A 57,671-nucleotide genomic window follows, 5' to 3' on the forward strand; every position below is an offset into this window, starting at 1 on the left:
ACAGGAGCTCCCCCTGCTGCAGTGCCAGCAGTCGGGTCAGCAACCCGAACAGCGTTGACTTGCCGGCTCCGTTGGGGCCCAGCAGGGCATGAAAACGGCCAGAGGTCAGCGCGAAGCTGACCTCCTTGAGCACCGGCTTGTCGCCGTACCGAAAGCTGATGTTTCTGGCTTCAATAGTCATGCTGGTGTTATGAAGAGGGATCAATGACCACACCCCAGGGATAGCGGCCCACCTTGATGGATTTGATCACCTTCAGGTCCTCCACGTCGATGACCGACACATCGCCGGACACACCGTTAGTGGTATAGAGGTGCTTCTCGTCCTTGTCCAGGTCCAGCTGCCAGACCCGGCTGCCCACCAGTAGATAATCCAGCACCTCATAGGTTTGGGCATCCACCACCGCCACGTGATTGGAGGGGCCGAGGGCCACGAAGGCGTACTTGCCGTCGGAGGTCAGTTCGATACCCACGGGCTGGACCCGGTCCTGGTTGACTCCGGGAACCTTGAAGGAGATTTCGTGGACCTGTTCCAGGTTGTCCACGTCGATGATGTGCACGGTGCCGCCAATTTCCGCCGAGGCCCAGGCAATCTTGCTGTCCTTGCTGAATTCCACGTGGCGGGGGCGCTGGCCGACCACGATGTTTTTCTCGATCTCGAAGGTTTCGGTGTTGATCCAGTGCAGCATGCTGGTGGTTTCCGAGGTGTTCACCGCCCACTTGCCGTTCGGGCTTACCGCCATGCCCTCCGGCTCAATGCCGACATCAATCTGGGCCAGTACGTCCTTGGTGTCCACGTCCACCACCGTGACGATGGCATCGTCTTCATTGGCGATGTACAGGTGCTTGTTGTTGGGGTGGAGGGAGAACTGCTCCGGATCTTCACCGGAGGGCAGGGTGTCGACGATCTTGCGGGTGGCCAGGTCCAGCACCTGTACGGTGTCGTCGTCACTGGCGCAGATATACAGTTTGGTGTAGTCCTTGGACAACAGGATGCCCCGTGGGCGCTGGCCTACCTCAATGGTTTCGACCACGTCCATGGAGTCGGTATCGATGATTGAAATGGTGTCGTCCTTCTCATTGGAGACATACGCCAGACTGGCCAGCGCCGGCGTCGACAGCCCGATCATGGCGGCCAGAGCGGTTTGCTTGAACAATGACTTCATGGTGTTACTCCTTCTTGTTTTGAGGAACTGACGCCTAAGCGGTCAGCCATTAATCCGACAGTCGCTCTCGGGTTTGTCGAAGCCGAGCGTGTCCATTTCAGTATTGGGGTGCAGGAAGCCTTCAAAGGGGGCCCGGGCGACCAGCCCCCGTGGGTGAACCAGGGGGATCGGTTGCCGGAGTTGCCCATTCCAGTCGCGATAGGTGAGCTTGCGGCCCTTGAACGCTGCCAGCTGGAATTTGTCACTGAACAGGAAATTGCGGATCTCGACCGGGTTCGCGCTACTGAGGTCGGTTACGGCGGTGCCAATGGAGCGAATGGCGGCCCAGGCGGCGTAATCTTCACTGTTCATGTCGCGGTCGGCCAGGTCACGGAAGCGGTTTTGCAGCTGTGCCGCGCCCCAGCTTTCCACCACCCGGTGCCAGGTCACCGGAGACATGCCCTGGGTACCCACGACCGGTCGCGGCAGCCAGGTGTTGAATGGCACGTACTCGCCGAAATCGCCCCTCACGTCTGCCACCACCACCGCATCGTAATCACTGGCCTGGGTAAACAATGGCAGCTCCTTCGAGGCGGTGCGGCGCAGGTCGGCATCAAAGGTCCAGGGTTTGTCCTCGACAATTTTCAGACCGAAGCGTTTGGCAGAGCGGCGGAAGGCATTGGCCCAACCCTTGTCGGCTTCGGTGGGCCCGGTAATCAGGAACACTTCATCCCAGCGCCGCTGGTTCAGCCACTGGCCCAGGGCGTCGGTGAGCATGGCGTAACTGGGCATGGTGTGCAGCAGGTTGGCATGGCATTCCCCGGTGCGCAGGGTGTCGTCCTTGGCGCCGGCGTTAAAGATCAGGGTGTTGTCGCCGGCCTTGCTCAGGATGGTTTTCAGGGTCTGAGCCGGTGCATTCACGACAAACAGTTCCATGCCGTTCTGGCGCATGGCTTCAAAGGCCGCAACGGCAGCCTCTTCCGTGTCGGCGACTTCACTCTGCAGCGAATAGGTCTGGCCCAGGAACTTGCCGGTGGTGCTGTTATCGTCGATGGCCAGTTCGGCGCCACGAAGACCGGCGTCTTCCGGTTCGGGAGTCACGTTGGAAAGCACCGGACCCTGGTCGGGAACCCACTGGATGTACCCGACCTTCACATCCAGCGCCAGTGCGACGGCCGGCGTTAACCACCAGCCAAAGAGTAAGGCGGCTGTCAGGGCCGTGCGTCGAAATCCACTCATGCTGTCCCCCTGCTTCCATATTGTTGTTGCATCCAGCTTAGGGAACGGGGAGGGGCTCCGAAATATTCAGAAAGTAGGAAACTTGCGGTACTAAAGAACTATTCCCCGGGCTTTCGATGTCGGGGAATGGGCGGGATCTCCATGGAGCCTACTACCAAGGAACTAGGTCGTAGGCGCGAAAGTGGCATTCTGATCGCTGTGGCGTGTTCCTAGACTGGGAAGAAGTAGCTGGCAATGCATTCACAACAAGTAGCCAGCGCACGGGGATTCAAAACAGAGGTATAACAACATGTCAGTTTCATTTTCTTTAAAGGCCCTGGTGGCCGCCGGTTTGATGGCGACGGCTGGTGTTGCCATGTCCCACGGAGACGTTACCCCTCAGGAAGTAGATACCGGGAGCCTGCCCGACCTGGGTAAGGAAGCCCTGATGGAGAATCCGTTCCGTGAAGGCAACGAACACGGAGACAAGCACGATGAGGCCGTCAAGATTGGCAAGAGCGGTTACGCCGGCAACTGTGCCGTGTGCCACGGTATCGAAGCCATGTCCGGCGGCATGACGCCGGATTTGCGGGAACTGGAAGAGTGGGATGACGAGTACTTCATTGGTCGTGTGATGAACGGCACCGGCCGTGGTATGCCTTCCTTCAAGGACAATCTTGATCAGACCGCTATCTGGGCGATCAAGACTTATATTGAGTCAGTGCCCGCGCCTGTGGAATGAGCACCTACCACATTTCGGAAATGGCCTGTCAGGAGGTTAGCCTATGATATCGGCGTATCGAGTTCTGATGCTTGTGCTGTTGTTAGCAGTTGTTGGTCAGCTCCAGGCGCAACAGTCCCGCTCGCTGATTCCGGACAGGACCCTGGATATCATTCAGGACTCCGGTTATCTGAATGTAGGTATGTACAAGGATTTTCCGCCGTATTCCTACGAGGTTGATGGTGAAGTGCGGGGTGTTGATGCCGATCTTGGTCGTGTAATAGCCAAGGAGCTGGGGGTGGAGTTTCGCCCCTACTGGATCATTCCCGATGAAACACTGGGGGATGATCTGCGCAACCATATATGGAAGGGGCATTACCTGGCGAAAACCCGCATCGCCGACGTCATGATGCGGGTGCCCTACGACAGCACCTTCAAATACATGCGCGACTCCACCGGTGAAATGATCAACGAACAGGTGGTTATGTTCGGCCCCTACCAGCAGGAACGCTGGCAGATTGCCTTTGACGAGGACCGCTTGGATGGCGTGGAGACGGTTGCCGTCTTCCAGTACCACCCGATTGGCGTGGAAATCGACACGTTGCCCGACACCTACCTGACATCGGCATTCGGTGGGCGGTTACGGAGCCAGGTCCAGCACTACCGGAATGTCGGTGAGGCATTCGAAGCCATGGGCCAGGGCGAGGTAGCGGCTGTTATGGGCATGAGAGCGGAGATAGAGCATCAGCTTGAAGCCCATGGCGGCAACGGATTCACCAAGGCGGGCAACGGTTTCCCCGGAATGACCAAGCAGGTCTGGGATGTGGGCATGGCCGTGCGTCATACCCACCGCGCCCTCAGCTATGCCATCGAAGCGATTGCGGATCGCATGGTTCGCTCCGGAGAAATGGCGGAACTGTATGCAAGGCACGGGCTGTCCTACAGCCGCCCCGGATATTACGACAATATACTCGGCCCCGAAGAACCTGCGGAATAACCGGTAACTGACGATAGAGCCCGCCCTGTGCGGGCTTTTTTGTCGGGGTCTTACTACCAAGTGATGAGAAAACCTGTCCGGGCGATTAATTGTTGCGATAGCAGGCAGGGCCAAGAATGTCCGTTAGAGGCGGGAAGAGTTCCCGGTTCGCTAAAGATACTGAAAACAAGAGACTTTGGAGAGCGCAACCATGAGATCGAATCCGTTCGGTAAACAGTTTGCCGCCAGTGCCCTGGCACTGGCCGTATCCTTTGGTGCCCACGCGGTCACCGACGAAGACATTCTGAATGATCACAACACCGTTGATGACATCGTCAGCTACGGTATGGGTGTACAGGGCCAGCGCTTCAGCCCGATGAAGAACCTCAACACAGATAACGTCAAGCACCTGCAACCGGCCTGGGCTTTTTCCTTCGGCGGTGAGAAACAGCGTGGGCAGGAGTCCCAGCCGTTGGTCAAGGATGGCGTCATGTATGTGACCGCTTCCTATTCCCGTATCTACGCCATTGACGCCAGAACCGGTGAGGAAATCTGGCAGTACGATGCCCGGCTGCCGGACGGCATTATGCCCTGCTGTGATGTGGTGAACCGGGGTGCGGCCCTGTACGACGACAAGGTGATCTTCGGCACCCTCGACGCCAAGCTGGTCGCCCTGAACAAAGACACCGGCAAGGTGGTGTGGATCAAGAAAGTGGCGGATTACCAGGCCGGCTACTCCATGACAGCCGCTCCGCTGATCGTGAAGGGCAAACTGATTACCGGCGTCTCCGGCGGTGAGTTCGGCATTGTCGGTAAAGTGGAAGCCCGCGACCCGAACACCGGCGATCTGCTGTGGACCCGCCCGACCGTAGAAGGCCACATGGGCTACGTCTACAAGGACGGCAAGAAGATCGAAAACGGTATCTCCGGTGGCAAGGCTGGCAAGACCTGGCCTGGCGATATGTGGAAAACTGGCGGTGCAGCGACCTGGCTGGGCGGCACCTACGACCCGGATACCGATTCCCTGTTTTTCGGCACCGGTAACCCGGCTCCGTGGAACTCTCACCTGCGTCCTGGCGACAACCTGTTCTCGTCCTCCCGTTTGGCGATTGATCCGGATGACGGCAGCATCAAGTGGCACTTCCAGACCACGCCCAACGACGGCTGGGACTATGACGGTGTCAACGAACTGATTTCCTTCGATTACAAGGAAAACGGCAAAACCGTCAAAGCGGCTGCTACTGCGGATCGTAACGGCTTCTTCTATGTCCTGAACCGTGAAAACGGTGACTTTATTCGCGGCTTCCCGTTTGTGGACAAGATTACCTGGGCCGAAGGCCTGAATGAAGACGGCAGCCCGATCTACAACACCAAGAACGGTCGTCCGGGTAACCCCGCCGATGCCAATGGTGAAAAAGGTGAAACGGTTGTTGCCTTCCCGGCTTTCCTGGGTGGCAAGAACTGGATGCCCATGGCCTACAGCCAGGACACCGGCCTGTTCTACATTCCTTCCAATGAATGGTCCATGGATATCTGGAACGAGCCGGTTTCATACAAGAAGGGCGCCGCGTATCTGGGGGCAGGCTTTACCATCAAGCCCGCAAACGATGAGTTTATCGGCGTTCTGCGCGCGGTTGATCCGAAAACCGGTGAGGAAGTCTGGCGTTACAACAACCCGGCTCCGCTCTGGGGTGGCGTGATGACCACCGCAGGCAACCTGGTATTCACCGGCACGCCGGAAGGTTACCTGAAAGCGTTTGATGCCAAGACCGGCGAAGAGCTCTACAAGTTCAATACCGGTACCGGTGTGGTTGGTACTCCGGTGACCTGGGAAATGGACGGTGAGCAGTACGTCTCCATCTCCACTGGCTGGGGTGGTGCGGTGCCGCTCTGGGGCGGCGAAGTGGCCAGGGTGGTCAAGGACTTCAACCAGGGTGGAACCGTCTGGACGTTCAAGCTGCCGAAGGATCGGGTTGCCAGCAACTGATCCGTTGAGGGAATCCCGTCCAGACGTACGTGGGCGGGTTTTGAGAAAGCCAGCTTGCTACAGGCAGCTGGCTTTTTTGTGTTGGCGATTTAATCAAATGATTATATGATGGCTTTAATCAAATGATTAAGTCTCGTCAGGGGCTAAGGGGGAGGCATGGAATGCAAGCACGGTACCGTCGCCTGGCTGCTGGTAGCAGCCGTTACTGTGGTCGGATGCTCATCGTCTGCGGAGCCCGATGAAGGCAGTGGCTCGCCCCGCCTGGTGGACGCGGCCAGAGTCCTGCCTGCGTCACAGACCTCCCACGCTACCCTGTCCGGCCGCATCCAGGCCGCTGAACGTACCATCCTGAGTTTTGAGGTGGCTGGCCGGGTGGAACAACTGGCTCTCGAGGCCGGTGACCGTTTCGAGGCGGGCGATGTCCTGGCGGCGTTGGATAACAGCCGGCACCAGTTGCTCCACGAACGCAGTGTTGCCGCAGAAGAGGAAGCCCGGACCGCGCTGCGGGACGCTGACCTGACCTTGCAACGGCAGAAGGCGTTGCGCCAGAAGGGGCATGCCAGCCAGGCCAGTCTGGACAGCGCGGATGCTGCGGTGGCCAGGGCCCGGGCCCGGCTTGAATCTGCCGTAGCCTCCCGCCGGCTGGCCCGGCGTGATCTGGACCAGACGGCTCTCAGGGCGCCGTTCAGTGGCACCGTCGCGCGGCGACTGGTTGAACAGGAACAGCGTATTGATGCCAGTCAGGGGGTGGTGGAGGTGGTGTCGTCCCGCCGCGGATTTGAAGTACTGACTCATGTGCCGGAGGGACTGGTGGAGCAACTCCGGCCCGGACATTCCCAGGTCGTGAGCGTGCCGGCCCTTGACGTTCAACCGCTGGCAGCGGAGATCCGGCACATTGGTAGCCACAGTCAATCCGCCTCTCTGTATCCGGTTCTCCTTCGTATTACCGATCCACCGGAGGGCTTACGTTCGGGGATGACAGCCGAGGTGACGCTGACTCTGGCGGAGCCGGAATTGCCCGGGGTGTCTGCTCGGGGGGTACGGGTTCCGCTGACCGCGTTGGTCCACCACCGGAAGGGGGAGCCTCACGTGCTGCGACTGGACGATAACAATCGCCTGGTGCGGGTGGGAGTAAGGGTTGTCTCGGTTGGCAATGCCATGGCCACGGTGACCGGCGAGTTGCACCCCGGGGAATCGATCGTGGCGCGGGGCGTGGAATTTGTGGCAGCGGGAGAGACCGTTGCGGTTCTGGGCCAGGGCCCGGACCGGTTCCATTGAGGTGGCTATGAACCTGTCGCAACTGGCTTATCGTTTCCGTCCCGTGGTCCTGCTGACGGTGGTGATTGCGATGTTGTATGGCGCGCTCAGCTATGTCTCGCTGCCGGCACGGGAAGACCCCGAAATTATCGTACGCGAAGCAGTGGTCAGCACCGAGCACCCCGGCTTGCCTGCCGAACAGGTGGAAGAACTGATCACCAAACCGCTGGAAGTGGGTATCCGCCAGGTGCCGGAAGTAGAGCACATCCGCTCCACCTCCATGCGGGGACGATCGTTGATCCATGTCGAAATCCAGGATCGTTACTTCGATCTGGACCAGATCTGGGATGGGGTACGTCAGGAAGTGGCGCGGGCCCGTTCCGGGTTGCCGGAGGGTACCGCTGACCCGGTGGTGAACGACGATTTCGGAGACGTGGCCGTGGTGACTGTGGCGCTGACCGCCGATGAATTCAGTCAGGCCGAGCAGTTGCAGGTCGCCGAGCATGTCCGTACCGAGCTCTATGGCATCAAGGGTACCCGCAAAGTGGAGCTGCACGGTGTCCAGCCGCAGCGTATCCATATCGATATCAGCGAATCCCGGATGACCAGCCTGGGTTTGACCCCGGCGCAGCTGGCCGGGCAACTGGCGTCCCGTAACGTGTTGTCCCCCGCCGGAGTGATGGAGGCCGGTGACCAGCGACTGGCCTTGCAGGTATCCGGCGAGTACCCGGACATCGACGCCCTGCGGGCATCGGAAATCCGCCTGCCGAATGGTGGCACTCTCCGCTTGGGAGACCTGGGCCGGATTGAGCATGGTTACGTGGAACCACCCCGGCGGACCGCCTACCACAACGGCAAACGGGCAATCGTCTTCGCCATTTCCATGCTGGATGGTCACAGCGTACTGGAATACGGCGCCCGGGTGCGTGAACGGCTGGAGCAGATCCAGGCCAGCCTGCCTGCGGGTTACGGTCTGGAGATCATGACCTTTCAGGCCGAGCAGGTGGCCAACGCGGTCTACGGTGTCAGCATCAGTGTATTACAGACCCTGGTCATCGTCATGGCGGTGGTGGTGCTGTTTCTCGGCCGGCGGACCGGACTGATCGTCGGTTTCACCGTGCCCGCTGTCATGCTGGTTACCCTGGCGGTGATGGGGATGGCCGGCATGACACTGCAGCGCATGAGTCTGGCGACCCTGGTGATTTCCCTGGGATTGCTGGTGGACAACGCCATCGTGGTGGCGGAGGACTTCAAGGTGCGGCTGGGCCGTGGCAATACCCGCGATGAAGCCCTGAAACGGACCTGCGCCGAGCTGGCGTTGCCGTTGTTGTCCTCCACCCTGACCACCATTCTGGTGTTCCTGCCACTGATGCTGGCGGAACATGTGTCGGGGGAGTATACCCGCTCCATTTCCCTGGTGATCGCCATCGCACTGATGACCTCCTGGCTGCTGTCACTGACGCTGGTGCCGGTGTTGTGTTACCGGTTCCTGACAGCACCGGTCCAGGGCGACACGACCGCTGCAGGCAATGGCCTGAGCGGCGAGCTGTCAGACCGCCTGTTCCGGGCCATGTCCGGGGGGTATGAAACACTGCTACGGGGCTGGTTGCGCCACCGACGGCTGTTCCTGATGGTGGTGGTCTTGTTGCTGGTGCTGGGGATTGGCCTGATGCAGCTAGTACCAAAGAAGTTCTTCCCGGACTCTGATCGTCAGCAGGTGTTGGTCTATCTGGATTTGCCGTCGGACACCGCGGCGTCCGCCGCCGACCGGCAGGTCCGGGCCGTTAGCCGGGCGATTCTGGAGGATGAGGGGCTAAAACAATGGGTGACCGGGGTGTCCGCCTATGCCGGCTACGGCGGTCCGCGTTTCGTATTGTCACTGACCCCGATTGATCCGGCGCCGAATAAGGGCTTCCTGGTGCTGAAAGTATCGCAAAGGGAGCGGATGGCAGAGGTGATGGAAACCACTCGCCGCCTGCTGGCCCGGGAGTTTCCGCAGGTGAGTCCGCAGGTTGCCCGTATGTTCCTGGGACCGTCGGATTCCAATCTTCTGGAAATCCAGGTCAAGGGGCCGGACCGGGAAGTACTGTATGCCGCCGCGGGGGAGGTGGCGGAAAGGCTTGAGTCTCTGCCCGGCACCCGGGATGTGCGGCAAAGTTGGGAGGCTCGCATACCCGCGCTGGCCATTGAGGTGAACCAGGCCCAGGCCCACCAAGCCGGCATTACCTCGGCAGACATCGCCCGTTCCCTGCGGGGCGCCATCGATGGCCACACCCTGAGCCACCTACGGCAGGACGATAAGCGGATTCCTGTAGTGCTGCGCTATCAGGAAGAGGTGCGTACCAGCGTGGAACGCTTGCATTCGTTGGTGGTCTACCCAAGCGAATCCGCCGGTCCCGGGGTGGCCCTGAGCCAGGTGGCAAAGGTGACACTGGAGGATGGTTACTTCCGTATCGATCGTCACAATATGGTGCGTGCCATTACCATCGAGAGCCGGAACGATGCCCTGACCGCCGAGGACATGGTGCCTGAGATTGCCCCTGCGCTGGCGGAACTGGAGGCCGGCCTTCCGCCAGGGCACTGGATTGAGTTCAATGGCGTAGTGACGCAATCCGCCGAGGGGCAGGCGGCCATGCAGGCCAACCTGCCGTTGTGTCTGGGGCTGATCGTCATTCTGCTGGTGGCCCAGTTCAACTCCTACAAACGCCCGTTGCTGATTGTAGTGACTATTCCCCTGATCGTGCTGGGGGTATCGGTGGGGCTGCTGGTGATGCGGGCTGACTTTGGTTTTATGGTATTGCTGGGGATCTACAGCCTGGCGGGGATCATTATCAACAACGCCATTGTCCTGATCGAACGGATCGACCGGGAACGTGGCCATCCCGGCATGGCTCTGGAGGAGGCGGTCATCCAGGCCTCGGTACGGCGCTTGCGGCCCATCGTCATGTCCGCCACCACTACGATCCTTGGTTTCCTGCCGTTGATCGTGGGGCGGGACCCGCTGTTCTACGCTATGGCCAGCGCCATGGCTTTCGGGCTGGCCCTGGGCACCCTGATGAGCCTGGGTGTCGTACCCGTGCTGTACACCTACTTTTTTGCGCGGGAGTCAGGGAAGATGATCGCCCAAACCGATCACCAACCGTAACGTGCTACCCAGGAGAAGTGCAGTGCCAGACCCACGGGACAACTTTGAGGACGAAACCGCCGGCAAGCTGATCCTGGCGGGCATGGACCTGTTCGGCCAATACGGCTTCAAGGGCACCACGACCCGCATGATCGCTGAAGCCGCCGGCTCCAACATTGGTTCCATTGCCTATTATTTTGGTAACAAGACCGGCCTTTATCTTGCTATTGCCCGCCATATTGCGAGCCGCATGCGGGAGGTGTTCGGCATCGGAGACGGCCATGACGATCCATCGACGGAACGCCTGGACCGCCAACAGGCGCTGGCGATGCTGGAGACCGTGGTGCAGCGTATGGTGCGCCAGTTTGCCGAACAACCGGAGGCCCGCCGCTGGCTGATGCTGGTGATGCGGGAGCAGGCCAACCCCACCGAAGCCTTCGACGTGCTCTACAACGAAGCCTTTGAACGGGTCCATCTTCGGCTGACGCGGCTGATTGCCGTGGTGATGGAACGTTCTCCCGAAGAACCGGGGGTCATCATTGAAACCCACACCCTGGTGGGCCAGATCGTGTTCTTCCTGGTGGGACGTTATCCCCTGTTGCGTCGCCTGGGTCTGGAAGGAGAGTTTCCTCCACACATTGTCGAGACCGCCGAGCAGGTCGTGATATCCCATCTCAGGGCCCTGGCGCTTCGCTAGTGTTCCATCAGATACGGTCGACGGTGCGCGCGGCCATTTACTACCAAGGGATGAGTTTTTCCCCTCCATCGAATCATTCACCTCACCGGTTTGTAGGTCTACATTGAATGGGTAAACGCGAAAGGCCGCGTTGCCAAGCGACAAACACAACAAGAGGTCGACACCATGATCTACGCACAACCAGGAAAGGAAGGCTCCGTCGTCTCCTTCAAATCCCGTTACGAGAACTTTATCGGCGGCGAGTGGGTCGCCCCGGTGAAAGGTCAGTATTTCGAGAACATCACGCCGGTGACCGGCGATGTTATCTGTGAAATTCCGCGCTCCACCGCGGAAGACGTTGAGCTGGCGCTGGATGCCGCCCACAAGGCCGCGCCGGCCTGGGGCAAGACATCAGCCCAGGAACGCTCCAACATCCTGCTGAAGATTGCGGACCGGATTGAGGCCAACCTGGAAAGGCTCGCGGTTGCCGAGACCTGGGACAACGGTAAAGCCGTTCGTGAAACCCTGAATGCCGATGTTCCCCTGGCGGCGGATCATTTCCGTTACTTCGCCGGCTGCATCCGCGCCCAGGAAGGCCATATGGGCGAGATCGACCAGAACACCGTGGCGTACCATTTCCACGAGCCGCTGGGTGTTGTGGGCCAGATCATTCCCTGGAACTTCCCGCTGCTGATGGCGGCCTGGAAGCTGGGCCCCTGCCTGGCCGCCGGTAACTGCACCGTGCTCAAGCCAGCCGAACAGACACCGGCCAGTATCCTGGTGCTGATGGAAATCATCGGTGACCTGCTGCCGCCGGGCGTGCTGAACATCGTCAACGGCTACGGCATTGAAGCCGGTCAGGCCCTGGCCTCCAGCAAGCGCATCGCCAAGATTGCCTTTACCGGCTCCACTCCGGTGGGCTCGCACATCCTCAAATGTGCAGCCGAAAACATCATTCCTTCCACCGTCGAGCTGGGCGGTAAGTCGCCGAACATCTACTTCTCCGACGTAATGCAGGCCGAGCCCGAGTTTGTCGACAAGTGTATCGAGGGTCTGGTGCTGGCGTTCTTCAACCAGGGCGAAGTCTGTACTTGTCCGTCCCGCGCTCTGGTGCAGGAAGATATGTACGACGAGTTCATAGCCAAGGTCGTTGAACGCACCAAGGCCATCAAGCGTGGCAACCCGCTGGATACCGACGTGCAGGTTGGCGCCCAGGCGAGCAAGGAACAGTTCGACAAGATCATGTCCTACCTCTCGATCGGTAAGGAAGAGGGCGCCGAAGTGCTGACCGGCGGTGATCGTGAAGATCTCGGCGTCGAGTTCAACAACGGTTTTTATATTCAGCCGACCCTGTTCAAGGGCGATAACAAGATGCGGGTGTTCCAGGAAGAAATCTTCGGGCCGGTGGTGGGTGTGACCACCTTCAAGACCGAGGAAGAAGCCCTGGCCATTGCCAACGACACCGAGTTCGGTCTGGGTGCCGGCGTCTGGACCCGCGACACCAACCGGGCCTACCGCATGGGCCGCGCCATCCAGGCCGGTCGGGTATGGATGAACTGCTACCACGCCTATCCGGCACACGCCGCCTTCGGCGGGTACAAGAAGTCCGGTGTGGGTCGTGAAACCCACAAGATGGCGCTGGATCATTACCAGCAAACCAAGAACATGCTGGTGAGCTACGATACCAACCCACTTGGCTTCTTCTGATCGGAAAGCGACGGGCGGGCCCTTCCACACGGGCCCGCGCATGGGCCAGCACAACGGATGTGCGTTTTCATGCCCCGACGACTGCTCGGGGGGCTCTCGGAAGAGAGTCGGGTTTTTCTTTGTCACTCTCTTAGGCTCCTACAGGGGCCTTTTTTTGTGGGGTATTCCGCCCTGAAATACGTTGTCATCAGGCGTTGATTAACTGGATTTGCCAACGATAGGCGGATTCGTTAACTTAGCCCCACTTCACCGGCTTGGAAGCCCGCTTGCGATTAATATAAGGAAATAACCCCATGAGCTACCGTCTCACGGATGTGACGGAACTCCCTCGTTCGCCCGACGCCTTGCTGACGATTGTCCACCCTCTGAGTGCGGTGGATATTGTTAGTCGTATACTCAGCCCTTACACCACTGCCAGTGACCCTATTGAAAACCTTGATTCGCGCCAGCGAAAAGATGATCTGCTGGACCAGTTGGCTGTGGGCGAACGGTTGCTGTTGGATGCCAGCGGTGCCAGCCCTGGTATCTTCCGTTCCCGCCGCGCTGAGGCGGATTTCCTGGTCTCTAACCTGTCGCCCCGGTTGACCCGGGCCCTGAACGACCATCTGGACGGCAAGAATGTCGGGGGCGGCGCACCGGCACCGCTGAAGAGCGACAGCCTGGCTCCCGCCATTGAGCCGGGCTACCAGCCGCCAGCACCTGTGCCCAAAGCCAGTCCGAAGCGGGGAGCCAGAGTGCTGGACCTACTCTACCAATGGCCTGATGGCACGGGCGTGGCGGGGGCTCCCTACAGCGTAGAGGGACTCGACAGTTACCAGTCCGGCAACCTGGACAACGAGGGAAAGGCACGGGTGACTGGTTTGAGTGACCCTGTGGTGAATGTCCGGTTCGGAAAACCGGCGCCTGCTGGCGAACTCGACATCCTGCGGCGTCAGCTCCAGGCTGGCCTCGACGCCATCCTCACCCGCGAGCGCAGGGAGGCGGAACGTCTTGATGCGTCCACTGACAGCTTGCCATTAAACATCAAGGCAGGTGTTCATTTCGCCCACGGTTTCCTGGGTTTGTGGGACAGCGCCGTGGGTTTGATTGCGAATAGCCTTGCCATTGCCAACCTTACCCACGTGGGTTATTACAATCGCGCTCTCCAATCCGCCTGGGCCGCTACCCGGGACAGTTCCGACCAGGCCTGGCTGGACGCGTTCAAACAGAATTTCGACGAAACCAACAAGCAGGCGCTGGTGGAGGCACTGGGATTTGATCCGGACGCCATCACGAAGGAACAGCTTGTCGAAGCCTACGAGGCTACCAACCTGATATTGGCCGACTCCGAATCCCGTGGCATGTTAGGCCAGTTCGCTGTCGACTTCGCCCAGGCCCAGGACAGTACGGAAATCAGCTATTTTGCAGGAGGGCTGGTGTTTGAAACCGTCCTGGCGATCATGCTGGCGAGTGCCGGCGGCGCAGGGGTGGCTTCGGCGGCACCGCGCTACCTGCGCAAACTGGCCCCACTTGGTGAGTCCCTGCGCAATCTGGCAGCACGGCTCAAGATCTCCTACCAGACCCGCTACCACTACAACGTGGATACCGGCGGGCTGTGTGAAAGCACCTGTCGAACAAAACCCGAGGGTGCGGACCTCAAACCCCGAGACCTCAGCTCCCGCCGCCTGAACATCAGCAGTGTCGAAGAGGCTTTGGCCGCCCTGGCGGCATCCCGTAGAAGGATCATCGCCCGGGGTGGTTTTACCCCCAAGTACACCCAGGAAGAGTTGGCGTATTTGGCCACTCAGGGACTGGACAAGGATCGCTTCATCGTTCGGCTGGTGGAGGAACGCCATGTGGATGGTCACAATCAGCCCGAAGGTGCCATGGCCGGCACCCTGGGGCGAGCCAGTCCCGCCGGTGAAGTACGCTTCTGGTCCACCACCCTGGACCAGATTGAGCCCTCCGACACCTGTCCCAGACTCATTGCGCAGCAGCTGGGCGTGGAGTACAACCCGGAGGCTACCTACAAGCTGGCGATAATTGACAAGGATAAGGCCGTTGAGATGGCGGATGCCGAAACCATCATCCCGACCTTCAAGAATCTAACTGACTTCATGAACACGAAGCTGCCGAATAAGCCGAGTAATCCCGAAATGGTGCGTGAGGTGATGACCCCTGAGTACCAGGCGAGGTACGAAAAACTGGTTGAGGGGATGGGGGATGCGGAGTGGGACGATCCTGATCTAAGGAGGGATTATCTTGCTGATATCGGACTTAATACCCAAGAGATCCAGAAATTTGAAACTAGACTCAAGATTCAAATGAATACCGGAGCTAACGAGCATTTCCAGGGTAACGGCCTCACGAAGCATACCGCCTTGTCAAAGGACGGCAAAGTCGTCTACGGCGCCTTGGAAACCTACACGGTGGAGAAGAGCCCGCAAACGTTCTATACCATGACAAACGGTGGTAATGGCGGGCCGAAAGCCTATGTTGAACTCGTTGATCTTACCCCGCTTGAATTTGGAGAATGACATGAACTATTCCAAACTGCCCCCTTGGCCTTTCATTGATCCTGACTCGCCACCGCCTGGTTACCTGAAGGTGGGAGAAAGCATTGACAGAGCAAGAAGTGGCACCTCCCCAAAAGTCTGGAATTTTTATGTCCATGACGATCACCTGATTGTAAACAAAAAAGTTCAACTGCCCGACAGGAAAGGAAGGGCTGGACGAAGTGCCATCCGGCAGTACGAATATCCCATTGCAGGAGTTCGCTGGTTCGTGGATACCGTAGAACGCTTCTTCCTGCCGCCAGACCATCCCAATGCCGTGCCGAGGGGGGAAATCACCATAGAGGGACCGATTGGCGAAGAGGTCCTTGGGGTGACTCGGGGAGCCTGGTTCGGGGGTGATCATATTCCTGGGTATTCCTTTGACAACCTCAATCGCATTGAACACTCCACTACTCCTCCAGATGGCCCTTTTTGCCAAATGTTCGAAATGGGCGACCCCTGGCTGTTCGAGGATGGTTTGTTTGAGCTGTTCAAGGAAATCGCCCAGCGACACGAGAATGGTGAGTTCTGACGAGGCTCCCAACTTTATAACTAACCTAAGCAAGGAAGCTAACCATGACCAAATTGTTGACCGACAGCCTGCTGATCGCCAATCCGGCCCTCTCAGAGATTCCCAAGTTTGAGGCGATTGCCGGTAAAGCCGTTTATCTTGTTGAACATACAGAAGCCGGTGCAGTGGGTGTGGCCCTTAATCAGAACTACAGCAAATCTATTGAGGCCCTGGCCGTAGACCTGCCTGCGCTGGGCCTGCTTTCTCCGGAGGAACTCATTACCGAAAAGGTTATGGCGGGTGGTCCAGTGATGGATGACAGGCCCTGGTTGCTGGGCCGCAATACCAGGCGCTACAAAGGCACGTTCAACAATGGCAGCTTGTCTCTGCACCTTGACCGCCAAGCGTTTCAGGACAGTGTGGCTGCGCATATCCCGGTTTGTGGCATCGGTACGTTCGGCTGGGGAGCTGGCCAACTGGAGCAGGAACTGGCCAGTTCACTATGGCACCACTATCCAGCAACTCGCGATGTTCTGGAGGCGATTCCATTTGGTGAGGATGTAGTCGGTGCGGCGGATCTGGTGATCCTGATGAAATACACGGACCTAAAGCCATCCGGGAAATTTTCACGATTTCTGAACTGGGCGAATGGATAAGAATGTAGGCCTCGCTACCTGCGCAACCTGAATGATATGAACTATCCCAAACTCCCTCCCTGGCCCTTCATTGATCCCGAATCGCCGCCTGACGGCTATTTAAAGGTTGGCGAAAGCACGGACCGGGCTCGTATAAGTACTGCATTAATTCCGGTTTGGCATTTTTTTGTTGCTAACGAATATCTTGTTGTTGTCAAGAAGATATGGCTTGAAGGCCGAAACGGTGGGTCTGGCAGGCATGCCACTACTCAGTATGAATATCCCATTGCCGGAGCCCGCTGGTTCGTGGATACCGTGGAGCGTTTTTTCCTGCCGCCGGATCATCCCGACGCGGTGCCACGAGGCAAGCTCAACATGCGTGGCGAAGTAAATGGTGAAACCCTTGGTGTCACCCGGGGCGCCTGGTTCGGGGGAGAGCATATTCCTGGTTATTCCTTTGACAACCTCAATCGCATTGAGCATTCGACCCTCCTGCCTGAAGGTGCCTTTTGCCAAATGTTCGAAATGGGCGACCCCTGGCTGTTCGAGGATGGTTTGTTTGAGCTGTTCAAGGAAATCGCCCAGCGACACGAGAATGGTGAGTTCTGACGAGGCTCCCAACTTTATAACCAACCCGAGCAAGGAAGCTAACCATGACCAAATTGTTGACCGACAGCCTGCTGATCGCCAATCCGGCCCTCTCAGAGATTCCCAAGTTTGAGGCGATTGCCGGTAAAGCCGTTTATCTTGTTGAGCATTCCAAAGCCGGCGCGGTGGGTGTGGCCCTTAATCAGAATTACAGCAAGTCTCTTGAGGCCCTGGCCGTAAACCTGCCTGCGCGTGCCAGTCGTCAGGATTGAAGGCCTCGGTATCGTCTAGCTAGTGGTTTTTCCGCATGTGATCGAATCGTGGTCCGAAAGAAGGAGTTTTGTCGTCCACAAAACCTGAAAACCAGTGCCAAAGTACCATGTTTGTCTTGTGTCTCCGCCGCTAGGATGAGAAATGAGTTATCGGCAATGCCGCTGATTCACCCTGAATGCGCTAACAATCATGACAATAGAGGTAAGCATTATGTGGACCAAACCAGCCTACGAAGATCTGCGCATCGGTTTCGAAGTCACCATGTACTTCGCCAACCGCTGAAAGCCGAAATGGCCAGCGTCCTGACGCTGGCCGTTTTGGTTCGGGAGTTCTTCTCATGTACATCCATGTACTCGGTTCTGCGGCCGGCGGTGGTTTTCCCCAGTGGAACTGCAACTGCGCCAATTGCGACGGGTTCCGCAAGGGCACCCTGAAAGCCAGCGCCCGCACCCAATCGTCCATTGCGGTGAGTGAGGATGGCGAGCACTGGATTCTGTTTAACGCCTCCCCCGATATTCGCGCCCAGCTGGCGTCTTTCCCCGCCATGCAACCGTGTCGGGCGGTGCGGGACACTGGCATCAGCGCCGTGTTGCTGATCGACAGCCAGGTGGATCACACCACCGGCTTGCTGACCCTGCGGGAAGGTTTGCCGCTGGATGTCTGGTGCACGGCCCAGGTCCATGAAGACCTCAGTACCGGCTTCCCGCTGTTTCGCATGCTGGAACACTGGAACGGCGGACTGAACTGGCGGGAAATACCGGCCACTGAGAGTGAACCCTTTACCATTCTCTGCGCACCGTCCCTGAGACTTACCGCGATTCCGCTGTTAAGCAACGCGCCGCCGTATTCATCGCGCCGGGACAATCCCCATCCGGGCGATAACATCGGGGTGTTCCTGGAAGATACCCGCACCGGGCAGACAGTGCTTTATGCCCCCGGGCTGGGTGAGCCGGACGAGCGGATTCTGAACTGGATGCGCAAGGCCGATGTGCTGATGGTCGATGGCACCGTCTGGCATGACGATGAAATGATTCGTCAGGAAGTTGGTACCAAAACCGGTCAGGACATGGGGCACTTGGCCCAGAGTGGTCCCGGCGGCATGATGGAAGTGCTCGATACCATGACGGCAAAGCGCAAGATCCTGATTCACATCAACAACACCAACCCGATCCTGAACGAGAACTCGCCAGAGCGTGCGGAACTGACGCGCCATGGTATTGAGGTGTCCTGGGACGGAATGCACATTGATCTGTCGGGGCAGCCATGAACGCCAAAGCCAACACCGCCATGAACCGCACGGACTTTGAACAGGCGCTGCGGGACAAAGGGCAGTATTACCACATCCACCACCCTTATCATAAAGCCATGTACGGTGGGCAATGCACACCGGAGCAGATTCGGGGCTGGGTGGCGAACCGGTATTACTACCAGATCAACATCCCCCAGAAAGACGCCGCAATCATGGCCAACTGCCCGGACGCCAGCGTGCGCCGGATGTGGTTGCAGCGAATACTGGATCATGATGGTCATGACGGCGATGAAGGCGGCATTGAGGCCTGGCTGTGCCTGGCAGAAGCGGTCGGATTAAGCCGGGAGGAAGTCATCGACCAGCGTCACGTGCTTCCCGGGGTGCGCTTTGCCGTGGATGCCTACCTGAATTTTGCCCGCCGGGCGACCTGGCAGGAAGCGGCGTGCTCCTCCCTGACCGAGCTGTTCGCCCCGGAGATCCACCAGTCCCGGCTGGACAGCTGGCCGCAACACTACCCCTGGATCGAAGATGGCGGTTACCACTATTTCCGTAAACGGCTCTCGGAGGCACGGCGGGATGTGGAGCACGGCCTGACGATCACCCTGGACAGTTTCACTACGGCTGCCTCACAGGCCCGTGCCCTGGAAATCCTCCAATTCAAGCTGGATATTTTATGGTCTATGTTGGATGCCCTGACTATGGCTTACCTGCACCGGACGCCACCGTATCACACCGTAACCGATCAACCGGTCTGGCACCGGGGGCTTTCGTGAAGGACAGTATGGCAAGGGTGCCCCGCCTGCGTCCCGGCTTCCGCTTCCAGTGGGAGCCGGCCCAGGGATGTCATGTGTTGTTGTACCCCGAAGGCATGGTGCGCCTGAATGACAGTGCCGGCGCGGTGCTGGCGGAAGTTGACGGCCAGCACACAGTGGCCGATATCGTCACCGTACTGGAGCAGCGGTTTCCGGATGCGGGTGCGCTGGCCAGCGACGTCAGCGAGTTCCTGGCAGACGCTGAACACCAGCACTGGATTGTTTTCTCATGAAGGATTTCGGTACCATGCCCGCAGGCCAGCGCCCTGGTGTTGGTCCGCCGCTGTGGTTGCTGGCGGAACTGACCTACCGGTGCCCGCTGCAGTGTCCCTACTGCTCCAACCCGCTGGACTTTGCCAACACCGAGCAGGAGCTGACCACGGACGAGTGGGTGAACGTGCTGCGCCAGGGCCGTGCCATGGGGGCCGCGCAACTGGGGTTTTCCGGTGGCGAGCCCCTGGTGCGCCAGGATCTGCCGGAACTGATTGCCGAGGCGCGACACCTCGGGTACTACAGCAATCTGATCACCTCCGGACTGGGCCTGAGCGAGGCCAAGGTGAACGCCTTCCGGGATGCGGGACTGGATCACATCCAGGTCAGTTTCCAGGCGTCTGATCCCGAGCTCAATAATGCTGTGGCAGGCTCCCGCAAGGCCTTTGACCAGAAGCTGGCCATGGCCCGCGCGGTGAAGGAAGCGGGTTATCCGATGGTGCTCAACTTCGTGATCCACCGCCACAATATCCACCAGATGAACGACATCATGGCGTTGTGCGAGCGTCTGGGGGCCGATTACGTCGAACTGGCCACCTGCCAGTATTACGGTTGGGCGTTCAAGAACCGGGAGGGACTGATGCCCTCCCGTGCGCAACTGGAAAAGGCGGAAGGGGAGGTCCAGGCTTATCGACGGCAGCTGGCGGACAGTGGCTCGGCGATGAAGCTGATTTTCGTCACCCCCGACTACTACGAGGAGCGCCCCAAGGCCTGCATGAACGGCTGGGGCAGTCTGTTTCTGACCGTGGCACCGGACGGCACGGCCTTGCCCTGTCACAGCGCAAAACTGCTGCCCATTGATTTCCCGAATGTGCGGGAGATGGAGCTCAACGCCATCTGGTATGACAGCCCCGGTTTCAATCATTACCGGGGCGACAGCTGGATGCCGGAGCCCTGTCGTTCCTGCGATGAAAAGGGCAAGGATTTCGGCGGCTGTCGATGTCAGGCGTACCTGCTGACCGGCAATGCCGACAACGCCGATCCGGTGTGCAGTAAATCCTCGCACCATGACCGGATCCTCGCGGCGAGGAGAGCCGCCGACCATGCCACGGCCGGCATTGAAGAGCTGACCTATCGCAATGCGGATAACTCAAGACTGTTCTTCAGGGGCTGACCAGCCTCTTGCCGCGTCAGCGGTGTCGGAACGGCACCGGCAACCGGCGCTATTAAGCGCCGAGCAAGCCTGCGCGACCTACACCCAGCGCGGAGAGCTCTCCGTATCGCGGGCGGGCGTGTTCTGGCTGCAGACAGATCCATCCCTTGGCGCGAATACTCTCTGGCGGTTAACGGAACGAGGCCCCGAGCGCTTTGGGCCGGAAAGGTTGAGTGTCCGCAGTCGGGTCAATGGTTACGGCGGCGGCGCCTTGGCAGCATCGGATACCGGTGTTTTCCTGGTCAGTGAACAACAGCAGGTACACTTTCTGGAGCTGGCGACCGGTGTCTGTCATCAACTGACGGATGAGCCGTGTGCCGCCTTTGGCGGGCTGGTGGCGGATCCGCGCCGCCACCGTGTGCTGGCCGTGCGGGAAGCGAGTGGCCGTCAGCAACTGGTAGCGGTGAGTCTGGAGCATGGCATTCAGGTACTCCATGCCGGGCAGGACTTCTACGGTGCTCCGGCCCTGTCAGCGGATGGACGCCATATCGCCTGGGTGAGCTGGCAGTTGCCCGACATGCCATGGCTCCGTACGACACTCTGGACGGCGATGGTGACGGAAACCGGGTGGCTGCGTGGTAGTGAAACCTGGCCAACTGTATCGGAGGCCTCTGTTCAGCAGCCAGTCTTTGTCGGCACTATCCTTTGGGTATTGTCCGATCATGGTGGCTGGTGGCAGCCATGGCGACTGGAACCGGATGGATTGAAGGGCGACTGGGTTACCGGTGATGGGCCGTCTCTGGATCACGCCAGCGCTCCCTGGCAACTGGGTGAGTCCCATCATGTTCCGCTTGCCGGTCATGGCTGGGCACGGGTTCATTACCGCAATGGCACCGGTGAACTCTGGCTTTATCGCTCCGGAACTCATGAAGGGCAGCCAGAAAGTCAGAGGGTGGCCTCAGAATTCAGTGATTTCCGTTGCCTGGGGGTGACCGGAAGGCAGCTGTATTGCATCGCACGCTCTTCCGCGAGGCTGGACGCGGTCCTGAGAGTTGATCCCGGCACCGGGCAGGTTCGGGTGATGGCGGGTGGCGAAAGCGCCTTGCACGGACAAAAGCCGGTGATGCCCCTGACATTTGAAGTGCCTGCGGTGGGAGACAGCAAGCCGGGCCTTCACGGTTTCTTTTACGAACCGACACCCTCCTCGGCGACCACCGCCCCGCCACTGATTCTGGTCGCCCATGGTGGGCCTACCTCGGCGGCCTATCCGGTGTTCAATCCCCAGGTGCAGTACTGGTGCCAGCGTGGGTTTGCCGTGGCCGAGGTCAACTATCGCGGCAGCAGTGGCTTTGGCAGGCCGTTTCGCCTGGCATTGGCGGGGCAGTGGGGTGAGGCGGACGTCGAAGACATGGAGCGTGCGGCAGACTATCTGTCTTCCTCGGGCCTCGTTGATGGCCGTCGCATCTTCATCCAGGGCCGGAGCTCGGGCGGATACACGGCCCTGATGGCGCTGGTTCGCAGCCGGCGGTTTGCCGCTGGCGCGAGTATGTTCGGGGTTACGGATCCATTGCGGCTTCGGGAAGCGACCCATCGTTTTGAGTCCGGATACCTGGACTGGCTTATCGGTGCTCCGCAGCAACACCCGGAACGCTGGCGTACCCGGACGCCGCTGTACCTCGCGGACCGTATCCGGGCACCGGTGATCTTCTTTCAGGGTGGTCGGGATCAGGTGGTGGTCCCCCAGCAGACCCGGGCGATGATTGCCGCGATGCAGGCGGTTGGCCTGTCGCCGGAGTTGCACTGGTTCGAGGAGGAAGGGCACGGGTTCCGGCACCAGACCAGCCAGGTGAGCATGCTGGTATGGCTGTTCAGTTTTTATCGTCGGCAAAGCGTGAAGATCAATGAACAGGGTGGGAACTTGAGGTAAACTTTCGATGATTCCTATAATAAAAAACCGTCGAGTACATCTCTATGAGCCACGACATTTCCGCCCTTCGCAAGTTTGTTTCGCCGGAAATCGTATTTGGCGCCGGCGCCCGCAAATCCGTCGCTAATTTCGCCAGCAATTTCGGGGCAAGACATGTACTGCTGGTCTCCGACCCGGGGGTGGCGGCAGCTGGCTGGGTTAACGAGATTGTCACGCTGCTGACGGAAGCCGGTATCCGGACCACGATCTTTACCGGAGTTTCCCCCAATCCCAAGGTGGATGAGGTGATGGCGGGGGCCGAACTGTACAAGTCCAGTGAGTGCGATGTCATCGTTGCCATTGGCGGCGGCAGCCCCATGGACTGCGCCAAGGGAATTGGTATTGTGGCCACTCATGGCCGCAGCATTCTGGAATTCGAGGGGGTGGATACCATCACCAATCCTTCGCCGCCGCTGATACTGATACCAACCACCGCGGGTACATCGGCGGATGTCTCGCAGTTTGCGATCATTTCCGATCCCGATCGGCGCTTCAAGTTTTCCATTATCAGCAAGGCCGTGGTCCCGGATGTGTCCCTGATTGACCCGGAAGTCACGGAAACCATGGACGCCTACCTGACGGCCTGTACCGGGGTGGATGCCATGGTTCACGCCATTGAGGCATATGTATCCACCGGCAGTGGGCCGTTAACCGATAACCACGCTCTGGAAGCGATCCGGCTGATCAACCGCAACCTTGAGCCACTGGTAGAGAACACCGCGAACCCCTACCTGCGTGAACAGATCATGCTGGCGTCGATGCAGGCGGGGCTGGCGTTTTCCAATGCCATTCTCGGGGCGGTCCATGCCATGTCTCACAGCCTTGGCGGGTATCTGGACCTGCCACACGGCTTGTGTAATGCGTTGTTGCTTGAGCACGTTGTCGCCTACAACTTTGCCTCGGCGGAAGACCGTTTCCGCCGGGTTGCCGAGGCGATGGACATTGATACCCGTGGCATGGGCAAAGCCGAGATCAGGAAACGACTGATGAACCGTATCATTGAGCTCAAACGAAGGGTGGGGCTGGAAGCCCGGCTCGCCCAGCTCGGGGTGACCGTCTCTGATATTCCCTACCTGTCGGGCTTTGCCCTGCAGGATCCCTGCATACTTACCAACCCTCGTAAATCGTCGCTGAGGGATGTCCAGGTCGTCTATGAAGAAGCCCTCTGAGAAACAGGATGGCAGCTACGGCGTTGGCGACCTGCTGGGACTGGGTAGCCAGTCTGTCCGCAAGAATTATTACCCCGCGTTGCAGGAACGGATTGAAGAGCTGGAAAAAGAGCGTAACCGTTACAAGTGGCTGTTCGAAAACGCGCTCCATGGCATCTTCCAGGCCAATCTCCGTGGCGGTTTCCTGGCCTGTAATCCGGCGATGGCGCGTATCTGCGGTTACGCCAGCGCCGAGGATCTGACGCAACGGGTCATCCGGCTGCGGGAGCAGCTGTTCTGCAGTTCCAACGAGTTTGACAAGATCCGCCAGGAACTTCTGGACGAGGGAAACCTGCGTGTTCGGGAGACCTGTTTGCGGCGGGTGGACAACACGCCGGTCCATGTCGCGATCACCATCTTACGACGCCCGGATCTGGGGCCAGAAGTGGTGGAAGCCTTCGTGGCGGACATCACCGAGCGGGTTCAGGCCCGGCAAAAGCTTGAGCAACTGAATGCAGACCTGGAGCGGCGGGTGGAGGAGCGCACCGAAGCGCTACAGAATGCCAACGTCGGGTTGCGCTACCAGATCGAAGAACGGGAAAAAGTGGAGCGGGAACTGGTGGTTGCCATGGAAGCCGCACGGGAGGCCAACCGCAGCAAGGACAAATACCTGGCGGCGGCGAGTCACGACCTGCTGCAGCCGTTGAATGCCGCCAGACTGATGATCTCCGCCCTGCAGGACAGCCAGCTGCCGGAGCAGGAACAGCGCATGGTGCACCAGGTGCATCGCGCCCTGGAGGGCGCGGAGGATCTCCTGGCGGACCTGCTGGATATTTCAAAGCTGGACCAGCAGGCAATGAAGCCGGACCTGGCCTACACCGACGTCTCGGCCCTGGCGGTGGGGCTGGGGGAAGAATTTGAAGCGGTAGCTGCCAATGCCGGCCTTCGTTTCCGCGTGCGCACCACGCCGGTGATGGTGAAAACCGATCAGCGCATGCTGACCCGCATTATCCGCAACCTGCTGAGCAACGCGTTTCGTTACACCCGGGAGGGTGGCGTGCTGCTGGCGTTGCGAACCCGGGGCGATCGGCTCCACATTGAAGTCTGGGATACCGGTGTGGGCATCGAAGCGGGCAAGCTGCGGGAGATTTTTACCGAATTCCATCAACTGCTTCCCCAGGGCACGGGTGGCCGTCAGGGCGTTGGCCTGGGGCTGGCGATTGTGGAGCGCATGGTAAGGGTACTGGGTTACGACATTGACGTTGCGTCCCGACCGGGCCGGGGTTCAAGGTTTGTCCTGACCGTGCCAATGGAAGCGACGCAGAAGGCGCAGACGTCGCCTCTTCAAGGCACGCTTCCGCCTTTCTCGGAGGGCTTTGACGGGGCCCGCGTACTGGTGATTGATAATGAACCGGCCGTTCTGGAAAGCATGCAGCTGTTGCTGGAACGCTGGGGCTGCTCGGTGACCGTGGCCCGGAGCGAAGCGCAGGCCCTGGCGCTGCTGGACTCGGGAATAGATCCCCCATCGGTTGTGCTGGCCGATTATCATCTCGACAATCACAAGACCGGCTGTGAAGCTATTTATGGCGTGCGTCGCCAGCTGGATTGTGATCTTCCGGCGGCGATCATCACCGCAGATCGCAGCGATGACACCCGGCAGCTCATGCGGGCGCAATACCTGCCAATCCTCAACAAGCCGGTGAAGCCCAATCGCCTGCGGGCGCTGTTGACCAGTCTTCTCGGGTCAACCGGTTAACCAGTCTGCACGCGAGGGTCTACACTGATTCTGGGATTCCATGAATTTCAGGAGAGTGCACCATGGCCATAACCGATAATGCCCTGACTAACCACGAAGTCACCATCTGCCTGGCAGGCGGTGCTGTTCTTGGTCCTTTCAATGCAACCTGGTCCCGGGACAACGGGGGGGATGTCCGCGAACTCGTGAGGGAGTACGACGGATTTCTACAGGGCGAAAAACAACACCGGTTCAAATTTCACCTCCACGATACCTACACCAACACAGTCCAGACGTTAGTTGTTAATTTTGAGCAGGTTACGGGGATTTGCGACCATGTGAGGCTAAGATCCCATAATGAGGGCTGAGCATCCCCCTGATGCCGATGTCGCCCCCATGCGCAGGAACCCGCAGGATCCGGTTCCGAAACCACAGCATAAGGAGAGGGTGTCATGAGTGATTTCAGAACGGAGAAAGACAGTCTCGGGGAAGTGCGTGTTCCGGCGGATGCGCTCTGGGGAGCCCAGACCCAGAGGGCCGTGGACAATTTCCCGGTCAGTGGTCAGCCCATGCCTCCGGCTTTTATCGCTGCCGTCGCCAGGGTCAAGCAGGCTGCGGCGGAGGCCAACGCCAGCCTCGGGCTGCTGGATAACGACAAGCGTGATGCCATTGTCGAAGCATGCCTGAAGCTGGTGGACGGCGAGTACGCGGATCAGTTTCCGGTCGACCGTTATCAGACCGGGTCTGGCACCAGCACCAATATGAACGTCAACGAGGTTATTTCCGCATTGGCGGAGCGGGCCGGCGTCACCGTGAATCCCAACGATCACGTCAATATGAGCCAGAGCTCCAATGATGTGATTCCCACCTCGATTCACGTCAGTGCGGTCACCGCTGTCCAGGACCGCTTGTTGCCAGCATTGTCTCACTTGTGTGGCGTTATCTATGAGCGGGAGGCGCTGTTCTCGGAACAGGTGAAAACCGGGCGTACCCACCTGATGGACGCCATGCCGGTCACCGTTGGCCAGGAGATGCGTACCTGGCGCGAACAACTATTGGCGACAGAAAAGCGGGTAGAAGCTGCCGCGGATGACCTGATGGCACTACCGCAGGGCGGGACTGCTGTAGGCACCGGGGTCAATGCGCCCCATGAGTTCGCGGAACAGTTCGTCAAATTCCTGAGCTCTGACACCGGGTACCATTTCCGCTCCCTGGAACATAAATTTGTGGGGCAAAGTGCGGTGGATTCGCCCGTGGCGTTGTCGGCCCAGTTGCGGGGCGCGGCTCTCGTGTTGACCAAGATCGCCAACGACTTGCGGTGGATGAACAGTGGTCCGATCCATGGTCTGGCGGAGATTAGCCTGCCAGCCCTGCAGCCGGGCAGCAGCATCATGCCGGGCAAGGTCAATCCGGTGATCCCTGAATCCGTGGCCATGGTAGGCGCTCAGGTGATGGGATTGGATAACGCCAATGCTGTGGCCGGCCAGTCCGGCAACTTCCAGCTCAATGTGATGTTGCCGCTGGTGGGCGCCAATCTGCTGGATATGGTGGCGTTGCTCACCAATGCCGCAACGTTGCTGGCGGACAAGGCCATCAAGGGTATCACCGTCAATGTGGATAATCTGAATGCGGGGGTCGGGCGTAATCCGGTACTGGTCACTGCACTGAACCCGGAGATTGGCTACGAACTGGCTGCGGACATCGCCAAGGAGGCATACCGTACCGGCCGGCCAGTGATCGATGTGGCTGAAGAGCGAAGCGGGCTGGACCGGGCCCGGCTGGAGAAACTGATGGATCCGCTCAAACTGACCCGTGGCGGGGTTTCCTGAACCGGAGGTTGACTGACTTGATCCTTGCGCTGGAGCTGTTCGTGATGTTGGTGCTGGCTAACGGCGCCCCAGTGGTCGCGAGGAAACTGTTTGGTCATCACTGGTCGGCTCCGGTCGATGGTGGCCGGCTCTGGCGCGATGGATACCCGCTGTTGGGAAAGAGCAAGACCTGGCGTGGCGTGGTCGCCGGTACGGTCAGTTGCGGCCTGTTCGCCATGGTGGTGGGGCTCGGGGGGATATTTGGCTGCCTGTTCGGATTACTGGGACTGGCCGGCGACATGATCAGCAGCTTCATCAAGCGGCGGCGCGGACTGGAATCCAGCGCCCGGGCACTATGGCTGGATCAGATACCGGAGGCAGCATTGCCAATGGTCTTGGCGCTCCTCTGGTTGCCCCTGGGAATATGGACGTCCATTTCGGTTGTGGTGATGTTTACGCTGTCCAATATTCTGTTGTCGCCGTTGCTCTACCGCCTGGGTATCCGCCGTCATCCTCACTAACGTTCATTCCGGGCCCCGGGTCAGGGTATGAATGGTGACCTCCGGCGGGCAGTTAAGCCGCACGTTGATCACCGAAGTGCCTGATCCCGGCGAGGTATAACCCTGCATGCCGTTCATCCGCCATAATCCGCGCCCCAGGGCTCTCGGGCAGTCAGAATCAAGGGTGACGGGAATGCCGCCGGGCAGGCAGATTTGCCCGCCATGGGTATGGCCGCAGAGGAAAATATCGTATCCGGCGTGCGCGGCTTCCCGGAAAATTTCCGGGGTGTGGCTCAGCAGGATGCTGATATTGCCAAGGGGAATATCGTCGCCGGCCCTGTGCAGGTTGTGGACCTTGTAGAAGTGGGCATCATCCACGCCGGCCAGGTAAATGGTTTCTCCGTTGAGATGAATCGGAACATGCTCGTTCATCAGCAGCCGGTAGCCCATGTCCTCCAGGGCGGGAACCATCCTGATACTGTCGTGGTTTCCCAACACGGCGTAGGCGTCACCCCGGATGGCATCACGGAGTTGTGCCATGCCTTCCAGGGCTTCGTCCACCGGCCCCCAGGTCAGCCGCCGGTAATCGCCAGTCAGCACACACAGGTCGTATTCCAGTGAGCTGATGCGGTCAATCACTGCCTGCAGGTTGGCTTCGTCCATATCCACATGCAGGTCGGTCAGGTGAAGGATCCGGTAGCCCTCGAAGGATTCCGGCAGATCCGGAATATGAAAGTGGTTGCTGGTGGTGTTCAGGCGCCGGCTGTTATTCTGTCCCCGCCGGAACAGACCGACCAGTTGCAGGCAAAAGCGGATAAAACCGGGCGCTGACGTCAGGTTCTCCAGGTGAAATGACTTGTAATTGGGACCGAAGACCCTGGCCTCAGCTTCTCGCTCAATCCCCAGCCTCTGGCGGGCATGGACGGGACCGAGCCGAAGGCTCAGGCGGTACTCCAGCAACTCATCCTGACTTTCTGGTGTATGTGCCCTGGCGGTCATGGCCGAATCCTGCGCTGCGCGTGTTGGCAAACCCTTAACCTCATTATGGTTGGCTTCCGGAGTGTTGCAACCGAAGTGATACAATGTTCATGTTTCACCAGACAAGCAGAGGCGATTATGACGACATCATGCAATATTCCGGGGCTGGAAGTGCCGCGCAGCCGGTTCCCCGATCCGGAACAGGATCTGAGCAACGATTCTTCCGTAGCGCACATTGTACTGGCGGGTGGTTGCTTCTGGTGTGTGGAGGCGGTTTTCCTGGCGATGGACGGGGTGACGCACGTTGAGTCTGGTTATGCCGGCGGTAGTGCTGACACGGCGAATTATGAGGCCGTATGCGGTGGACAGACCGGTCATGCCGAAGTGGTGGATGTTCATTACGATCCGTCCAGGGTCAGCTTTGGTCAGTTATTGAAAGTATTCTTCTCTGTGGCCCACGACCCGACTCAGTTAAATCGACAGGGCCATGATCGCGGAACCCAATACCGGTCCGCTGTGTTCTATGAGACGCCAGAGCAGAAGCGTGTGGCTGACGCTTACATTCGCCAACTGGATGCCGCCGGAGTCTATCCGGAGCCCATCGTTACCCGGCTGGAGCCGCTGGAGGCTTTCTACCCGGCCGAAGCCTACCACCAGAACTTCGCAGCCCAGAATCCCTTCCAGCCCTACGTCATGGCGGTCGCCGCACCGAAGGTGGAGAAGCTGGTGAAGTCCTATGGCGATTACCTGAAACCCGAATACCGTGACGACAACAAAGCCTGAGGAGGTTGCCATGAGTGTTTCCAAAGCGGGGTACGACCTGACGCCACTGACGCCGTCACAGGTCGATGAGATGTCAGCGGATCTGTCGGTGGAAGAGCGCCGGGTGCTGCTCGACCACGGTACCGAGCATCCTTTCTGCGGGACGTTGCTCGACAATAAGAAAGCGGGCGTCTATCACTGCCGGCTGTGTGACCTGCCGCTGTTCAGTTCCGATTCCAAGTTCGATTCCGGTACCGGCTGGCCCAGTTTCTTTCAGCCCTTCGATCCGGACCACATCCGTTACATTGAGGACAACAGCCTCGGCATGACCCGCACCGAGATTCGGTGTCCCAGGTGCGACAGCCACCTTGGGCACGTGTTTCCGGACGGGCCACCGCCCAGCGGACAGCGTTACTGCCTGAACTCCATTGCGATGGTGTTCCGGGATAACGGTCATTGATCGGGGGGGCCGGGCCCGCGGCTGCTACTCCCCGGCGTTGCCGGTGACAGTGGCAACGTAGTAGGCCACGGCCTCGATGTCATCCCCGGACAGGCTGTCCTCATACCCCGGCATGACGCCAACACCGGCCCTGACGGCTTCGCGTACCTGTTTCGGGGATGGTTTGAGTTCATCGAGATTGGGACCGATGGCGCCGGTTGCCCCGGCATCCTCAAGCGTGTGGCATATGGTGCAGGATGGCTGTGCCTGTTCCGTGAATATTTTTTTGCCTTGCTCTGCCCGTTTGTCCTCCGCGAATGCGGAGGTACTGGTGATCAGCAACAGGGCGGTGGCGAATGCGGCGGTTCTTGTCATGGTTCGGTCCTGACCGATTGAACAGTCGCGGCAGCGGGGCCCCGCTGCCGCATCAAGAGTCAGCTGACGGCGACGGTAACGCCGTGATCCTTCCAGCCGTTGTGGCCATAGCCGCGCTCGTTATCGGTACGCTCCTCGGGTTGGGTGTGGCCCTCCGCATCGGTGGCGCGGCTGACAATGCGGTGTTCCCCGGGCTCCAGGTCCGCTGCCAGCACAAATGGCCGCCAGGCAAAGGGGCCCAGATCCGGGCCGAGGAAGCGGGCGTTTTTCCAGTTCCTGCCCCCATCCACGGATACTTCTACCTTATCAAGCGCCACGGTTCCGCCGAAGGCAACGCCATAGATCATATTGCGCCCCTTGCGACCAGTCTCGAGTGGCGCGGTGACCCAGGACTTGACGCTCATTTCCCACATTGAGGGCTGGTCCGGAGCGCCTTTGACACCGACATCCCGGATCCGGTAGCCCGAGGCCTGAATCTTGGCTTCGGTCTGGGCTTCCGTGAGAGCAATGCTCTTCACGTATTTGACATTGTTGACGCCGTAGTAACCCGGGACCACCATGCGCAGGGGGCCGCCGTGGGTGATGGGCAGGGGTTCGTCGTTCATTTCCCAGGCCAGCAGGGCTGTTTCCAGCGCTTTGACTGGGACGGAACGCTCGACCACTACGGTTTTTGGATCCAGCCCATCGGGCAATGCTTCGCCGCCGGTGCTGGTAATGTATTGGGCACCCTCCGCGGGGCCGCCCAGGGCTTCCACCACGTCTTTCAGTGGAACACCGGTCCAGAGCAGGCAACCGGCAGCGCCGACGCTCCATTGTGTGCCGCCAGCGCCGTGAGGGAAGAAAGCGCGACCGTTACCGGAGCATTGCAGCACCGAAGCGACCGTGGCCACCCCCATCTGTTTGAGTTCGCCTACGGTCAGCGTTTTCGGATTTTTTACACCTTCTATGCGGACTTCCCAGGCGTCTGCGTTGGCAGTGACTTCATCGGAAGGGGCGGGCAGGTTGTTGCGAACGAACAGGCGATCACTGGGGGTGACCACACCGCTGCCGATAGCGCCCCGCACGGTTTCCATGGTGTTGGTGCTGTGTACGATCAGGGCGCTGCGTTCTTTCCAGGCGGCATAGTCCGGCAGGGATTTTGGCTCATCCGCCCTGGCGAGAGGGATAAAGCCCAGTACGTTGACGGCGGCCATGGCACCCGCGCTACCCATCAGCATCCTGCGCCGGCCGGGGTTATCCGGTCCGGGATCATCATGGCCCCGCCGGATCTCTGGTGCATTGCTCATAGTCCGTCTCCTTGGAGTGAATGGTTGAGGAGTGTGCACGCTAACCCAGGCTGAATATCCGGGTTGTATCCTGATTACTTATAGGATTCGATCAAAAAATGATCAAGTCTGGTGGGGTATAATTTGTCGTCATAACTGGCCGAGGCGCGTGAACGCACGCAGGAATTTCCGGGGAGGGGGTGAAGCCGCCTGAAATCGCGGCTTCACCTCTTTGGGGTCAGCTGATGATGGTGGAGGCCAGATAGCCGGTGTAGCTCACGTAGACCACTAACAGCAGTGCGCCATCGAGGCGGCTCACCAGTTTGCGTTTTCCGGTCAGTCCCACGGCCATCAGCAGCAACCCGAAGGTGAGTGCTGCCATCAGGGTCCAGTCACGGTAGAGAACTTCCGGATCAACGGCCAGGGGTTCGATGACTGCGGCCAGGCCAACCACCGCCAGCGTGTTGAAAATGCCCGAGCCCACAATGTTACCAAGAATCAGGTCGTGTTCGTTCTTCTTGACGGCCGCCAGGGCTGACGCCAGTTCCGGCAGCGAGGTGCCGATGGCAACAATGGTGAGGCCAATAATCAGGTCACTGACACCCAGGGCCTGGGCGATGGTCACCGCACCCCAGACCAGCAGCCGTGAGCTGACAATCAACAGCACCAGTCCAACCACCAGCCATATCAGAGCGACTTTCAGTGGCATGGGATGGGCAATAAGCTCCGCATCGGTGTCGCCGACCAGGCTGTCGCCTTTACCCTTGATGCCCTGGTAGATTGACCAGCCCATGACGGCGGCGAACACGCCCAGCAGTACCCAGCCATCCAGGCGGGTCAGCTGTCCGTCCAGCAGTTGGACGCCGGCGATGGCGGTCAGTACCAGGAGCAGTGGCAGTTCCTTGCGAATCACCTGGGAATGCACCGCGATCGGCGCGATGACGGCGGTCAGACCAACGATCAGGGCGATGTTGGTGATGTTGGAACCATAGCCGTTGCCCAGTGCCAGCCCCGGGTTGCCGTCAGCGGCCGCCATGGCAGACACGGCCAGTTCCGGTGCCGAGGTGCCGAACCCGATGATCACCATACCGATCAGTAACGATGGCATACCCAGATGCTTGGCGGTAGCCGCCGCGCCTTCGACAAAACGATCGGCACTCCAGACCAGGAGAACCAGACCGGCAATAATGGCTCCGATTGCCATCAACATAGATCAACCTCAGTGAATGAAACGACCCAGCATGAATACCCCCGCGTAACCAAGGGTGTACGCCAGTAAAAGGTGGCCAAGATACCGCATATAGGTGGCAAAGGTCAGCCCGGGAATTTTGCTCATGGCTACGATCCCCGCGGCCGAACCGATCACCAGCAGTGAGCCGCCCACGCCAACGGCATAGGTCAGCCCCATCCATTCGCCCGCACTCATCTCGATTCCGGACTTCAACAGGGCAGCGGTCAGGGGCACGTTGTCGATGATGGCGGAGAAAATCCCCATCAGGTAGTTGGCTGCAACCGGCGGCAGCACGTCGTAGATGGCGACCAGTGACTGCAACGCGTGAATCTCCTTGAGCATACCGACCAGCAACAGGATGCCGAGGAAGAACAGGAGGGTTTCAAACTCGATCACGCGGATGTATTCCAGGATCGGATCCAAATCGCTGTCATCACTCATGAAGCGGGACACCAGGAACATGATCGAGAGGCCGAAGAGGAACGTCAGCACCGGCGGAATACTGAACAGGGCATTGCCCGTGATGGTGCCGATGATGGTCAGCAGAAACAGGACGCCGATCACTGCATCGACCGGTCGAACGGTGTTGACGGAAGTCGTCAGCGTCACCGTTCCGGTCAGCCCTCTCGACATGAAGATGGCGAGAATGAAAACCGTGATGGATGCCGGAATGGCAAGGGTCAGCAGGGTCAGGATTTCCACCTTGTCCGCCAGGAAGATCATCAGTGTGGTGACGTCGCCGGTGATCAGCGACACGCCGCCAGAGTTCACTGCAAACACGACGAGAGTGGTGAACTGTATGCGCTTTTTCAGCTCCAGGTTGAGCGAAAGGATCAGTGAACATGAGACTAAAGTGGCGGTGATATTGTCCGCCAGGGACGAGAAAATAAAACAGAAAAGGCCGGTCAGAAACAGCAGTTTTCTTTCGCTGACCTGTTTCGGCATGATCAGGTATACGACATTTTCGATCATGCCTTTCTTGTTCAGGTAGGCGACAAACGTCATGGCGGCTACCAGGAACAGCCAGAGCCCGGCAATTTCAGCGATGCTTTCCGCCAGTCCGGCCGAGATAGCCGCCGTTTGCTCAGAATCCGCGCTGAACAGGAACAGCAACACCCAGCACAGCGTGCCGAAAAACAGCGTAATCTTGGCTTTGTTGACGTGAATGACGTCTTCAAGAATGACGCCCAACAGGGCCAGGATGGCCAGAAAAATCAGTACGGACTCAAGACCGGGCATACGACATCCTGAAAATGGGTTGTGATCAATGCGGGCGGATTTTAGACCTTTGCCCCGCCGTCGGCCACTGTTCGCTGGTGTCTGTGCCTGTCGGATTGCTTCTGGTAAGCAGTGCAATACACATCTGTTGACTATCACATTTTATTATTGGAGCAAAAACCGGGATAATTGCGCCCCATATTCGGACAGGAAGCCTTCGCCGGGCCCGAATCGAGTTGCCCTGCAGGCTTCCCAAAGACCTCTTTGCTGATCGTGGAGAGGTGACAGGCTCAAAACCAAGCAGGGTGAAGACCAATGGCCGCAAGACAGGCAGATGTAGTGCTGGTCGGTGGGGGCGTCATGAGCGCAACCCTCGGCATGATGCTCAGGCAGCTGGACCCATCACTGGACATCGTCATGGTGGAACGTCTCGATCACGTTGCCCATGAAAGCACCGATGGATGGAACAACGCAGGCACCGGCCACGCCGGGTACTGTGAACTGAATTACACCCCCGAAACCGAAGATGGCGATGTGGCCATTGAACGGGCGCTTCAGATCAACTCCTCCTTTGAAGTGTCGCTGCAGTTCTGGTCCTACCTGGTCGAGCAGGGCAAATTGCCGGAACCGAAGTCGTTTATTAACCGCACGCCTCACCAGAGTTTCGTCTGGGGTGAAAAAGACGTGGCCTTCCTCAAGCGCCGCTTCGAGAAGCTCAGCGCCCATCACCTGTTCCGGGAGATGGAATACACCGAATCCCCGGATGACCTGGCCGAGTGGATGCCGCTGGTCGTCAAGCACCGCGATCCCATGCAGCCAGTGGCTGCAACGCGGATCAAGCATGGTTCGGACGTCGATTTCGGCTCTCTCACCCGCAGCATGGTCAAGTACCTGGAAAGCACGCCCAATTTTGAGCTGATGCTCAGCAGCCCGGTTCACTACCTGGCGAAGCGGGACAATGGCCGCTGGAAAGTGCGGGTGAAAGACCAGAAGACCGGTGAGGTCAAGAAACTGGAAGCCGGTTTCGTCTTCCTGGGCGCCGGTGGTGGCGCCCTGCCGATGTTGCAGAAGTCCAACATTGACGAGGCTCGCGGTTACGGCGGTTTCCCGGTCAGCGGCCAGTGGCTGGTCTGCCAGGAACCGGAGGTCGTCAAACAGCATCACTCCAAGGTGTACGGCAAGGCGCCGATCGGTGCGCCGCCGATGTCGGTGCCACATCTGGATACCCGCATCATCAACGGCGAGCCGGCCTTGCTGTTCGGGCCATTTGCCGGGTTCACCACCCGTTTCCTGAAACAGGGCTCGATGTTTGACCTGTTTGGATCGGTGAAGCCCACCAACCTGCGCCCGATGTTGTCGGTGAGCCGGACCAATATGGACCTGACCCGTTACCTGATCGGTGAGGTGTTCCAGTCCCACTCTGAGCGTGTGGCGTCCCTGCGCAATTTCTTCCCGGATGCCAAAGAGGAAAACTGGAAGCTGCAGAGCGCTGGCCAGCGGGTACAGATCATCAAGCAGACGCCGGACGGTGGCGGTAAGCTTGAGTTCGGCACTGAAATCGTGGCAGCGAAGGACGGCTCTCTGGCGGCCCTGCTGGGCGCATCCCCTGGCGCCTCCACCGCGGCACACGCGATGATTGACGTCATCGAGCGCTGTTTTTCTGACAAAATCAAGACCGCTGAGTGGCAGGAGCGCATGAAGGAAATGGTGCCCTCCTATGGTCAGTCACTGGTCGATGATGAGCCATTGCTCAGGAAGGTGCGGGACAGAACGCTGACAACGCTGCAGTTGGGCTGATATACATAATTGTTCTAAAAGCCGCGAAGAGCACCACAAATACTGGTTCAGTTACCCGTGTTTGCGGTGCTTTTCGCGTTTTCTCAGGGCCAGAATATTTGCCATTTGTACTGAAACCTCTAGCTTAGTAGGTACATCCCCTGAAAGGAGGTGCGCCGTGAGTGAGCAAGCGTTTAATCCGGATAAAGGGTCGATCGCTCCTTCGGTGAAGCCCCCTATGTGATGCGGGATCTACTTAAACATCAGGAAGAACTGGATTTCTATGTATAATTCCATCAGGAATTACCAACAGTGGGTCTGGTTCAGGCCCTGAGGAAGACAGTTTGAGCGACTCCGACGCTGGCAACTCTGTACCGGCCGTCAACTTTGAAACGCTGGTCCAGAGACTGGATGAAGCGATTGAAGGGCTGGAAGGCTGCCCCCCCTTTGCCAAACCTGCAAAGTTACCCGAGCTGTTTGATATCGTCCGCCGGGTTTTGTTGCAGCCGGGGGGCTGCGCAGTCATGGTCGCGCGGGCGGAATGGCTGGAGAATGCCGGTGTCTTCCTGGGCACTGACTGGGCAGAACCCTCTATTCTTTTACCGTTTCTGACCACCAGTGCCCTGCAAAGCCCCCAGGCGGACACCGTCATCATTGAGTCCATCAGTGAGTTGCGATTGCTGGCGGTCGCTAAAGGGGACTTTTGGCACCCTTCCGTATCTTCGGAGCAGGCCCATCATTACCTGACTCAGGTGCTGGCCCTCAATCTCAGCCTGCTGTTCGGCGAGGGTGGCGAGGCTGAGCGTGAACAGGGCGAGCTGGCCCTGATCAGCCGCGGGGTCATCCAGCACGTGGCCACTGAAATCGGCTACGAGCATGTCATCGACCGGCTGATAGAGGAAATCTGGCGTATTCTCCAGCAACGCCCGATTCAGGTCACCAGCGTTCGGCGAATGATTACCCAGATCGCCCTGTGCCGGATTGACCCGACTATTGACCTTGGTGGCGCGGGGCAGGGCGCGGAGCGCCTGATTTCCAGTCTTTACGGCCCGACCCAGGCCTGTCGTGAAGACCCGGGCATTCCGATCTACGAGGAACGGCTGCAGTCCATGGACACCGTGGCGCTGCAGGGCGAGGCCACCGGCTTTGCCCGCTCCATGCACGACACCGGACTGGTGTCCCCTTACCACGCAGCGTTCGTAAGACACATTCTGGAAAAACAGGACACTCTGCTGACCGAGGCGCTTGGGCTCTCCAGCACCGGGCGTGACTGCCTGTTGTGCTACCGGGAGCTGGTGCACGAGCTGGTGACCGAAGGCGTCTTTCCTGAGACAGCCCAGGGGTTGTATGGCCTGGCGCTGTTACTGGAGCGGGGCATTCTCTATCAGCCACCGGTTGCACCGGCATTGTGGCGGCAGGCGTTGCTGGCGATCTGTCCCGAGGCGCGTGAGCGCATCCAGCTGGCTTATGGTTATTCTCCGCAACCGAAAGCCTGGCTGATCCAGGGGGTATTGAACATGCTCGGCCAGCCCCTGGGCGTAGGTCAGGGCAATAACCCCACCTGCCAGTCGGCCCGGGCATTGTCCATGTGGGCGTACAACGATCCCGACTATCTGCTGCAAATGGTCGCCTGGGCGGCGCGGGATAATGAAATCATCATGCACTTCGAGGGCAAACCGGTCTCATCCGCTGACAGTAGAGGCGGTGTTGCTTCGATGGTCACCCTGGACCTGGACCCTGTATCCCTGGTAGTGGTCCCGCATCTGGATCGCATCTACGCGGAAATGGGGCGGCTGTGTATTGGTCGCCCGGGGGATCCCCACCAGTGGGTGAACCCGGAATTCCATGGTTGGTCGGCTGGCCGTGGTTTTGCCATCAATGTGGACGTGGCGACCGGTAAGCTTCAGGACCTCGAAGGCTTTTTGCGCCATTTCTATGCCAGCTACCATCCGTTCTACAATGGGAACCAGCCGCTGATCCATCCGCAGCCAGCCGGCATGGCCATTACTGACAGCGCTGCGCGATTTATCGGGTGGCACGCCATTACCATCCTGCGGGTTACCCTGGACCCGGAAGATGTGATGCGGGTGTACTTCTTCAATCCCAACAATGACAGTGGACAGAACTGGGGTGACGGCGTGGTGGTCAGCACTGCCCGCAAGGGCGAGCGGTTCGGTGAAGCCTCTCTGCCGCTTGAGCAATTTGCGTCGCGGCTGTATATCTTCCATTTCGACCCCCTGGAGCGTGGCGAGCCGGCGGGTGTTAGCGAAGAAGAACTGCAACGGGTGATCGAGCGGGTACACAGCAGCTGGGGGCGTGACCGGATACCGGCTGATATTTCATTACAGGCGGAGCCCCCGCCGTCCGAAGCGTAAGCAACCTATAAAAGACTCATCGGATCAGGAGATTGAATGACCGCCATGGCCAAAGACAACCTCAACGGTGCCGAAATCTTTGTGCGTGCGCTGGAGAACGAAGGCGTGCGATACATCTTTGCCGTTCCCGGTGAAGAGAACCTGGACCTGCTGGAAGCGCTGCGGGAATCGAATATTCAGCTAATTCTCAACCGCCATGAGCAGGCGGCCGGATTCATGGCGGCGACCTATGGCCGGCTGACCGGGCGCGTTGGGGTTTGCCTGTCGACCCTTGGCCCGGGGGCGACCAACCTGGTCACCGCAGCTGCCTACGCCCAACTGGGCGCCATGCCCATGATGATGATCTCCGGGCAAAAGCCGATCAAATCCTCCAAACAGGGGCTCTTCCAGATCCTCGATGTGGTGGACCTGATGCGCCCGCTGACCAAATACACGCGCCAGATCAGTAACGCCAACACGGTTCCCGCCAAAGTCAGGGAAGCATTCCGGCTGGCTGCGGAAGAACGCCCCGGTGCGGTTCATCTGGAGTTGCCCGAGGACATTGCCTCTGAAATGACCGCGCCGGACACTCACATCTTCCAGCCCAGCGACGCCCGCCGTCCAACCGCCAGCACCAAGAGCCTGGAAATGGCCTGCGAGATGATCCGCAGCGCCCGACACCCGCTGATCATGATCGGCGCCGGAGCCAACCGAAAGCGGGTATCCCAGGCGCTGATTCACCTGGTCAATACCAGCAACATTCCATTTTTCACCACCCAGATGGGCAAAGGGGTAGTGGATGAGCGCCACCCCCGTTATCTGGGCAACGCCGCACTTTCTGCCGGGGACTTTGTGCACTGCGCCATCGACCATGCGGATCTGGTCATTAATGTGGGTCACGATGTGGTGGAAAAGCCGCCGTTTTTCATGAAACCCGGTGGCAAACAGGTCATCCACGTCAACTTCAGCGCCGCCGACGTGGACCCCGTGTACTTTCCCCAACACGAAGTGGTGGGGGATATCGCCAACAGCGTCGAATACATGGCCGAACATTGTGGTCCTTGTGAGAATCACGATTTCAGCCGTTTTATGGAGGTGAAGGCCTCAGTCGACGAGCACCTTGCATCCTGCAGCGAGGACCCGCGGTTCCCGATCATTCCCCAGCGCATTGTCCACGACGTTCGGCAGGTCATGCCGGAAGACGGCATCATTGCCCTCGACAACGGCATGTACAAGCTCTGGTTTGCGCGTAATTATCCGGCCTATGACAACAACACCGTGCTGCTGGACAATGCCCTGGCGTCCATGGGCGCGGGCCTGCCCAGCGCGATGATGGCCGCGATGCTCTACCCCGACCTGAAAGTAATGGCGGTGTGTGGTGACGGCGGTTTCATGATGAACAGCCAGGAGCTGGAAACCGCCGTGCGCCTTAACCTGAACCTGGTGGTGCTGATTATTAACGACAATGCCTACGGCATGATCAAGTGGAAGCAGTCTCAGGAAGGCTTTCCGAATTTCGGCCTGGACTACGGCAACCCGGATTTCGTGAAATATGCGCAATCCTACGGAGCCACCGGACACCGGGTGGCCCGCACGGAAGACCTCCGGCCCACCCTGGAGTCTGCTCTGTCCGCCGGTGGCGTGCATCTGGTGGATGTGCCGGTGGATTACAGTGAGAACAAGCGGGTATTCGATGAGGAACTGGCGGAGCTGACCTGCAACCTGTAACCGGTGTATGATCGGCAACCCGATCAGTCATCAGAGGAACGGTTGAATGGTTCGCTCCGCGTTGAAAGTTTTAGTCTGGGTGTCCGCGGTCATTCTGGTCGCCGCCTGCAGCAAGCCCAACACCCCGCAAGACGTCGCCTCCGCCTTCTGGCAGGCCATGGCCGACAACGACACCAGCGATGTGGTGGAATATTCCACGCTGGGCAGTGACAAAGGCTTCGACAGCTTCGATCGCGACTGGGCCGACGTGGTGCCTTCCTTCGGTCGCATCGTCATCGACGGCACCGAAGCGACTATTGTCACCCGATTGCCGGCGGCGAATTCCAGTGGCAACGAGCGCCGGGAAGTGATGACGTATCTGGTCGAGACTCAGGGCCAATGGCTAGTGGACTACGAGCGTACCGGCGAGGCCATCATGAACCCGTCCCCATTCAGCGACCTGGTGGGGCAGATCAGCGAGCTCAGTGATCGCATCACCGCTAGCTTCTCATCCTCATCGGACGACATGGAGCAGCGTCTGAGCGACATGGCCCGCGAGCTGGAAGCCTACTCCAATGACGTCGCCCGCCGCGCAGACAAGGCCGTGAACGACTACGGCCAGGAACTCCGGGACTACATGGAAGAGCTGGAAGAATCCGTGAACCGGGCGTTGGAAGAAAACCGCCAGGCACCGGAAAGTGACCGAAAAACCCTGGAACAGGCGGCGAAGGACCTGGAAAGCGGCAGCGAAGAGCTGGCCGAGCCCACACTCGAAGCCCTGGCCAATGCGACCCATACCCTGACCGAAACCGGCCAGCGGCTAGCGGAAGTGAGCAGTGAATCCCTTGAGCGTAACCGCGATGAGTGGGCGGTAAAGCTGCGGGAGATACGTGAGCACACCGAGCAGTTCTTCAGGGACCTGCAGGAAAGCCTGAGCTCCGAAAACTAGCCCACCGTTGCCTGACTAGAAAATCAGGTTGTCGAGAATAAGCCAGAAAGTCAGCCCGGTGACCGTGGTGGCCAGCAACGCCACCAGACCGTCCCGGGCCACAATCGCCAGCCCGAAGGCCATCAGCGCCGCTCCGCCGCCGTTGGCGCTGAAAGGCACCACCTCCATGGCCGGCATGGCCAATGCCACCGACATGCAGATCAACGCCATCGCATAAAGCCCCGGACCATTCACCAGAAACGTCAGCCGGGGTTTTGTCACCCGATCCAGAAACCGCGCCGGCTTCTGCAGCCAGTCCACGCCCTTCACCAGTTTGCCCCTGGGTACCTGCCGCCCGGAAATCCAGCTTGGCAGCCAGATCGAATGCCGTTGGAACAACAGTTGCCCCAACGTTAATACCACCACCAGGCCAAGCAGCGTAGGCACCCCGGGAATATCCCCGATCAGCGGCGCCAGTGTAATCAGCCCGGCCAGCAACACCACCGGCCCGAATGACCGCTCCCCAACCGCCTCCAGAATCTCCGCCACTGACACCTGCTCCACGCCTTCGCCGGAGGCCCGGATACGGTCAAGGAGTTGCTTCATGGTGGTGGGGTCGTTGCCATCCTTCATAGTCAGAGTATCTCGCTTGCTGCTGATTCGGATGCTGATGATCTGCCTGGGAAACTGAAAATTACCATCCCGGTGCCTCGGAAGACAGTATCATTCTCCATCGGCATCGCGGGAGGTGAAGGGCCTGGAATTAGCTTGAGTGCACGGAACGCGGATGGGGCGCTACTTTGTGTGGACGTGTGGTTGGTCCTGACATAAAAAAAGCCCCTGAAATCAGGGGCTTTTCGCGGAGAGTTTGGTGGAGACGGCGGGAATTGAACCCGCGTCCGCCAGTACTCAGCCTTGAGGTCTACATGTTTAGCGTCTCTCTATTGATTTAAGTTCAAGCGACCCGAGAGCCAGGGTGCAAGAACCGAGTTCTTTAGATCTTAGCCGTTAGCCAGTGAACTCTGGATAACGGAGCATCCCGTAAGCGATGACGTCCTGAGATGTTGCTTCCGGGCTACGGGCGACCCGGTCAGGACGACTAGCAGCTTACGCTGCTAGTGCGTAGTTTTCGTCGTTTGCGACTATTGCGTTGCAGCTTTGGATTAACGAGATTGGCTGCCATCTCGACATGCACCCAAGGGTTCGCCACCAGCGTCGAAGCCATGTCGTCCCCTTGCCCACAGTATATGTGGCCGGTTCCTTCAACTTCAAGGACTTCCTTGTTTAGTTTTTCCGCCAGCCGGGGGATTTGTACCTATCAGCTGGCCGTTTGCGCAGTTGCGTGCTCGTTTCGCTGGAGGGCGACGTCCCTCAATTCGGCGAAACTTTCGCGGAAATAGCCCATCACCGCGTTAGGGTCCGCGTTGATGGCCCGGTCGATGGTGATGCCGAACTGCACGGTGCCGGCGTAGCTGAAAATGCTCATGCCAATACCAATGTTGCCGCTTTGTGGCACCCAGAACATGGGCTGGACGAGTTTGGCGCCGGCCAGGTAGACCGCCTCTTTCGGGCCGGGCACGTTAGTGAGCACGGCGGAGGCCTTGTTGCTCAGCAATGCCAGCGCTCGCCGCTCGAGAATATCGGGGCCGCGGCCAAACAGATCCAGCAGGCTGTAGGTGACCTGGGCCTGGTAGGAGCGTTTGAGGCGGTTCATGTTCTCCTGCACCTGGCGGAAGCGCATAAGCGGGCAGTTCACTTCCACCGGCAGGCACACCAGTACCAGCCCGAACTGGTTGCCGAGGGTCTCGATGGGCTGTTTCAGGGGGCGCAGGTTAAAGGGCACGGCAACGCGAATGCCGCACTCGGGGATGTGTTCCCCGATTTCCCGGAAGTGTCGTTGCAGCGCACCGGTAGCCGCACAAAGCAGTACGTCATTGGCGGTACCCCGCAACGCCCGGGCGCAGAGTTTGACTTCTGCAAGGCTCAGGGGCTCGGCCCAGGCCACCTGTTTGCGGCCACTCAGGGGCGGGCGTAAGCCGGTTTTGGGTTCGAACCGGGCGAATCCCAGTTTAACCAGGTCCATGGCAATGTTGCCTGCTGTCGTGGCCATCTTGACGGGGTAGCCCGGCTCCTTCCGCATGGAGTGCAGGAAGAGCTTGCCCTGTTCCAGGGCGGTCTGGCCGCTATCCAGCACGCGTTGGCTGAAGCGCCGTAGACTGCTCTCCACTGAGTTGTCTGTCGATGGATGAGTCGTAGCGATCCGGCTCAGTTTGGCTTCCGGTGTGTTGTCGGTCAGGGAGAGCAATACCCGCACCAGCGAAATGCCATCGGCAATGCAGTGGTGAATGCGGACGACCAGGGCGCAGCCGCCTTCGTAACCGTCAATGTAGTGGATATGCCAGAGGGGGCGTCGGTGATCCATGGCTGTGCTGGCCAGATCGCTGGTCAGTGCCTGTAGTTCGCCCTGGCTGCCGTCGCCGGGCAGGGCGATGCGATGAATGTGGTTGTCGATATCGAACAATGGGTCGTCTTGCCAGTACACCCGCTCCCCCTCCTGGACAACGCGCTGGCGAAAGCGGCGAAAACACAGGAAGCGTTCGTTCAGGGTGCGTTTCAGGCGCTTGAGGGAGATCGGCTGATCAAAGATCAGGACCGTTGAAATCATCATCGGGTTTGCGGGACTGTCCATGCGCAGCCAGGATTTGTCCACGGCTGACATGGTGGTTTTACTCTGGGACATGAGGCCTCCGTTCAGGATGCAATCCATTTGCCGAACGGACAACTTCGCCACGGACCTGTGGCATATCGGCGATTGGACCCAAGAGTATAGGCCGATCAGGTGAAAGGTAAAAGTGAGTGCGGATGCGACACAGATTTGCCGCATCCGGAGTCAGATGTTGGCGTCGCGCAAGATGCGCTGCTTCTGGCGGTTCCAGTCGCGCTCTTTCTCGGTGGCGCGCTTGTCGAACAGCTTCTTGCCTTTCACCAGGGCGATTTCGCATTTCACCTTGTTCTGTTTCCAGTACAGGGCCAGGGGAATGCAGGTGTAGCCGCTCTGGTTGACCTTGCCAACAATCTTGGCGATTTCCTTGGCGTGCAGCAGTAGCTTACGGGTACGCGTAGGGTCCGCAATGACGTGAGTGGACGCGGTAATCAGCGGGGTAAAGTGCGAGCCCAGCAGCCACGCCTCGCCATTCTTGAGCAGCACGTAGGCGTCCGTCAGCTGTGCCTTGCCGGCACGCAGGGATTTCACTTCCCAGCCCAGGAGGGCCAGGCCTGCCTCGAAGCGCTCTTCGATGTGATATTCGTGTTTTGCCTTCTTGTTCAGAGCAATGGTACTGCTCTGGGGTCCGGTTTTCTTTTTGCTCATGAATCGATAATCCGGGTTCGGATATAGAATTTGCCGGGAATAATACACGCCGGGAAAGCGCGCATTGTAGCCCAGGAGTGCCAGACCGGTCACGAAATCAGCGTGATAGATCCGGTTGGTAGTCGTAGCAGGGCGGAATCATCCGCTACAATGGGCGGTTCAACTCTGTCGGAATGCTGAATGCCTGCACCATACGAGACTCCCATCGGGTCCTGGACCCGTAAATCGACGTTTTTCTGGGCCGCAGTCGGTGCCACCGTGGGGCTTGCCAACCTGTGGCAGTTCCCATATCTGGCGGGCCAGCATGGCGGCGGGCTGTTCATCCTGCTGTACCTTGCCTGCCTGTTACTGGTGACGTTGCCGCTGATGGTGACTGAATCCGCCATGGGGCGCCACTCCCGGCACGGCATTGTGCTGGCGTTGGACGGCTACATACGCAGTGCGCGTTGCTCGCGCTGGTGGATGTATGCCGGGCGCCTCAGCATAATCGCAGCCTTCCTGGTGCTTTCCTATACCGCGGTGTTTGGCTCCATTGCACTGGCCTATGTGTTTTTTGGCGCGCTCGGGGTGTTCAGCGGAGCGGGGCAGGCGGAGGCGACCGCTGTGCTGGCGGACCTGGTATCGGATACCCGCGACTACAGAATGTTCATGGCGTGGCACCTGTTCTTTATGGTGCTGGTCGTCTGGGTGTCCATCCAGGGCGTGGTCAAAGGCCTGGAGCGTGTTTTTCGGGCATTGGTGCCGGCTTCCCTGCTGTTATTGCTGGCGCTGTTTGCCCTGGCCGGGTGGCATGGTCGTCTGGAGGGAGCGGTTACCACGGTTCTCGAGTTCCGGCCGGAAGACGTGGGTTTCGGCAGCCTCAAGGCGGCGCTGTTCCATGCTTTCTTTACGCTCGGGCTGGGTATGGGGGTGTGGTCCATCTTCGGCGCCTACACGCCGGTCGGGGTCAGGTTGAAGCGATCGGTGCTGGCGGTGGTGTTGATGGATACCCTGATTGCCATTCTGGCCGGCGTGCTGATTTTCGCAACGGCGACGGTGGGCAGTAGCTTTGATGGCGAGCGCGGCTTCAGCCTGTTGTTTGTTTCCCTGCCGGTTGCGCTGGCCCCGTTACCGGGGAGCCAGTTCATTATTGCGGCGGCGTTCCTGCTGGTGGTGCTGGTGGTGTGGACAACCTCTCTGGCGTTGCTGGAGCCGGTGATTGGCTGGTTCCGGGAGTGGACTGGCTCGCCCCGTGGCTGGTCGGCCTTTATCATGGGTGCGCTGGTGTGGTTTGCCGGGCTGGGTACGTTGCTGTCTTTCAACATCTGGGCCGATGTCCAGCTTGCGGGGGGAACGCTGTTCCGCTGGCTGGAGTTGATCACTGGCGGGCTGTTGATTCCGTTGGTGGCAATCCTGATCGCGTTGTTCACCGGATGGTGCCTGACCCGTTCGCTGTCGTTCCGCATTCTGGGGAACACGCCCTGGTTGTTCAGCCGTATCTGGTACTGGGTAATGCGCCTGGTGTTGCCGGTTGTGGTGGCGTTTATCGGGATATCCTACACGCTGTTCTCGCTGGACAACCTGTGTGACAGCGGCGAGAAAGCAAGGTGGTGCCGTCAGCTCAGCCCCGTGGTTGCCACCCCTGGCAAAGCGCCGGACACCAAGAGCCAGCAAGCCGATGCCCCGCAGCAGAGTGAGCCTGCACAGCCGGCCTCCAGCAGCGGTGAGGCGCGTCCCGCCAGGCACGACGACGATGCCGGGGGTGATCAGTTCCACGAAAAAGCCCCAAAACAGGACAATATCCTTTATCATAGCGTCTGAATACGGCTGCCGCGTGAGAGCGTCCGGGGCAGCGATTTCAAAGCATGTTTGATAGCAGGACAACCGGTTCCAATGCCTCATCAGATCGACAAGACAGCCCTGGTCATGCACTCCGCCGAGCGCATGTTCCATCTGGTCAACGACATTGCCCGTTACCCCGAGTTTCTGCCCTGGTGTGCCGGTGCGGAGATCCATGACCGGGACGAAGAGCAGATTACCGCCTCCCTGGACGTAGCCAAGGGTGGTATTCGCCAGCGTCTGACCACCCGTAACCAGCTGTTCCATCCGGACACCATCGAAATGAGCCTGGTGGATGGGCCGTTTCGTGATCTCACCGGTCGCTGGCATTTCAGGGCGTTGGATGACAATGCCTGCAAGGTGATTCTGACGCTGGAGTTTGAATTCTCCGGTTCGCTGTCCCGCATGACGTTTGGCCCGGTGTTCAGTCAGGCCGCCAACACCATGGTGGATGCGTTCTGCCGGCGTGCGGATATGGTCTATGCAGGAGTGGTGGAATGATTCGTGTGGAGGTCGCCTATGCCCGCCCGGACAAACAGGAGATCATCAGCCTGGAGGTGCCGGATGGAACCACCGCGCTGGAAGCTGTCAAACAGTCAGGCATCGTGGCGGTCTTCCCTGAGGTTGATCCTGAAAGCAATGACATGGGAATCTTTGGAAAGGCCATCAAGTCACCCGCCGCACATGAGCTGCGGGAGGGCGACCGGGTTGAGCTGTACCGGCCGCTGAAGATTGATCCCAAGCAGGCCCGGCTCAACCGGGCGAAGAAGAAATCCTGAACGGCCTTAGTAGGCCGGTGTTTCTTCCAGTAACTGTGCTTCGTAGTGGGTGTACTGGTCATTGTCGTAATAGACGATGACGCGTTGCTCTTCGATGTCACCGCCGCGGCGCTGGAAGGTGTAGATGTAGTACTCCCGGGAAGGATCAACCGGGTTGACCATCAGGGGATTGCCCAGGACAGATTGCACCTGGCTGCGGGACATGCCTTCAGTCAGTGATGTCAGCTCCTCGTCGGTCAGGATGTTGCCTTGCTGGACGTTGATCTTGTAAACGCCGGGAAAAGCACAACCAGACAGGATGAGAGTGAGAATGAGAGCTGTGAGCTTTTGCATCGCCGGGGGAAATCCTCTATCTTGAAATCGCCTGCCAAGGGCAGGTGTGACACGGTCTAACCGTATAAATGCGGCTTCATCATACCGGAAGCCGTGGGGCACACCAACGAGTGAATAGTAACATGTCATCTGAAAACGCCGAATTACGAAAAGTCGGTCTGAAAGTTACTCTGCCGAGAGTAAAGATTTTCAACATTCTGGAAAACTCCGAGGAACACCACCTCAGCGCAGAGGATGTGTACAAGAAGCTTCTGGAGCAAGGGGATGACGTGGGTCTGGCGACCGTTTACCGGGTTCTGACCCAGTTTGAGGCCGCCGGACTGGTGCTTCGCCACAACTTTGAAGGTGGGCACGCAGTGTTCGAAATGGCCGGTGATGATCACCACGACCATATGGTTTGCACGCAAACCGGTGAGGTCATTGAGTTCTGCGATCCCATTATCGAAGAACGCCAGAAGAAAATTGCTGAAGAGCGTGGCTTTGAGATCATTGATCACAGCCTGATTCTCTACGTCAAGCCGATCGGCAAGTAACTTTCTTTCCGTAATCGCAATAACCGAACAAAAAAGGGGCGGGTGTTAACCCGCCCTAATAGCTCTCAGGGTCGAGAGGGGAATGTGCTCTGTCGCTCAGTGATGGGTTGCCTGCCCCTTGGTGAACATTTCTTTGGCATGGGCAATGGTGTGCTCAGTCATGTCGACACCGCCAAGCATTCTTGCCACTTCGCTGATCCGTCCGTGATCGTCCAGTGTTTCAATTTTCGAGAAGGTCGCGTCCTGTTCGGTAAACTTGCTGACGAACAGGTGCTGATGGCATTGGGCTGCAACTTGTGGCAAATGGGTTACGCACATGACCTGGCCATCGTTGCCCAGGGTTCTCAGCAACCGCCCGACCACTTCCGCCGTGCCACCGCCGATGCCAACATCCACTTCGTCAAAGACCAGGGTAGGTGTGGTTGAGGTTTGCGCGACCACTACCTGAATGGCCAAGCTGATGCGTGACAGTTCGCCGCCGGAGGCGACTTTGGCCAGCGGGCGTGCCGGTTGGCCCGGATTGGCGCTGACCAGGAACTCCACGTCTTCGAGTCCGTGGGGGGCAGGCTCACCGGCATCGTTGCGGTTCAAGTGGGTGACAAACTGCACGGCCGGCATGCTGAGTTGTGCCAGTTCCTCGGCGATCCTCTGGTCGAGGTTGGCGGCCGCCTGCTGGCGAGCCTCCGATAGCTGGCCGGCCAGTTCGTTGAAGCGGTTGCGCTGGCCTTCCAGCTCGACTTCCAGCTGCTCAACGCTGCCTTCGCCGTCATCCAGGGAGGCCAGTTCGGCGCTCAGGCGCTGGTGCAGTTCCGGAAGTTCTTCCGGTGTGATGCGGTGCTTTCTGGCCATCTGGTAGATGGCGCTCAGGCGCTCTTCCACCTCGGTCAGCCGTGCCGGGTCGGCCTCGTAATCCTCGACAAAGCGGCGCAGGTTGTCCCCGGCTTCGCTGATCTGGATCTGTGCCTCGTTCAGCATCTGAATGGTGTCCGCCAGAGCGGGCACTTCGGTGGGCAGGTGTTCCAGTTGCTGCAGCGCCTGGCGAACCAGATCTGCAGCGCTGTTGTCTTCTTCCGTGCAGAGCAGGGCGGCCTGCTGGCTGTTCTGAAGTACGGTGTCGGCGTGGCTCAGTTGTTCCTGTTCCTGCTCCAGGCTTTCCTGTTCGCCTTCTTCCAGCGCCATGCGGTCCAGTTCCTCCACCTGATAGCGGAGCAACTGCAGCCGGGCTTCGGCCTCGTCGGCGTTTTGCTGGCGTTCGGTCAGGCGCTGGCGGGTCTTGTTCCAGGTCTTCCAGGCATCGCGGGTATCGGCAGCGAGGGTTTCCACACCGGCGTATTCATCCAGCAGTTTGCGATGGGTTTCCTTGCGAAGCAGGGACTGGTGCTGGTGCTGGCTGTGGATATCCATCAGCAGGCTGCCCAGGTCTTTCAGGTGCGCCAGGGGGCAGGGCTGACCATTGATGTAAGCCCGTGAACGTCCGTCCTTGCTGATCACCCGTCGCAGGATACAGTCATGTTCGTCGTCCAGCTCGTGTTGCTCCAGCCAGTTCCGGGCCTCGTCGATGCGGGACACATCGAAGGAGGCGGTGATGTCGGCACGCTTCGCACCATGGCGCACGGCGCCTGCATCGGCGCGCCCGCCCATCGCCAGCCCCAGGGCGTCCAGTACAATGGACTTGCCGGCGCCGGTTTCCCCGGTCAGGGCGGTCATGCCCTTACTGAACTGAAGTTCGACCCTTTCTGCGATGGCGTAATTGGAAACGGTGAGCTGTGTGAGCATGCTGGTGACCTCCGCTCTGGAAAATACTGTGGTTACATACAGTGACTGTGAATATATACAGGGTTTTTCTAGTTTGCAAATTCAGAGGTGTGAAATTGCGCATAAATGCATTCGTTAAGGTTGAAACCGACGCAACGGGCCCCATATTCGTTCGCAACCCTCTTTAATCCGGCCCGGCGTGGCCGGATGACATGTATAACCGACCGTGTTTGCGGTCGCGGATGAATGACCAGGAGTAGCCATGAGTGCTGACGAGAATCGTAACGAGCAGGTTGAGGAAGAGCTGAAAGCTGCCGAGGCCGAAGCGGCGGAAGACGCTGAAGGTGATTCAGCTGGCGAGCCCTCTGAAACCGAAGCCTTGCAGGCTCAGGTTAAGGAGTATCAGGAGCAGGCGCTGCGGGCCCAGGCTGAAATGCAGAACGTTCGTCGCCGTGCCGAGCTGGATGTGGAGAAAGCCCACAAATTTGCGCTGGAAAAGTTCGTGAAGGAACTGCTCCCGGTTGCAGACAGTCTGGAAAAGGCGGTTGAGAGCACCGAGGGTCAGGAAGCCTCTGGTGAGTTGGTGGCGTCTATCCGCGAAGGCGTGGAAATGACTTTGAACCTGTTCATGAATAGCCTCGGGAAATTCAACGTGGAGCAGGTTAACCCGGTCGGCGAGCCGTTCGACCCGCAACTTCACGAAGCCATGTCCATGGTGCCGGCGCCAGACGCCGAGCCGAACAGCGTCGTTGCGGTTGTGCAAAAGGGGTACACCCTGAACGAGCGCCTGGTTCGGCCCGCGATGGTGGTGGTGGCCAAGGCCGAGGACGCACCAAAAATCGATGAACAGGCTTGAAAAGTGAATTAAGGCGCCAATATAGGCAGTAAACAGGCGGCGCCGGAATGAATTGCCGGGGCTGACAGCCCGAAACAGTTTTGGCTGGCATCGGATTGGCGATGTCGCAATCGGATCGAACAAACGAATTGGAGTGAATCAATGAGCAAGATTATTGGTATCGACCTGGGAACCACGAACTCCTGTGTTGCCATCATGGATGGTGACAAGGTCAAGGTTATCGAGAACGCTGAGGGTGATCGCACCACCCCGTCGATCATCGCGTACACCGAAGACGGTGAGACCCTGGTAGGTCAGTCTGCCAAGCGTCAGGCGGTCACCAACCCGAACAACACCCTGTACGCCATCAAGCGTCTGATCGGTCGTCGTTTTGAAGACGATGTGGTTCAGAAAGATATCAAGATGGTGCCCTACAAGATCACCAAGGCTGACAATGGCGATGCCTGGGTGGAAGTGAAGGGTGAAAAGATGGCGCCCCCGCAGGTGTCTGCGGAAGTCATCAAGAAGATGAAGAAGACCGCCGAGGACTACCTGGGCGAGAAAGTGACCGAAGCGGTTATCACCGTACCGGCCTACTTCAACGACAGCCAGCGTCAGGCCACCAAGGACGCCGGCAAGATCGCCGGTCTGGACGTGAAGCGGATCATCAACGAGCCGACCGCTGCGGCCCTGGCCTATGGCCTGGACAAGAAGAGCGGTGACCGTACCGTGGCTGTGTACGACCTGGGTGGTGGTACCTTCGATATTTCCATCATCGAGATTGCTGACGTGGACGGTGAGCACCAGTTCGAAGTGCTGGCCACCAACGGTGACACCTTCCTGGGTGGTGAAGACTTCGACATGAAGCTGATCGAATACCTTGCCGATCAGTTCAAGAAAGACAGTGGTATCGACCTGCGCGGTGACTCACTGGCCATGCAGCGCCTGAAAGAGGCCGCCGAGAAGGCCAAGATCGAGCTGTCCAGCAGCCAGCAGACCGACGTCAACCTGCCGTACGTAACGGCGGACGCCAGCGGTCCCAAGCACATGAACGTAAAGGTCACCCGTGCCAAGCTGGAATCCCTGGTGGAAGAGCTGGTCGAGCGCAGTCTCGCGCCGTGCCGCACCGCGCTGGACGATTCCGGTGTCAAGGTTGGCGAAATCGACGAGGTGATCCTGGTCGGCGGTCAGACCCGCATGCCGATGGTTCAGGAGAAAGTGAAGAACTTCTTCGGTAAGGAAGCCCGCAAGGACGTTAACCCGGATGAAGCCGTGGCCATGGGTGCTGCCATCCAGGCCGCCGTACTGTCCGGTGATGTAAAAGACGTTCTGTTGCTGGACGTAACTCCGCTGACCCTGGGTATTGAAACCATGGGCGGTGTGGCTACACCGTTGATCGACAAGAACACCACCATCCCGACCAAGAAGTCGCAGACCTTCTCCACCGCGGATGACAACCAGACTGCAGTGACCATCCACGTGGTTCAGGGTGAGCGCAAGCAGGCGCAGCAGAACAAGTCCCTGGGTCGTTTCGACCTGGCCGACATTCCGCCGGCGCCGCGCGGTGTGCCGCAGATCGAAGTAACCTTCGATATCGACGCCAACGGTATCCTGAACGTGTCCGCGAAGGACAAGGCGACTGGTAAAGAGCAGTCCATCGTGATCAAGGCCTCTTCCGGTCTGAACGATGACGAAATCGAGAAGATGGTGCGCGATGCCGAGGCCAACGCCGAGGAAGACCGCAAGTTCGAAGAGCTGGTGCAGGTCCGCAACCAGGGTGACGCGATGGTGCACGCTGTTCGCAAGACCCTGACCGATGCCGGTGACAAGGTCAGCGACAGTGAGAAAGAGTCCATCGAGGCCTCTATCAAGGAGCTGGAAGAAGCACTGGCCGGTTCCGATAAAGAGGACATTGAGGCCAAGACCCAGAAGCTGACGGAAGTGTCTTCCGAGCTGGCTCAGAAAATGTACGCAGATCAGGCTGATCAGGCGCAGCAGGCTGGCGGGGAAGAAGGTGCCCAGGCCCAGTCTTCTGACGACGCAGTCGACGCTGAGTTCGAAGAAGTCAAAGACGACGACAAGCGGTAAATTCTGACGTACATCAGGCAGTTGGAAAACGCGGGGGTTCTCCCGCGTTTTCCGCGTTTTAAAAACAGGGTTTTAAAGCATGGCCAAGCGCGATTATTACGAAATTCTCGGGATCTCCCGGGATGCGGACGAGAAGGAAGTCAAGCGGGCTTACCGCAAGCTCGCAATGAAGTATCACCCCGACCGTAACCCGGACGACACTGACGCCGAGAACAAGTTCAAAGAGGCCAGCGAAGCCTACGAAATACTGGCGGACCAATCCAAACGGGCCGCCTATGACCAGTTCGGTCACGCGGGCGTTGATGGCCAGGCCGGCGGTGGATTCGGAGGCGGCGGCGCCAGCTTCTCCGATATCTTTGGTGACGTATTCGGGGATATCTTCGGTGGCGGAGGCCGTGGCCGCAATACCCGTGGCTCCGACCTTCGTTACACCCTGGAGCTGGATCTGGAAGAAGCGGTCAAAGGCAAGACCGTCCAGATCCGCATCCCGGGCCACAGAGAGTGCGATACCTGCGATGGCAGCGGTGCGGAAAAAGGTTCCCGCCCGGAAGCTTGTGGCACCTGTAACGGTATGGGGCAGGTTCGCATGCAGCAGGGTTTCTTCACGGTGCAGCAGGCGTGTCCCACTTGTCGTGGTTCGGGCCAGGTCATCAAGAACCCCTGTAAGGCCTGTCATGGTCAGGGCAGGGTGCAGGAAGAGAAGACCCTTTCCGTCAAGGTTCCGCCCGGCGTGGATACCGGCGACCGCATTCGCCTCTCTGGCGAAGGTGAAATGGGCATTGATGGTGGTCCCCCGGGCGACCTGTATGTGCAAATTGCCGTTCGCGAGCACTCCATCTTCACCCGTGATGGCCGCAACCTGTATTGCGAAGTGCCCATCAGCATCGTGGATGCTACCCTCGGTGGAGAGCTGGAAGTGCCGACGCTGGATGGCCGCGTGAAGCTCAAGATTCCGCCGGAAACCCAGACCGGAAAACTTTTCCGTCTGCGCAACAAGGGCGTCAGCCCGGTTCGTGGCGGTCCGGCAGGTGATTTGCTCTGCCGCGCGATCGTGGAAACCCCGGTCAACCTGACCAAGCGTCAGCAAGAGCTGCTGGAAGAATTTCAGCAAACTCTGGACGGCACCAACGGCACTCATCATGCTCCGAAGAAAACCTCCTGGTTTGAGGGTGTGAAAAGTTTCTTTGATGAAATGAAATTCTGAGGACAGATGACATGAGGGTAGCAATCATCGGCGCCGCCGGGCGCATGGGCAAGGTTCTGATCGAAGCCGTTGAGGGCACCGAAGGCCTGGAGCTCGGCGCAGCCGTCGTCGAGCCGGGCAGCTCGCTGATCGGTGCGGATGCCGGAGAACTGAGTGGCATTGGCAAAACCGGCGTGACCCTGGCTGGCAGTCTGGCGGACGTGAAGGGCGACTTTGACGTGCTTGTCGACTTCACCTTCCCGGACCTGACCCTGGAAAATGCCGAGTTCTGCAAAGCCAACGGCAAGATGATCGTGATCGGCACCACCGGCATGACGGATGCTGAAAAAGAGCAGCTGGCCGTGGTTGCCGAGTCCACTCCCGTGGTGTTTGCGCCCAACATGAGTGTTGGTGTCAACGTGGCCCTCAACCTGCTGCGCACCGCCGCGGCAGCGCTGGGTGATGACTACGACGTGGAAATCATCGAAGCCCACCACCGCCACAAGAAAGACGCGCCGTCAGGCACGGCGCTGCGTATGGGCGAAGTGGTTGCCGATGCCCTCGGCCGTGACCTGAAGGAGTGCGCGGTGTATGGCCGCGAAGGCTTTACCGGCGAGCGCACCCGCAAGGAAATCGGCTTTGAAACCATCCGCGCCGGCGATGTGGTCGGTGATCATACTGTCTTGTTTGCCACCGAAGGTGAGCGTATCGAGGTAACCCACAAGGCCAGCAGTCGCATGACCTTTGCCAAGGGTGCCATGCGGGCGGCGTTGTGGCTGCAGGGCAAGCCGGCAGGGCTTTATGATATGCAGGATGTTTTGGGGTTGAAGTGAGGATTGGGTTGTCGGATTACGAGGAAGATTTCAGATGGACATAAAGCGCCATATTTTTTACAATAAGGCGGTTTAACTGCACCAAGCGTAGCTTTGAAAATGTCAGGGAACCGAAAACGTTCCCGGGGAAAACAAAAAAGCGGGACGGAGTTGAGACTCCCTCTCGCTTTTTTGCGACCTGAATTTGCGCTTGCGTTCCTGTTCGTGACGAACTTATACGCCACTCGATGAGGATACAAGCCTTGAGCACACCTGCAATCCTTGCACTCGCAGACGGAAGCCTGTTTTACGGCACCGCCATTGGCGCTGAGGGAGAAACCAGCGGCGAAGTGGTGTTCAACACCGCCATGACCGGTTACCAGGAAATCCTGACCGATCCGTCCTACTCCCGCCAGATTGTCACACTGACCTACCCGCACATCGGCAGCACCGGTGTGAACGAAGAAGACGTAGAGTCAGACCGCGTCCAGGCCGCGGGCCTGATCATCCGTGATCTTCCCCTGATCGCGAGCAACTGGCGCAGCACCGGCACCCTCGACGAGTACCTGCGAACAAACAATATCGTGGGCATTGCAGACATCGATACCCGCCGTCTGACCCGGATCCTCCGCGACAAGGGCTCCCAGAACGGCGCGGTAGTGGCCGGTGAGGGTGCGACCGCTGATCGGGCGCTGGAGCTGGCTAACGCCTTCCCGGGCCTGAAAGGCATGGACCTGGCGAAAGAAGTCACCTCCGGCAAAACCTGGACCTGGAGCCAGAGCGAATGGACTCTGGGAGAAGGTTACGGTGAGCGCACTGAATCCCGCTTCAAAGTGGTGGCATGGGACTATGGCGTCAAACTGAACATCCTGCGCATGCTGGCGGCGCGAGGCTGCGACATCACCGTGGTACCGGCGCAGACTCCGGCCTCCGAAGTGTTGGCGATGAATCCGGACGGCATTTTTCTGTCCAACGGCCCCGGTGATCCTGAACCCTGCGACTACGCCATCACCGCGATCCGCGAAGTGCTGGAAACCGAGATTCCGGTCTTCGGTATCTGCCTTGGCCATCAGTTGCTGGCCCTGGCCAGCGGCGCCCGGTCGATCAAGATGGGGCATGGCCACCACGGTGCCAACCACCCGGTCCAGAACCTGAAAGACGGCACGGTGATGATCACCAGCCAGAACCACGGGTTCGCAGTGGATGAGGCCAGCCTGCCGGAGAACCTGGAGGCGACCCATAAATCCCTGTTTGACGATTCCCTGCAGGGCATTCGCCGTACCGACAAGCCGGCCTTCAGCTTCCAGGGCCATCCGGAAGCCAGCCCCGGCCCCCATGACGTGGCGCCGCTGTTTGATGAATTTATCCGGTTGATGGAAGCCCGATAAGCTTCCGGGTTTGTTCCCGGTTAACGCTTCCTGAGTGAAACGGGCGCCGCAAATTGCGATGCAAGAATTTTTAAGTTGCTGACAGGTTTACCAAGAGATGCCAAAACGTACCGACATTAAAAGTATTCTGATCCTGGGCGCCGGCCCCATTGTGATCGGTCAGGCGTGCGAGTTTGACTACTCCGGAGCCCAGGCCTGCAAGGCCCTGCGGGAAGAGGGTTACCGGGTCATCCTGGTTAACTCCAACCCGGCAACGATCATGACCGATCCGGTAATGGCCGATGCCACCTACATCGAGCCGATTACCTGGAAGACCGTCGAAAAGATCATCGAGAAGGAAAAGCCGGATGCTCTTCTGCCCACCATGGGTGGCCAGACCGCGCTGAACTGTGCGCTGGATCTGGAGAAGCACGGCGTGCTGGAAAAGCACGGCGTGGAGATGATCGGCGCCAACGCTGACACCATCGACAAGGCCGAAGACCGCGACCGCTTCGATAAGGCCATGAAGAAGATCGGTCTGGAGTGTCCGCGCGCCACCATCGCCCATTCCATGGCGGAAGCCTGGGAAGTGGCTGATGATATCGGTTTTCCGTGCATTATCCGTCCGTCCTTCACCATGGGTGGCTCCGGCGGCGGCATCGCCTACAACCGCGATGAGTTCGAGGAAATCTGTACCCGTGGTCTGGATCTGTCCCCGACCAACGAGCTGCTGATCGACGAGTCACTGATCGGCTGGAAAGAATACGAGATGGAAGTTGTCCGCGACAAGAACGACAACTGCATCATCGTCTGTGCCATCGAGAACTTCGATGCCATGGGGGTACACACCGGTGACTCCATCACCGTGGCGCCGGCCCAGACCCTGACCGACAAGGAATACCAGATCATGCGGAACGCCTCGCTGGCGGTACTGCGTGAAATCGGTGTGGAAACCGGCGGGTCCAACGTGCAGTTCGGTATCAACCCGGATACCGGCCGCATGGTGGTGATCGAGATGAACCCGCGGGTGTCCCGTTCGTCCGCACTGGCATCGAAAGCCACCGGCTTCCCGATTGCCAAGGTCGCGGCCAAGCTGGCCATTGGTTACACCCTGGACGAGCTGCGCAATGAAATCACCGGTGGCGTCACGCCAGCGTCCTTCGAGCCCAGCATCGACTATGTGGTCACCAAGATTCCGCGGTTCACCTTCGAGAAGTTCCCCCAGGCCGACGCGCGCCTGACCACCCAGATGAAGTCTGTGGGCGAGGTCATGGCGATTGGTCGCACCTTCCAGGAGTCCCTGCAGAAAGCCATGCGTGGCCTGGAGGTAGGCTCTGAAGGTTTTGAGGAGAAGGTGGATTGTGCGACGACCGACGGACAGGAAACCCTGACGCAGGAGCTGAATGTGCCTGGCGCGGAGCGTCTCTGGTACATCGGCGACGCTTTCCGGTGCGGTATGACGGTCGAGGACGTATTCAATAATACCCACGTCGACCCCTGGTATCTGGTACAGATTGAAGACCTGATCCGCGAAGAGCAGGCGCTGAAATCCGCCGGCAAGGCCGATATCGACCGCGATACTCTGTTCCGCCTCAAGCGCAAGGGCTTCTCCGATGCCCGTCTGGCCAAGCTGCTGGGCATTTCCGAGGTCAGCCTGCGCAAGCTGCGCCACGATCTCAATATCCGCCCGGTCTACAAGCGGGTGGATACCTGTGCCGCCGAGTTCGCGTCTGATACCGCCTATATGTACTCCACCTATGAGGAAGAGTGCGAGGCGGACGCCTCCGATCGCGATAAAATCGTGGTCATTGGCGGCGGGCCGAACCGTATTGGTC

Annotated in this window: 52 protein-coding genes and 1 other RNA gene (2 of these 53 only partly in view); 39 read left to right on the top strand and 14 right to left on the bottom strand. The window is 59.1% G+C overall.

All coding sequences use genetic code 11. The features are described 5' to 3' along the window. The 3 genes in view from ACQUWM_RS14955 to ACQUWM_RS14965 are tightly spaced (at most 42 nt apart) and all read right to left on the bottom strand, a layout consistent with a single transcriptional unit that may run on beyond the window. Positions 1–181 carry the beginning of an ABC transporter ATP-binding protein gene (locus tag ACQUWM_RS14955; RefSeq protein ID WP_428922718.1) on the bottom strand. Its footprint begins 542 nt before the window's first position, so only the first 181 of its 723 coding nucleotides appear in the window; it begins with the start codon at positions 179–181; its stop codon lies beyond the left edge, outside the window. A 7-nt stretch (positions 182–188) separates the two neighbouring features. Next, positions 189–1,163 (bottom strand): YVTN family beta-propeller repeat protein, encoded by a 975-nt coding sequence (locus ACQUWM_RS14960; RefSeq protein WP_428922678.1) that lies wholly within the window; start codon positions 1,161–1,163, stop codon positions 189–191. Between the two features lie 42 nt (positions 1,164–1,205). Next, positions 1,206–2,381 (bottom strand): ABC transporter substrate-binding protein, encoded by a 1,176-nt coding sequence (locus ACQUWM_RS14965; RefSeq protein ID WP_428922679.1) that lies wholly within the window; start codon positions 2,379–2,381, stop codon positions 1,206–1,208. A 289-nt stretch (positions 2,382–2,670) separates the two neighbouring features. Between ACQUWM_RS14965 and pedF the strand changes: the two genes are divergently transcribed. The 23 genes from pedF (at position 2,671) to ACQUWM_RS15080 (ending at position 27,951) form a co-directional block, all read left to right on the top strand. Continuing rightward, complete coding sequence (gene pedF / locus ACQUWM_RS14970; RefSeq protein WP_428922680.1) at positions 2,671–3,102, top strand: cytochrome c-550 PedF; 432 nt, start codon at positions 2,671–2,673, stop codon at positions 3,100–3,102. Positions 3,103–3,145: 43 nt separating this feature from the next. Next, entirely contained in the window at positions 3,146–4,078 is a 933-nt protein-coding gene (locus tag ACQUWM_RS14975; protein ID WP_428922681.1) for a substrate-binding periplasmic protein, read from the top strand. A gap of 190 nt (positions 4,079–4,268) precedes the next feature. Further along, positions 4,269–6,044: a PQQ-dependent methanol/ethanol family dehydrogenase gene (locus ACQUWM_RS14980; protein ID WP_428922682.1), complete on the top strand. Its 1,776-nt coding sequence runs from the start codon at positions 4,269–4,271 to the stop codon at positions 6,042–6,044. 156 nt (positions 6,045–6,200) lie between these two features. Further along, positions 6,201–7,322: an efflux RND transporter periplasmic adaptor subunit gene (locus ACQUWM_RS14985; RefSeq protein ID WP_428922683.1), complete on the top strand. Its 1,122-nt coding sequence runs from the start codon at positions 6,201–6,203 to the stop codon at positions 7,320–7,322. Between the two features lie 7 nt (positions 7,323–7,329). Then, the gene (locus ACQUWM_RS14990) at positions 7,330–10,446 is read left to right on the top strand and encodes an efflux RND transporter permease subunit (protein ID WP_428922684.1); all 3,117 of its coding nucleotides are present in this window, start codon (positions 7,330–7,332) and stop codon (positions 10,444–10,446) included. A 22-nt stretch (positions 10,447–10,468) separates the two neighbouring features. Continuing rightward, complete coding sequence (locus ACQUWM_RS14995; protein WP_428922685.1) at positions 10,469–11,122, top strand: CerR family C-terminal domain-containing protein; 654 nt, start codon at positions 10,469–10,471, stop codon at positions 11,120–11,122. Positions 11,123–11,287: 165 nt separating this feature from the next. Then, complete coding sequence (gene exaC / locus ACQUWM_RS15000) at positions 11,288–12,808, top strand: acetaldehyde dehydrogenase ExaC (protein WP_407002703.1); 1,521 nt, start codon at positions 11,288–11,290, stop codon at positions 12,806–12,808. 293 nt (positions 12,809–13,101) lie between these two features. Next, complete coding sequence (locus tag ACQUWM_RS15005) at positions 13,102–15,324, top strand: hypothetical protein (protein WP_428922686.1); 2,223 nt, start codon at positions 13,102–13,104, stop codon at positions 15,322–15,324. A gap of 1 nt (position 15,325) precedes the next feature. Continuing rightward, positions 15,326–15,874 (top strand): hypothetical protein, encoded by a 549-nt coding sequence (locus ACQUWM_RS15010; RefSeq protein ID WP_428922687.1) that lies wholly within the window; start codon positions 15,326–15,328, stop codon positions 15,872–15,874. Between the two features lie 44 nt (positions 15,875–15,918). Further along, positions 15,919–16,509, top strand: coding sequence for a YqgE/AlgH family protein (locus tag ACQUWM_RS15015; RefSeq protein ID WP_428922688.1), 591 nt, complete (start codon positions 15,919–15,921; stop codon positions 16,507–16,509). Positions 16,510–16,545: 36 nt separating this feature from the next. Beyond that, positions 16,546–17,097: a hypothetical protein gene (locus tag ACQUWM_RS15020; RefSeq protein WP_428922689.1), complete on the top strand. Its 552-nt coding sequence runs from the start codon at positions 16,546–16,548 to the stop codon at positions 17,095–17,097. Between the two features lie 44 nt (positions 17,098–17,141). After that, the gene (locus ACQUWM_RS15025) at positions 17,142–17,348 is read left to right on the top strand and encodes a hypothetical protein (protein ID WP_407002700.1); all 207 of its coding nucleotides are present in this window, start codon (positions 17,142–17,144) and stop codon (positions 17,346–17,348) included. A gap of 211 nt (positions 17,349–17,559) precedes the next feature. Then, on the top strand, positions 17,560–17,631 hold the full coding sequence (gene pqqA / locus ACQUWM_RS15030) for a pyrroloquinoline quinone precursor peptide PqqA (protein ID WP_007153157.1): 72 nt from the start codon (positions 17,560–17,562) through the stop codon (positions 17,629–17,631). A 55-nt stretch (positions 17,632–17,686) separates the two neighbouring features. After that, entirely contained in the window at positions 17,687–18,616 is a 930-nt protein-coding gene (pqqB, locus tag ACQUWM_RS15035) for a pyrroloquinoline quinone biosynthesis protein PqqB (protein ID WP_407002699.1), read from the top strand. Continuing rightward, positions 18,613–19,371 (top strand): pyrroloquinoline-quinone synthase PqqC, encoded by a 759-nt coding sequence (gene pqqC / locus ACQUWM_RS15040; protein ID WP_428922690.1) that lies wholly within the window; start codon positions 18,613–18,615, stop codon positions 19,369–19,371. Before pqqB ends, pqqC begins: the two co-directional genes overlap by 4 nt. A gap of 8 nt (positions 19,372–19,379) precedes the next feature. Then, positions 19,380–19,643 carry a pyrroloquinoline quinone biosynthesis peptide chaperone PqqD gene (gene pqqD, locus ACQUWM_RS15045; RefSeq protein ID WP_407002874.1) on the top strand — a complete coding sequence of 88 codons (264 nt, stop codon included), beginning with the start codon at positions 19,380–19,382 and terminating at the stop codon, positions 19,641–19,643. Next, a complete protein-coding gene (gene pqqE / locus ACQUWM_RS15050; RefSeq protein ID WP_407002697.1) occupies positions 19,640–20,794 on the top strand; it encodes a pyrroloquinoline quinone biosynthesis protein PqqE in 1,155 nt (384 codons plus the stop codon). Before pqqD ends, pqqE begins: the two co-directional genes overlap by 4 nt. After that, complete coding sequence (locus ACQUWM_RS15055) at positions 20,760–22,700, top strand: alpha/beta hydrolase family protein (RefSeq protein WP_428922691.1); 1,941 nt, start codon at positions 20,760–20,762, stop codon at positions 22,698–22,700. The genes pqqE and ACQUWM_RS15055 overlap by 35 nt, the downstream gene beginning before the upstream one ends. Before the next feature lie 44 nt (positions 22,701–22,744). Further along, positions 22,745–23,908 carry an alcohol dehydrogenase-like regulatory protein ErcA gene (gene ercA, locus ACQUWM_RS15060; RefSeq protein ID WP_428922692.1) on the top strand — a complete coding sequence of 388 codons (1,164 nt, stop codon included), beginning with the start codon at positions 22,745–22,747 and terminating at the stop codon, positions 23,906–23,908. After that, a complete protein-coding gene (locus ACQUWM_RS15065; RefSeq protein ID WP_428922693.1) occupies positions 23,892–25,643 on the top strand; it encodes a PAS domain-containing hybrid sensor histidine kinase/response regulator in 1,752 nt (583 codons plus the stop codon). Before ercA ends, ACQUWM_RS15065 begins: the two co-directional genes overlap by 17 nt. 62 nt (positions 25,644–25,705) lie before the next feature. Further along, positions 25,706–25,990, top strand: coding sequence for a hypothetical protein (locus ACQUWM_RS15070; protein WP_407002693.1), 285 nt, complete (start codon positions 25,706–25,708; stop codon positions 25,988–25,990). Positions 25,991–26,074: 84 nt separating this feature from the next. Next, a complete protein-coding gene (locus ACQUWM_RS15075) occupies positions 26,075–27,451 on the top strand; it encodes a class II fumarate hydratase (protein ID WP_428922694.1) in 1,377 nt (458 codons plus the stop codon). Between the two features lie 8 nt (positions 27,452–27,459). Next, positions 27,460–27,951, top strand: coding sequence for a CDP-archaeol synthase (locus ACQUWM_RS15080; RefSeq protein ID WP_407002691.1), 492 nt, complete (start codon positions 27,460–27,462; stop codon positions 27,949–27,951). A 3-nt stretch (positions 27,952–27,954) separates the two neighbouring features. Here ACQUWM_RS15080 and ACQUWM_RS15085 read toward each other — a convergent pair whose 3' ends face one another. Then, entirely contained in the window at positions 27,955–28,929 is a 975-nt protein-coding gene (locus ACQUWM_RS15085; protein ID WP_428922695.1) for a metallophosphoesterase, read from the bottom strand. Between the two features lie 117 nt (positions 28,930–29,046). Here ACQUWM_RS15085 and msrA point away from each other — a divergent pair, with 117 nt between their 5' ends. Together msrA and msrB are read left to right on the top strand one after the other, a co-directional pair. Beyond that, positions 29,047–29,691: a peptide-methionine (S)-S-oxide reductase MsrA gene (gene msrA / locus ACQUWM_RS15090; RefSeq protein WP_428922696.1), complete on the top strand. Its 645-nt coding sequence runs from the start codon at positions 29,047–29,049 to the stop codon at positions 29,689–29,691. A gap of 10 nt (positions 29,692–29,701) precedes the next feature. After that, entirely contained in the window at positions 29,702–30,130 is a 429-nt protein-coding gene (gene msrB, locus ACQUWM_RS15095; RefSeq protein ID WP_407002688.1) for a peptide-methionine (R)-S-oxide reductase MsrB, read from the top strand. A 24-nt stretch (positions 30,131–30,154) separates the two neighbouring features. Here the strand turns inward: msrB and ACQUWM_RS15100 are convergent, their stop codons facing one another. The 4 genes from ACQUWM_RS15100 to nhaD all read right to left on the bottom strand — a co-directional run bounded on the left by ACQUWM_RS15100 (position 30,155) and on the right by nhaD (position 34,219). After that, on the bottom strand, positions 30,155–30,484 hold the full coding sequence (locus ACQUWM_RS15100) for a c-type cytochrome (RefSeq protein ID WP_407002687.1): 330 nt from the start codon (positions 30,482–30,484) through the stop codon (positions 30,155–30,157). Positions 30,485–30,543: 59 nt separating this feature from the next. After that, positions 30,544–31,770 carry a sulfite oxidase gene (locus ACQUWM_RS15105; RefSeq protein WP_428922697.1) on the bottom strand — a complete coding sequence of 409 codons (1,227 nt, stop codon included), beginning with the start codon at positions 31,768–31,770 and terminating at the stop codon, positions 30,544–30,546. Positions 31,771–31,987: 217 nt separating this feature from the next. Further along, the gene (locus ACQUWM_RS15110; RefSeq protein ID WP_428922698.1) at positions 31,988–32,959 is read right to left on the bottom strand and encodes a calcium/sodium antiporter; all 972 of its coding nucleotides are present in this window, start codon (positions 32,957–32,959) and stop codon (positions 31,988–31,990) included. Between the two features lie 9 nt (positions 32,960–32,968). Then, entirely contained in the window at positions 32,969–34,219 is a 1,251-nt protein-coding gene (gene nhaD, locus ACQUWM_RS15115) for a sodium:proton antiporter NhaD (protein WP_428922699.1), read from the bottom strand. A gap of 294 nt (positions 34,220–34,513) precedes the next feature. Here nhaD and mqo point away from each other — a divergent pair, with 294 nt between their 5' ends. From mqo to ACQUWM_RS15135, 4 genes are all read left to right on the top strand, one after another. After that, positions 34,514–35,995 (top strand): malate dehydrogenase (quinone), encoded by a 1,482-nt coding sequence (gene mqo / locus ACQUWM_RS15120; RefSeq protein ID WP_428922700.1) that lies wholly within the window; start codon positions 34,514–34,516, stop codon positions 35,993–35,995. 323 nt (positions 35,996–36,318) lie between these two features. Next, positions 36,319–38,349, top strand: coding sequence for a hypothetical protein (locus ACQUWM_RS15125; protein WP_428922701.1), 2,031 nt, complete (start codon positions 36,319–36,321; stop codon positions 38,347–38,349). Between the two features lie 36 nt (positions 38,350–38,385). Beyond that, positions 38,386–40,056 (top strand): acetolactate synthase large subunit, encoded by a 1,671-nt coding sequence (locus tag ACQUWM_RS15130; protein WP_428922702.1) that lies wholly within the window; start codon positions 38,386–38,388, stop codon positions 40,054–40,056. Between the two features lie 46 nt (positions 40,057–40,102). Next, complete coding sequence (locus ACQUWM_RS15135) at positions 40,103–40,984, top strand: hypothetical protein (protein ID WP_428922703.1); 882 nt, start codon at positions 40,103–40,105, stop codon at positions 40,982–40,984. Positions 40,985–40,999: 15 nt separating this feature from the next. On the opposite strand, the gene ACQUWM_RS15140 is transcribed toward ACQUWM_RS15135, so the two are convergent. The 4 genes from ACQUWM_RS15140 to smpB all read right to left on the bottom strand — a co-directional run bounded on the left by ACQUWM_RS15140 (position 41,000) and on the right by smpB (position 44,333). Beyond that, complete coding sequence (locus tag ACQUWM_RS15140) at positions 41,000–41,596, bottom strand: exopolysaccharide biosynthesis protein (protein ID WP_428922704.1); 597 nt, start codon at positions 41,594–41,596, stop codon at positions 41,000–41,002. A 236-nt stretch (positions 41,597–41,832) separates the two neighbouring features. Next, positions 41,833–42,197, bottom strand: a transfer-messenger RNA (tmRNA) gene (ssrA, locus tag ACQUWM_RS15145). Positions 42,198–42,281: 84 nt separating this feature from the next. Further along, positions 42,282–43,703, bottom strand: a complete 1,422-nt coding sequence (locus ACQUWM_RS15150; RefSeq protein ID WP_428922705.1) for a wax ester/triacylglycerol synthase family O-acyltransferase — start codon at positions 43,701–43,703, stop codon at positions 42,282–42,284. A gap of 150 nt (positions 43,704–43,853) precedes the next feature. Further along, positions 43,854–44,333 carry an SsrA-binding protein SmpB gene (smpB, locus tag ACQUWM_RS15155; protein ID WP_406987614.1) on the bottom strand — a complete coding sequence of 160 codons (480 nt, stop codon included), beginning with the start codon at positions 44,331–44,333 and terminating at the stop codon, positions 43,854–43,856. A 180-nt stretch (positions 44,334–44,513) separates the two neighbouring features. On the opposite strand from smpB, the gene ACQUWM_RS15160 reads away from it, so the two are divergent. From ACQUWM_RS15160 to ACQUWM_RS15170, 3 genes are all read left to right on the top strand, one after another. Then, complete coding sequence (locus ACQUWM_RS15160) at positions 44,514–46,133, top strand: sodium-dependent transporter (protein ID WP_428922706.1); 1,620 nt, start codon at positions 44,514–44,516, stop codon at positions 46,131–46,133. Positions 46,134–46,205: 72 nt separating this feature from the next. Continuing rightward, on the top strand, positions 46,206–46,652 hold the full coding sequence (locus ACQUWM_RS15165) for a type II toxin-antitoxin system RatA family toxin (RefSeq protein WP_407002672.1): 447 nt from the start codon (positions 46,206–46,208) through the stop codon (positions 46,650–46,652). After that, complete coding sequence (locus ACQUWM_RS15170; RefSeq protein WP_407002671.1) at positions 46,649–46,930, top strand: RnfH family protein; 282 nt, start codon at positions 46,649–46,651, stop codon at positions 46,928–46,930. Before ACQUWM_RS15165 ends, ACQUWM_RS15170 begins: the two co-directional genes overlap by 4 nt. Positions 46,931–46,936: 6 nt before the next feature. Here the strand turns inward: ACQUWM_RS15170 and ACQUWM_RS15175 are convergent, their stop codons facing one another. Continuing rightward, entirely contained in the window at positions 46,937–47,263 is a 327-nt protein-coding gene (locus ACQUWM_RS15175; protein WP_406987610.1) for an outer membrane protein assembly factor BamE, read from the bottom strand. Positions 47,264–47,385: 122 nt separating this feature from the next. On the opposite strand from ACQUWM_RS15175, the gene fur reads away from it, so the two are divergent. Continuing rightward, positions 47,386–47,796: a ferric iron uptake transcriptional regulator gene (fur, locus tag ACQUWM_RS15180; RefSeq protein ID WP_407002670.1), complete on the top strand. Its 411-nt coding sequence runs from the start codon at positions 47,386–47,388 to the stop codon at positions 47,794–47,796. 96 nt (positions 47,797–47,892) lie between these two features. Here the strand turns inward: fur and recN are convergent, their stop codons facing one another. Next, complete coding sequence (gene recN, locus ACQUWM_RS15185; RefSeq protein ID WP_407002669.1) at positions 47,893–49,572, bottom strand: DNA repair protein RecN; 1,680 nt, start codon at positions 49,570–49,572, stop codon at positions 47,893–47,895. A 241-nt stretch (positions 49,573–49,813) separates the two neighbouring features. Here recN and grpE point away from each other — a divergent pair, with 241 nt between their 5' ends. The 6 genes from grpE to carB all read left to right on the top strand — a co-directional run. After that, entirely contained in the window at positions 49,814–50,407 is a 594-nt protein-coding gene (grpE, locus tag ACQUWM_RS15190) for a nucleotide exchange factor GrpE (protein ID WP_428922707.1), read from the top strand. 141 nt (positions 50,408–50,548) lie between these two features. Beyond that, the gene (dnaK, locus tag ACQUWM_RS15195; RefSeq protein WP_428922708.1) at positions 50,549–52,474 is read left to right on the top strand and encodes a molecular chaperone DnaK; all 1,926 of its coding nucleotides are present in this window, start codon (positions 50,549–50,551) and stop codon (positions 52,472–52,474) included. A gap of 79 nt (positions 52,475–52,553) precedes the next feature. Continuing rightward, positions 52,554–53,678, top strand: coding sequence for a molecular chaperone DnaJ (gene dnaJ / locus ACQUWM_RS15200; RefSeq protein ID WP_407002666.1), 1,125 nt, complete (start codon positions 52,554–52,556; stop codon positions 53,676–53,678). 11 nt (positions 53,679–53,689) lie between these two features. Next, positions 53,690–54,490 (top strand): 4-hydroxy-tetrahydrodipicolinate reductase, encoded by an 801-nt coding sequence (gene dapB, locus ACQUWM_RS15205; protein ID WP_407002665.1) that lies wholly within the window; start codon positions 53,690–53,692, stop codon positions 54,488–54,490. A 242-nt stretch (positions 54,491–54,732) separates the two neighbouring features. Next, complete coding sequence (gene carA / locus ACQUWM_RS15210) at positions 54,733–55,857, top strand: glutamine-hydrolyzing carbamoyl-phosphate synthase small subunit (protein WP_407002664.1); 1,125 nt, start codon at positions 54,733–54,735, stop codon at positions 55,855–55,857. 97 nt (positions 55,858–55,954) lie between these two features. Then, positions 55,955–57,671: the 5' portion of a carbamoyl-phosphate synthase large subunit gene (gene carB, locus ACQUWM_RS15215; RefSeq protein ID WP_407002663.1), read on the top strand. Its footprint extends 1,499 nt past the window's final position; only the first 1,717 of its 3,216 coding nucleotides appear in the window; its start codon is at positions 55,955–55,957; its stop codon lies beyond the right edge, outside the window.

The organism is Marinobacter sp. DUT-3 (genome assembly GCF_050379435.1).
GTDB lineage: Bacteria > Pseudomonadota > Gammaproteobacteria > Pseudomonadales > Oleiphilaceae > Marinobacter.

What these genes read in the sequence shown, in the direction of transcription:
- ACQUWM_RS14990 (WP_428922684.1), top strand. Translation starts at nt 7,330, where the DNA reads ATGAACCTGTCGCAACTGGCTTATCGTTTCCGTCCCGTGGTCCTGCTG.
- ACQUWM_RS15170 (WP_407002671.1), top strand. Translation starts at nt 46,649, where the DNA reads ATGATTCGTGTGGAGGTCGCCTATGCCCGCCCGGACAAACAGGAGATC.
- exaC (WP_407002703.1), top strand. Translation starts at nt 11,288, where the DNA reads ATGATCTACGCACAACCAGGAAAGGAAGGCTCCGTCGTCTCCTTCAAA.
- dnaK (WP_428922708.1), top strand. Translation starts at nt 50,549, where the DNA reads ATGAGCAAGATTATTGGTATCGACCTGGGAACCACGAACTCCTGTGTT.
- ACQUWM_RS15005 (WP_428922686.1), top strand. Translation starts at nt 13,102, where the DNA reads ATGAGCTACCGTCTCACGGATGTGACGGAACTCCCTCGTTCGCCCGAC.
- ACQUWM_RS15015 (WP_428922688.1), top strand. Translation starts at nt 15,919, where the DNA reads ATGACCAAATTGTTGACCGACAGCCTGCTGATCGCCAATCCGGCCCTC.
- ACQUWM_RS15175 (WP_406987610.1), bottom strand. Translation starts at nt 47,263, where the DNA reads ATGCAAAAGCTCACAGCTCTCATTCTCACTCTCATCCTGTCTGGTTGT.
- ACQUWM_RS15020 (WP_428922689.1), top strand. Translation starts at nt 16,546, where the DNA reads ATGAACTATCCCAAACTCCCTCCCTGGCCCTTCATTGATCCCGAATCG.
- ACQUWM_RS15075 (WP_428922694.1), top strand. Translation starts at nt 26,075, where the DNA reads ATGAGTGATTTCAGAACGGAGAAAGACAGTCTCGGGGAAGTGCGTGTT.
- pqqE (WP_407002697.1), top strand. Translation starts at nt 19,640, where the DNA reads ATGAAGGATTTCGGTACCATGCCCGCAGGCCAGCGCCCTGGTGTTGGT.
- dapB (WP_407002665.1), top strand. Translation starts at nt 53,690, where the DNA reads ATGAGGGTAGCAATCATCGGCGCCGCCGGGCGCATGGGCAAGGTTCTG.
- ACQUWM_RS15100 (WP_407002687.1), bottom strand. Translation starts at nt 30,484, where the DNA reads ATGACAAGAACCGCCGCATTCGCCACCGCCCTGTTGCTGATCACCAGT.
- ACQUWM_RS15135 (WP_428922703.1), top strand. Translation starts at nt 40,103, where the DNA reads ATGGTTCGCTCCGCGTTGAAAGTTTTAGTCTGGGTGTCCGCGGTCATT.
- ACQUWM_RS15130 (WP_428922702.1), top strand. Translation starts at nt 38,386, where the DNA reads ATGACCGCCATGGCCAAAGACAACCTCAACGGTGCCGAAATCTTTGTG.
- pedF (WP_428922680.1), top strand. Translation starts at nt 2,671, where the DNA reads ATGTCAGTTTCATTTTCTTTAAAGGCCCTGGTGGCCGCCGGTTTGATG.
- ACQUWM_RS15165 (WP_407002672.1), top strand. Translation starts at nt 46,206, where the DNA reads ATGCCTCATCAGATCGACAAGACAGCCCTGGTCATGCACTCCGCCGAG.
- smpB (WP_406987614.1), bottom strand. Translation starts at nt 44,333, where the DNA reads ATGAGCAAAAAGAAAACCGGACCCCAGAGCAGTACCATTGCTCTGAAC.
- ACQUWM_RS15025 (WP_407002700.1), top strand. Translation starts at nt 17,142, where the DNA reads ATGACCAAATTGTTGACCGACAGCCTGCTGATCGCCAATCCGGCCCTC.
- ACQUWM_RS15110 (WP_428922698.1), bottom strand. Translation starts at nt 32,959, where the DNA reads ATGTTGATGGCAATCGGAGCCATTATTGCCGGTCTGGTTCTCCTGGTC.
- ACQUWM_RS15070 (WP_407002693.1), top strand. Translation starts at nt 25,706, where the DNA reads ATGGCCATAACCGATAATGCCCTGACTAACCACGAAGTCACCATCTGC.
- msrA (WP_428922696.1), top strand. Translation starts at nt 29,047, where the DNA reads ATGACGACATCATGCAATATTCCGGGGCTGGAAGTGCCGCGCAGCCGG.
- mqo (WP_428922700.1), top strand. Translation starts at nt 34,514, where the DNA reads ATGGCCGCAAGACAGGCAGATGTAGTGCTGGTCGGTGGGGGCGTCATG.
- nhaD (WP_428922699.1), bottom strand. Translation starts at nt 34,219, where the DNA reads ATGCCCGGTCTTGAGTCCGTACTGATTTTTCTGGCCATCCTGGCCCTG.
- ACQUWM_RS15160 (WP_428922706.1), top strand. Translation starts at nt 44,514, where the DNA reads ATGCCTGCACCATACGAGACTCCCATCGGGTCCTGGACCCGTAAATCG.
- pqqD (WP_407002874.1), top strand. Translation starts at nt 19,380, where the DNA reads ATGGCAAGGGTGCCCCGCCTGCGTCCCGGCTTCCGCTTCCAGTGGGAG.
- grpE (WP_428922707.1), top strand. Translation starts at nt 49,814, where the DNA reads ATGAGTGCTGACGAGAATCGTAACGAGCAGGTTGAGGAAGAGCTGAAA.
- ACQUWM_RS15065 (WP_428922693.1), top strand. Translation starts at nt 23,892, where the DNA reads ATGAAGAAGCCCTCTGAGAAACAGGATGGCAGCTACGGCGTTGGCGAC.
- ACQUWM_RS15150 (WP_428922705.1), bottom strand. Translation starts at nt 43,703, where the DNA reads ATGTCCCAGAGTAAAACCACCATGTCAGCCGTGGACAAATCCTGGCTG.
- ACQUWM_RS15055 (WP_428922691.1), top strand. Translation starts at nt 20,760, where the DNA reads ATGCGGATAACTCAAGACTGTTCTTCAGGGGCTGACCAGCCTCTTGCC.
- ercA (WP_428922692.1), top strand. Translation starts at nt 22,745, where the DNA reads ATGAGCCACGACATTTCCGCCCTTCGCAAGTTTGTTTCGCCGGAAATC.
- msrB (WP_407002688.1), top strand. Translation starts at nt 29,702, where the DNA reads ATGAGTGTTTCCAAAGCGGGGTACGACCTGACGCCACTGACGCCGTCA.
- pqqC (WP_428922690.1), top strand. Translation starts at nt 18,613, where the DNA reads ATGAACGCCAAAGCCAACACCGCCATGAACCGCACGGACTTTGAACAG.
- ACQUWM_RS15085 (WP_428922695.1), bottom strand. Translation starts at nt 28,929, where the DNA reads ATGACCGCCAGGGCACATACACCAGAAAGTCAGGATGAGTTGCTGGAG.
- ACQUWM_RS14980 (WP_428922682.1), top strand. Translation starts at nt 4,269, where the DNA reads ATGAGATCGAATCCGTTCGGTAAACAGTTTGCCGCCAGTGCCCTGGCA.
- pqqB (WP_407002699.1), top strand. Translation starts at nt 17,687, where the DNA reads ATGTACATCCATGTACTCGGTTCTGCGGCCGGCGGTGGTTTTCCCCAG.
- ACQUWM_RS14960 (WP_428922678.1), bottom strand. Translation starts at nt 1,163, where the DNA reads ATGAAGTCATTGTTCAAGCAAACCGCTCTGGCCGCCATGATCGGGCTG.
- ACQUWM_RS14965 (WP_428922679.1), bottom strand. Translation starts at nt 2,381, where the DNA reads ATGAGTGGATTTCGACGCACGGCCCTGACAGCCGCCTTACTCTTTGGC.
- fur (WP_407002670.1), top strand. Translation starts at nt 47,386, where the DNA reads ATGTCATCTGAAAACGCCGAATTACGAAAAGTCGGTCTGAAAGTTACT.
- ACQUWM_RS15010 (WP_428922687.1), top strand. Translation starts at nt 15,326, where the DNA reads ATGAACTATTCCAAACTGCCCCCTTGGCCTTTCATTGATCCTGACTCG.
- ACQUWM_RS14975 (WP_428922681.1), top strand. Translation starts at nt 3,146, where the DNA reads ATGATATCGGCGTATCGAGTTCTGATGCTTGTGCTGTTGTTAGCAGTT.
- ACQUWM_RS15140 (WP_428922704.1), bottom strand. Translation starts at nt 41,596, where the DNA reads ATGAAGGATGGCAACGACCCCACCACCATGAAGCAACTCCTTGACCGT.
- dnaJ (WP_407002666.1), top strand. Translation starts at nt 52,554, where the DNA reads ATGGCCAAGCGCGATTATTACGAAATTCTCGGGATCTCCCGGGATGCG.
- ACQUWM_RS14985 (WP_428922683.1), top strand. Translation starts at nt 6,201, where the DNA reads ATGGAATGCAAGCACGGTACCGTCGCCTGGCTGCTGGTAGCAGCCGTT.
- ACQUWM_RS15105 (WP_428922697.1), bottom strand. Translation starts at nt 31,770, where the DNA reads ATGAGCAATGCACCAGAGATCCGGCGGGGCCATGATGATCCCGGACCG.
- recN (WP_407002669.1), bottom strand. Translation starts at nt 49,572, where the DNA reads ATGCTCACACAGCTCACCGTTTCCAATTACGCCATCGCAGAAAGGGTC.